This is a genomic window from Novosphingobium sp. ERW19, assembly GCF_012641315.1.
In the GTDB taxonomy this organism is placed as follows: Bacteria; Pseudomonadota; Alphaproteobacteria; order Sphingomonadales; family Sphingomonadaceae; genus Novosphingobium.
This window is the reverse complement of sequence record NZ_JABAIC010000003.1, coordinates 390730-446169: the sequence shown is the minus strand read 5'-3', so window position 1 is coordinate 446169 and position 55440 is coordinate 390730. Positions and strand designations below refer to the sequence as shown.

The 55440-nt window shown below is 63.1% G+C and carries 62 protein-coding genes and 1 tRNA gene (2 of these 63 cut by a window edge); 15 read left to right on the top strand and 48 right to left on the bottom strand.

What is annotated here, in order from left to right:
- From HGI46_RS08270 to HGI46_RS08250, 5 genes are all read right to left on the bottom strand, one after another.
- Positions 1 to 1358, bottom strand: the 5' portion of a protein-coding gene (locus tag HGI46_RS08270) for a globin-coupled sensor protein (RefSeq protein WP_168903773.1). 88 nt of this gene lie to the left of the window's left edge; 1358 of the gene's 1446 nt are visible here — the first part of the coding sequence; the start codon lies at positions 1356 to 1358; its stop codon lies off the left edge, out of view.
- A gap of 154 nt (positions 1359 to 1512) precedes the next feature.
- Complete coding sequence (dnaN, locus tag HGI46_RS08265; protein WP_118073503.1) at positions 1513 to 2640, bottom strand: DNA polymerase III subunit beta; 1128 nt, start codon at positions 2638 to 2640, stop codon at positions 1513 to 1515.
- A gap of 202 nt (positions 2641 to 2842) precedes the next feature.
- Positions 2843 to 3607, bottom strand: a complete 765-nt coding sequence (fabG, locus tag HGI46_RS08260) for a 3-oxoacyl-[acyl-carrier-protein] reductase (RefSeq protein WP_168903772.1) — start codon at positions 3605 to 3607, stop codon at positions 2843 to 2845.
- A gap of 4 nt (positions 3608 to 3611) precedes the next feature.
- Positions 3612 to 4547: an ACP S-malonyltransferase gene (fabD, locus tag HGI46_RS08255; RefSeq protein ID WP_168903771.1), complete on the bottom strand. Its 936-nt coding sequence runs from the start codon at positions 4545 to 4547 to the stop codon at positions 3612 to 3614.
- A gap of 73 nt (positions 4548 to 4620) precedes the next feature.
- Positions 4621 to 5442 (bottom strand): LD-carboxypeptidase, encoded by an 822-nt coding sequence (locus HGI46_RS08250; protein WP_168903770.1) that lies wholly within the window; start codon positions 5440 to 5442, stop codon positions 4621 to 4623.
- An 86-nt stretch (positions 5443 to 5528) separates the two neighbouring features.
- Between HGI46_RS08250 and HGI46_RS08245 the strand changes: the two genes are divergently transcribed.
- Complete coding sequence (locus HGI46_RS08245; RefSeq protein ID WP_168903769.1) at positions 5529 to 6956, top strand: Mur ligase family protein; 1428 nt, start codon at positions 5529 to 5531, stop codon at positions 6954 to 6956.
- A gap of 64 nt (positions 6957 to 7020) precedes the next feature.
- Here the strand turns inward: HGI46_RS08245 and HGI46_RS08240 are convergent, their stop codons facing one another.
- On the bottom strand, positions 7021 to 7554 hold the full coding sequence (locus HGI46_RS08240) for a GNAT family N-acetyltransferase (protein ID WP_168903768.1): 534 nt from the start codon (positions 7552 to 7554) through the stop codon (positions 7021 to 7023).
- Positions 7555 to 7883: 329 nt separating this feature from the next.
- Here HGI46_RS08240 and HGI46_RS08235 point away from each other — a divergent pair, with 329 nt between their 5' ends.
- Complete coding sequence (locus HGI46_RS08235) at positions 7884 to 8144, top strand: hypothetical protein (RefSeq protein WP_168903854.1); 261 nt, start codon at positions 7884 to 7886, stop codon at positions 8142 to 8144.
- Between the two features lie 27 nt (positions 8145 to 8171).
- Here HGI46_RS08235 and HGI46_RS08230 read toward each other — a convergent pair whose 3' ends face one another.
- Together HGI46_RS08230 and HGI46_RS08225 are read right to left on the bottom strand one after the other, a co-directional pair.
- Positions 8172 to 9113 carry a DUF808 domain-containing protein gene (locus tag HGI46_RS08230; RefSeq protein ID WP_168903767.1) on the bottom strand — a complete coding sequence of 314 codons (942 nt, stop codon included), beginning with the start codon at positions 9111 to 9113 and terminating at the stop codon, positions 8172 to 8174.
- A 92-nt stretch (positions 9114 to 9205) separates the two neighbouring features.
- The gene (locus HGI46_RS08225; protein WP_240946639.1) at positions 9206 to 11377 is read right to left on the bottom strand and encodes an EAL domain-containing protein; all 2172 of its coding nucleotides are present in this window, start codon (positions 11375 to 11377) and stop codon (positions 9206 to 9208) included.
- Between the two features lie 155 nt (positions 11378 to 11532).
- Between HGI46_RS08225 and HGI46_RS08220 the strand changes: the two genes are divergently transcribed.
- Positions 11533 to 12690 carry an acyltransferase family protein gene (locus HGI46_RS08220; protein WP_168903766.1) on the top strand — a complete coding sequence of 386 codons (1158 nt, stop codon included), beginning with the start codon at positions 11533 to 11535 and terminating at the stop codon, positions 12688 to 12690.
- A gap of 19 nt (positions 12691 to 12709) precedes the next feature.
- Here the strand turns inward: HGI46_RS08220 and HGI46_RS08215 are convergent, their stop codons facing one another.
- Positions 12710 to 13486 (bottom strand): enoyl-CoA hydratase, encoded by a 777-nt coding sequence (locus HGI46_RS08215; RefSeq protein WP_168903765.1) that lies wholly within the window; start codon positions 13484 to 13486, stop codon positions 12710 to 12712.
- 207 nt (positions 13487 to 13693) lie between these two features.
- Here HGI46_RS08215 and rpsF point away from each other — a divergent pair, with 207 nt between their 5' ends.
- Genes rpsF through rplI form a run of 3 tightly spaced genes read left to right on the top strand, consistent with a single transcriptional unit; the run spans position 13694 to position 14896 of the window.
- Positions 13694 to 14056, top strand: coding sequence for a 30S ribosomal protein S6 (gene rpsF / locus HGI46_RS08210; protein WP_039334770.1), 363 nt, complete (start codon positions 13694 to 13696; stop codon positions 14054 to 14056).
- A 3-nt stretch (positions 14057 to 14059) separates the two neighbouring features.
- Positions 14060 to 14284, top strand: a complete 225-nt coding sequence (gene rpsR, locus HGI46_RS08205; protein ID WP_011445073.1) for a 30S ribosomal protein S18 — start codon at positions 14060 to 14062, stop codon at positions 14282 to 14284.
- A gap of 12 nt (positions 14285 to 14296) precedes the next feature.
- On the top strand, positions 14297 to 14896 hold the full coding sequence (rplI, locus tag HGI46_RS08200; RefSeq protein WP_118073496.1) for a 50S ribosomal protein L9: 600 nt from the start codon (positions 14297 to 14299) through the stop codon (positions 14894 to 14896).
- 62 nt (positions 14897 to 14958) lie between these two features.
- On the opposite strand, the gene HGI46_RS08195 is transcribed toward rplI, so the two are convergent.
- Positions 14959 to 15915 (bottom strand): amidohydrolase family protein, encoded by a 957-nt coding sequence (locus HGI46_RS08195; protein ID WP_205525164.1) that lies wholly within the window; start codon positions 15913 to 15915, stop codon positions 14959 to 14961.
- A gap of 169 nt (positions 15916 to 16084) precedes the next feature.
- Here HGI46_RS08195 and HGI46_RS08190 point away from each other — a divergent pair, with 169 nt between their 5' ends.
- On the top strand, positions 16085 to 17527 hold the full coding sequence (locus HGI46_RS08190; RefSeq protein ID WP_346766693.1) for an AMP nucleosidase: 1443 nt from the start codon (positions 16085 to 16087) through the stop codon (positions 17525 to 17527).
- Between the two features lie 97 nt (positions 17528 to 17624).
- On the opposite strand, the gene HGI46_RS08185 is transcribed toward HGI46_RS08190, so the two are convergent.
- From HGI46_RS08185 to ffh, 12 genes are all read right to left on the bottom strand, one after another.
- Positions 17625 to 18104, bottom strand: coding sequence for a YbjN domain-containing protein (locus HGI46_RS08185; protein ID WP_240344539.1), 480 nt, complete (start codon positions 18102 to 18104; stop codon positions 17625 to 17627).
- 103 nt (positions 18105 to 18207) lie between these two features.
- Positions 18208 to 18963 carry an alpha/beta fold hydrolase gene (locus tag HGI46_RS08180; protein ID WP_168903763.1) on the bottom strand — a complete coding sequence of 252 codons (756 nt, stop codon included), beginning with the start codon at positions 18961 to 18963 and terminating at the stop codon, positions 18208 to 18210.
- 7 nt (positions 18964 to 18970) lie between these two features.
- Positions 18971 to 19996, bottom strand: a complete 1026-nt coding sequence (locus HGI46_RS08175; RefSeq protein WP_168903762.1) for an aspartate-semialdehyde dehydrogenase — start codon at positions 19994 to 19996, stop codon at positions 18971 to 18973.
- A gap of 105 nt (positions 19997 to 20101) precedes the next feature.
- Entirely contained in the window at positions 20102 to 22360 is a 2259-nt protein-coding gene (locus HGI46_RS08170; RefSeq protein ID WP_168903761.1) for a S9 family peptidase, read from the bottom strand.
- Positions 22361 to 22513: 153 nt separating this feature from the next.
- Positions 22514 to 22882 carry a 50S ribosomal protein L19 gene (gene rplS, locus HGI46_RS08165; RefSeq protein ID WP_011445066.1) on the bottom strand — a complete coding sequence of 123 codons (369 nt, stop codon included), beginning with the start codon at positions 22880 to 22882 and terminating at the stop codon, positions 22514 to 22516.
- Positions 22883 to 22884: 2 nt separating this feature from the next.
- A complete protein-coding gene (trmD, locus tag HGI46_RS08160; RefSeq protein WP_168903760.1) occupies positions 22885 to 23625 on the bottom strand; it encodes a tRNA (guanosine(37)-N1)-methyltransferase TrmD in 741 nt (246 codons plus the stop codon).
- Complete coding sequence (locus HGI46_RS08155; protein WP_168903759.1) at positions 23622 to 23972, bottom strand: hypothetical protein; 351 nt, start codon at positions 23970 to 23972, stop codon at positions 23622 to 23624. The genes trmD and HGI46_RS08155 overlap by 4 nt, the downstream gene beginning before the upstream one ends.
- Entirely contained in the window at positions 23969 to 24334 is a 366-nt protein-coding gene (locus HGI46_RS08150) for a type II toxin-antitoxin system VapC family toxin (RefSeq protein ID WP_346766697.1), read from the bottom strand. The genes HGI46_RS08155 and HGI46_RS08150 overlap by 4 nt, the downstream gene beginning before the upstream one ends.
- 5 nt (positions 24335 to 24339) lie before the next feature.
- Positions 24340 to 24657 (bottom strand): hypothetical protein, encoded by a 318-nt coding sequence (locus HGI46_RS08145; protein WP_205525163.1) that lies wholly within the window; start codon positions 24655 to 24657, stop codon positions 24340 to 24342.
- Positions 24658 to 24687: 30 nt separating this feature from the next.
- Positions 24688 to 25173 carry a ribosome maturation factor RimM gene (gene rimM, locus HGI46_RS08140; RefSeq protein ID WP_206065600.1) on the bottom strand — a complete coding sequence of 162 codons (486 nt, stop codon included), beginning with the start codon at positions 25171 to 25173 and terminating at the stop codon, positions 24688 to 24690.
- A gap of 2 nt (positions 25174 to 25175) precedes the next feature.
- A complete protein-coding gene (rpsP, locus tag HGI46_RS08135; protein WP_168903757.1) occupies positions 25176 to 25592 on the bottom strand; it encodes a 30S ribosomal protein S16 in 417 nt (138 codons plus the stop codon).
- A 45-nt stretch (positions 25593 to 25637) separates the two neighbouring features.
- Positions 25638 to 27113 (bottom strand): signal recognition particle protein, encoded by a 1476-nt coding sequence (gene ffh, locus HGI46_RS08130; protein ID WP_168903756.1) that lies wholly within the window; start codon positions 27111 to 27113, stop codon positions 25638 to 25640.
- Positions 27114 to 27448: 335 nt separating this feature from the next.
- Between ffh and HGI46_RS08125 the strand changes: the two genes are divergently transcribed.
- The 7 genes from HGI46_RS08125 to HGI46_RS08095 all read left to right on the top strand — a co-directional run bounded on the left by HGI46_RS08125 (position 27449) and on the right by HGI46_RS08095 (position 33915).
- On the top strand, positions 27449 to 29125 hold the full coding sequence (locus tag HGI46_RS08125; protein ID WP_168903755.1) for an EAL domain-containing protein: 1677 nt from the start codon (positions 27449 to 27451) through the stop codon (positions 29123 to 29125).
- A 51-nt stretch (positions 29126 to 29176) separates the two neighbouring features.
- Positions 29177 to 29986: a diaminopimelate epimerase gene (gene dapF, locus HGI46_RS08120; protein ID WP_168903754.1), complete on the top strand. Its 810-nt coding sequence runs from the start codon at positions 29177 to 29179 to the stop codon at positions 29984 to 29986.
- Positions 29983 to 31155 carry a MiaB/RimO family radical SAM methylthiotransferase gene (locus tag HGI46_RS08115; RefSeq protein WP_168903753.1) on the top strand — a complete coding sequence of 391 codons (1173 nt, stop codon included), beginning with the start codon at positions 29983 to 29985 and terminating at the stop codon, positions 31153 to 31155. Before dapF ends, HGI46_RS08115 begins: the two co-directional genes overlap by 4 nt.
- Complete coding sequence (gene ftsY, locus HGI46_RS08110) at positions 31152 to 32090, top strand: signal recognition particle-docking protein FtsY (RefSeq protein WP_118073483.1); 939 nt, start codon at positions 31152 to 31154, stop codon at positions 32088 to 32090. Before HGI46_RS08115 ends, ftsY begins: the two co-directional genes overlap by 4 nt.
- A complete protein-coding gene (locus HGI46_RS08105; RefSeq protein ID WP_118073482.1) occupies positions 32087 to 32746 on the top strand; it encodes an inner membrane-spanning protein YciB in 660 nt (219 codons plus the stop codon). The genes ftsY and HGI46_RS08105 overlap by 4 nt, the downstream gene beginning before the upstream one ends.
- 143 nt (positions 32747 to 32889) lie before the next feature.
- Positions 32890 to 33462, top strand: a complete 573-nt coding sequence (locus tag HGI46_RS08100; protein WP_168903752.1) for a urate hydroxylase PuuD — start codon at positions 32890 to 32892, stop codon at positions 33460 to 33462.
- 147 nt (positions 33463 to 33609) lie between these two features.
- Positions 33610 to 33915 (top strand): hypothetical protein, encoded by a 306-nt coding sequence (locus tag HGI46_RS08095; protein ID WP_062343423.1) that lies wholly within the window; start codon positions 33610 to 33612, stop codon positions 33913 to 33915.
- A gap of 51 nt (positions 33916 to 33966) precedes the next feature.
- Here the strand turns inward: HGI46_RS08095 and HGI46_RS08090 are convergent, their stop codons facing one another.
- The 15 genes from HGI46_RS08090 to HGI46_RS08020 form a co-directional block, all read right to left on the bottom strand.
- A complete protein-coding gene (locus HGI46_RS08090; RefSeq protein WP_240946638.1) occupies positions 33967 to 34344 on the bottom strand; it encodes a response regulator in 378 nt (125 codons plus the stop codon).
- Positions 34310 to 35341, bottom strand: coding sequence for an HWE histidine kinase domain-containing protein (locus tag HGI46_RS08085; RefSeq protein ID WP_168903750.1), 1032 nt, complete (start codon positions 35339 to 35341; stop codon positions 34310 to 34312). Before HGI46_RS08085 ends, HGI46_RS08090 begins: the two co-directional genes overlap by 35 nt.
- 39 nt (positions 35342 to 35380) lie before the next feature.
- Complete coding sequence (locus tag HGI46_RS08080; protein WP_206065598.1) at positions 35381 to 37315, bottom strand: potassium transporter Kup; 1935 nt, start codon at positions 37313 to 37315, stop codon at positions 35381 to 35383.
- Positions 37316 to 37481: 166 nt separating this feature from the next.
- The gene (locus tag HGI46_RS08075; RefSeq protein ID WP_168903749.1) at positions 37482 to 38180 is read right to left on the bottom strand and encodes a tetratricopeptide repeat protein; all 699 of its coding nucleotides are present in this window, start codon (positions 38178 to 38180) and stop codon (positions 37482 to 37484) included.
- Entirely contained in the window at positions 38177 to 38578 is a 402-nt protein-coding gene (locus HGI46_RS08070) for a cytochrome c-type biogenesis protein (RefSeq protein ID WP_168903850.1), read from the bottom strand. Before HGI46_RS08070 ends, HGI46_RS08075 begins: the two co-directional genes overlap by 4 nt.
- A 20-nt stretch (positions 38579 to 38598) precedes the next feature.
- The gene (locus HGI46_RS08065) at positions 38599 to 39147 is read right to left on the bottom strand and encodes a DsbE family thiol:disulfide interchange protein (protein ID WP_118073479.1); all 549 of its coding nucleotides are present in this window, start codon (positions 39145 to 39147) and stop codon (positions 38599 to 38601) included.
- A complete protein-coding gene (locus tag HGI46_RS08060; RefSeq protein WP_168903748.1) occupies positions 39144 to 41099 on the bottom strand; it encodes a heme lyase CcmF/NrfE family subunit in 1956 nt (651 codons plus the stop codon). Before HGI46_RS08060 ends, HGI46_RS08065 begins: the two co-directional genes overlap by 4 nt.
- On the bottom strand, positions 41096 to 41563 hold the full coding sequence (ccmE, locus tag HGI46_RS08055; RefSeq protein ID WP_118073477.1) for a cytochrome c maturation protein CcmE: 468 nt from the start codon (positions 41561 to 41563) through the stop codon (positions 41096 to 41098). The genes HGI46_RS08060 and ccmE overlap by 4 nt, the downstream gene beginning before the upstream one ends.
- Complete coding sequence (locus HGI46_RS08050) at positions 41560 to 41700, bottom strand: hypothetical protein (RefSeq protein WP_162895998.1); 141 nt, start codon at positions 41698 to 41700, stop codon at positions 41560 to 41562. The genes ccmE and HGI46_RS08050 overlap by 4 nt, the downstream gene beginning before the upstream one ends.
- A gap of 7 nt (positions 41701 to 41707) precedes the next feature.
- The gene (ccmC, locus tag HGI46_RS08045; RefSeq protein ID WP_168903747.1) at positions 41708 to 42436 is read right to left on the bottom strand and encodes a heme ABC transporter permease CcmC; all 729 of its coding nucleotides are present in this window, start codon (positions 42434 to 42436) and stop codon (positions 41708 to 41710) included.
- Positions 42437 to 42589: 153 nt separating this feature from the next.
- Positions 42590 to 42666 (bottom strand) — tRNA-His (locus tag HGI46_RS08040).
- A 90-nt stretch (positions 42667 to 42756) separates the two neighbouring features.
- Entirely contained in the window at positions 42757 to 43740 is a 984-nt protein-coding gene (gene gspK, locus HGI46_RS08035) for a type II secretion system minor pseudopilin GspK (protein ID WP_206065597.1), read from the bottom strand.
- Positions 43737 to 44333: a type II secretion system minor pseudopilin GspJ gene (gene gspJ, locus HGI46_RS08030; protein ID WP_168903745.1), complete on the bottom strand. Its 597-nt coding sequence runs from the start codon at positions 44331 to 44333 to the stop codon at positions 43737 to 43739. The genes gspK and gspJ overlap by 4 nt, the downstream gene beginning before the upstream one ends.
- The gene (gene gspI, locus HGI46_RS08025) at positions 44330 to 44704 is read right to left on the bottom strand and encodes a type II secretion system minor pseudopilin GspI (protein ID WP_168903744.1); all 375 of its coding nucleotides are present in this window, start codon (positions 44702 to 44704) and stop codon (positions 44330 to 44332) included. The genes gspJ and gspI overlap by 4 nt, the downstream gene beginning before the upstream one ends.
- A complete protein-coding gene (locus HGI46_RS08020; protein ID WP_168903743.1) occupies positions 44694 to 45152 on the bottom strand; it encodes a GspH/FimT family pseudopilin in 459 nt (152 codons plus the stop codon). The genes gspI and HGI46_RS08020 overlap by 11 nt, the downstream gene beginning before the upstream one ends.
- A gap of 100 nt (positions 45153 to 45252) precedes the next feature.
- Here HGI46_RS08020 and HGI46_RS08015 point away from each other — a divergent pair, with 100 nt between their 5' ends.
- Positions 45253 to 45882 carry a 2OG-Fe(II) oxygenase gene (locus HGI46_RS08015; protein ID WP_168903849.1) on the top strand — a complete coding sequence of 210 codons (630 nt, stop codon included), beginning with the start codon at positions 45253 to 45255 and terminating at the stop codon, positions 45880 to 45882.
- A 3-nt stretch (positions 45883 to 45885) separates the two neighbouring features.
- On the opposite strand, the gene HGI46_RS08010 is transcribed toward HGI46_RS08015, so the two are convergent.
- From HGI46_RS08010 to pyrH, 11 genes are all read right to left on the bottom strand, one after another.
- Positions 45886 to 46326 carry a MarR family transcriptional regulator gene (locus HGI46_RS08010; RefSeq protein ID WP_162895994.1) on the bottom strand — a complete coding sequence of 147 codons (441 nt, stop codon included), beginning with the start codon at positions 46324 to 46326 and terminating at the stop codon, positions 45886 to 45888.
- Between the two features lie 113 nt (positions 46327 to 46439).
- A complete protein-coding gene (gene rpmE, locus HGI46_RS08005; RefSeq protein WP_039337458.1) occupies positions 46440 to 46664 on the bottom strand; it encodes a 50S ribosomal protein L31 in 225 nt (74 codons plus the stop codon).
- 100 nt (positions 46665 to 46764) lie between these two features.
- Positions 46765 to 47238, bottom strand: a complete 474-nt coding sequence (fabZ, locus tag HGI46_RS08000) for a 3-hydroxyacyl-ACP dehydratase FabZ (RefSeq protein WP_118073471.1) — start codon at positions 47236 to 47238, stop codon at positions 46765 to 46767.
- A 24-nt stretch (positions 47239 to 47262) separates the two neighbouring features.
- Positions 47263 to 47946, bottom strand: coding sequence for an OmpH family outer membrane protein (locus HGI46_RS07995; protein WP_168903742.1), 684 nt, complete (start codon positions 47944 to 47946; stop codon positions 47263 to 47265).
- A complete protein-coding gene (gene bamA / locus HGI46_RS07990; protein ID WP_118073469.1) occupies positions 47946 to 50573 on the bottom strand; it encodes an outer membrane protein assembly factor BamA in 2628 nt (875 codons plus the stop codon). The genes HGI46_RS07995 and bamA overlap by 1 nt, the downstream gene beginning before the upstream one ends.
- A gap of 210 nt (positions 50574 to 50783) precedes the next feature.
- The gene (gene rseP / locus HGI46_RS07985) at positions 50784 to 51905 is read right to left on the bottom strand and encodes an RIP metalloprotease RseP (protein WP_168903741.1); all 1122 of its coding nucleotides are present in this window, start codon (positions 51903 to 51905) and stop codon (positions 50784 to 50786) included.
- Positions 51905 to 53062 (bottom strand): 1-deoxy-D-xylulose-5-phosphate reductoisomerase, encoded by a 1158-nt coding sequence (locus tag HGI46_RS07980; RefSeq protein WP_168903740.1) that lies wholly within the window; start codon positions 53060 to 53062, stop codon positions 51905 to 51907. The genes rseP and HGI46_RS07980 overlap by 1 nt, the downstream gene beginning before the upstream one ends.
- 6 nt (positions 53063 to 53068) lie before the next feature.
- Positions 53069 to 53815 (bottom strand): phosphatidate cytidylyltransferase, encoded by a 747-nt coding sequence (locus tag HGI46_RS07975; RefSeq protein ID WP_346766692.1) that lies wholly within the window; start codon positions 53813 to 53815, stop codon positions 53069 to 53071.
- Positions 53805 to 54449, bottom strand: coding sequence for a polyprenyl diphosphate synthase (gene uppS / locus HGI46_RS07970; protein ID WP_206065623.1), 645 nt, complete (start codon positions 54447 to 54449; stop codon positions 53805 to 53807). Before uppS ends, HGI46_RS07975 begins: the two co-directional genes overlap by 11 nt.
- Positions 54450 to 54511: 62 nt before the next feature.
- Entirely contained in the window at positions 54512 to 55069 is a 558-nt protein-coding gene (gene frr, locus HGI46_RS07965) for a ribosome recycling factor (protein WP_118073464.1), read from the bottom strand.
- A 3-nt stretch (positions 55070 to 55072) separates the two neighbouring features.
- Positions 55073 to 55440, bottom strand: the 3' portion of a protein-coding gene (gene pyrH, locus HGI46_RS07960) for a UMP kinase (RefSeq protein ID WP_168903737.1). 355 nt of this gene lie beyond the right edge of the window; the window shows 368 of its 723 coding nt (coding positions 356–723); the start codon falls outside the window, past its right edge — the gene reads right to left on this strand; it ends in the stop codon at positions 55073 to 55075.

Genomic DNA, 55440 nt, shown 5'->3' with positions numbered 1-55440 from the left:
GCCTCGCCCGCCAGACTTCGAGCCGCTGCCGTGGCTTGCTCGACCATCGCTGCGTTCTGCTGGGTCATGGTGTCCATTTCCCGCACGGTCTCGCGAACCTGGCCAATGCTGCCCGCCTGATCCTGCGCCATCGCGGCGATGCTGCTGGCAAGCTGGGCGACGTGGCCGACCTGCTCCACGATCAGGGCGAATGTATCGCCGGTCTGCCCCACGAGGCTTACGCCCCGCTCCACCTGGGTCGAACTGGCCGTGATCAGGTGCTTGATATCGCGCGCTGCGTCCGCAGTCCGCTGCGCCAGCGCGCGAACCTCTGTCGCCACCACTGCGAATCCCCGGCCGGCATCTCCTGCACGGGCCGCCTCTACGCCCGCGTTCAGCGCAAGCAGGTTTGTTTGGAACGCGATGCCATCGATAACCGAGATGATCTTGCCGATTTCCTGCGCCGAATTGTGAATATCGTTCATGGCTTGGACCGCTTCGCTGACGACTTCGCCGCCCCGCATCGCCTCACCATGCGCCTGCTGCACCGAATCGTGCATGTGCGCCGCATCGCCTGCCGTGGTATTGACGGTCGAAGCCAGCGCGGTAACCGCTGCCGACGCTTCTTCCAGGCTTGCCGCCTGCTGCTCGGTACGGCGCGCCAGATCGTCGGAAGCCTGGCGGATCTGCTTGGCCCCGACGTCGACTGAGCCGGATGTATCGGCCACGTTGCGCAAGACGCCTGACACCTGAACCCGCATGCCGTCGAGATGCTTCTGCAGTTCCGCAAACGCGGTCGGCAAATCCGGCACCGGAGTGGCAAAATCACCTTCGGCCATGGCGCGCAGGGTTGCGCTCACTTCGTCGATCACCGCAACGCGCGCTGCTTCCTCGGCCTTGAAATATGTCGAAAGCGCCACCTCCATGTCCAGCAGCGCCATCTTGATCATGGAACCGACAGACTTGGCCAATTGCCGACGACGGAAGATTGCCGTGAAGCCCGCGAACATCTTGTTGACGATGTTCTCAAGCACGGAGGCATAGGCCCCGATGTACCAACCCGGCTCCAGTCCGATCCGGGCGTGCACGTTACCGATCCGCTCGGCGCTGTCGAAGTAGGTCTTGTCGACAGAACCGCCAAACATCCCGGCCCAGTGGTCGATCTGCTTGTCGCGAGCGTGGTTCATCGCGGCGCGCGAACCGAAGAAGCGAGACGTCTCCGGAGTCGCCGAGATCTGGTCGTAAAGGTTGTCCAGAGCAGGCGGGGCATGCTTGCGCAGCGCCGATGCGATCTCCGGAAAGCGCGCCAGATCATCGCTGCCGATATTGAAGAAGGCCAGCTTCTTGGCCACTGCCTGCGGATCGTAGGAACTCGACATGCTCGGTACTCCTGTATGAGACCGAACATGTCATCCGCCGCTTCAAATACGGTAATTGGTCCAAGAGTGGCGCTACTTAAGGAGCAGGAACGCCCACATTAACCTAGTTTAAGCAAACGCTGGGCGCCTTGCCCAGCCGCTTGCTGGCGGACTATCAGACGCGCATCGGCATCAGCACGTAGAGTGCCGGCGACTTCTCATCGCGGCGGATGAGCGTTGGCGCACCAGCATCGGCAAGGTGCAGTTCGACCGTGTCGCCGTCGATCTGGCTGAGGATGTCCTTGAGATAGTTGGCATTGAAGCCTATCTCGAAGCCAGTGGCAGCGTAGCTGGCCGGAAGCTCTTCGGCGGCGGTGCCATTGTCCGGGCTGGTGACCGAGAGCGTCACGCGATCGTTCTCCAGCGCCATCTTCACGGCGCGGGTCTTTTCAGTAGCGATGGTTGCCACGCGATCGACGCCTTCGAAGAACGAGCGCGGATCGAGCTTGAGCAGCTTGTCGTTGCCCGTCGGGATCACGCGGCTGTAATCCGGGAAGGTGCCATCAATCAGCTTGCTGGTGAGCACAACGCCGTTTTCGCCGCCAAGGGTGAAGCGCACCTTGCTGGCCGAAAGGTCGATCAGGACGGCGGAATCGAGCACTTCTTCCAGCAGCTTGCGCAGTTCGCCCACGCATTTGCGCGGCACGATCACGTCGGGCATGCCCTCGGCGCCTTCGGGGCGCGCGATGGTGAAGCGGGCAAGGCGGTGGCCATCGGTGGCGGCGGCCTTGAGAACGGGCTGCGCATCGTCCGAAACGTGCAGGAAGATGCCGTTGAGGTAATAGCGCGTCTCTTCGGTCGAGATCGCGAAGCGGGTGCGGTCGATCAGTTCGGCCAGCGTGCGCGCTGGAACCTCGAAGCTGGTGGGCAGGTCACCCTCGACGATCACCGGGAAATCATCGCGCGGCAGCGTCGGCAGCTGGAAGCGGCTGCGGCCCGCCTTGACGATCATGCGATTGTCGGACGTTTCGAGGCTGACCTGCGAGCCATCCTGAAGCTTGCGCGCAATATCGAACAGCAGGTGCGCCGAAACCGTGATCGCGCCCGGGCTTTCGACCGAGACGGCGGCCATGGTCTCGACGATCTGGAGATCGAGGTCGGTCGCCATGAGGCGGACCGTGCTGTCGGGCGCAGCCTCGATCAGCACGTTGGACAGGATCGGAATCGTGTTCCGGCGCTCGACCACCGACTGGACGTGGGACAGGCAGCGCAGGAGCGTCGCGCGTTCGATCGTCGCCTTCATTCTCGTCTCGATCCCCCCGGGAGCGGCCGGACGGCCCTGCCCCGTGAATATGGCTGAACCGGGGAATCACGCTCCCCGGCGTTTGGTTCGGACTATCTGTCTTAACGCAGAGGCGGGACTCGGCAAGCACCGGCCCCGCCCTTGTCCCCTAAGTTGGGGATAAAACCGCCAGAATCAGCCTGTGGCGGGGCTCAGGAGAGCATTACGACATCATCGCCATGCCGCCGTTGACATGCAGCGTCTGGCCGGTGACATAGCCCGCCTCTTTCGAGGCGAGATAGGCGACGGCGGCGCCGATGTCCGAACCTTCGCCCATCCGGCCCATCGGGATGCGCGCGTTGAGCGCGTCCTTCTGGCCATCGGGCAGGACGTCGGTCATCGCCGTGCGGATGAAACCGGGCGCAACGCAGTTCACGGTGACGCCGCGGCTTGCCAGTTCCTGACCCAGCGACTTCGACATGCCGACAAGGCCGGCCTTGGCCGCTGCATAATTGACCTGGCCGGGATTGCCCGTTGCACCGACAACGCTGGTGATGGTGACGATGCGGCCAAAGCGCGCCTTCATCATCGGCTTGGTCGCCGCGCGCATCAGGCGGAACGCGGCTTCGAGGTTGACGCGGATCACCGCATCCCATTCCTCGTCCTTCATCCGCATGGCGAGGTTGTCGCGCGTGATGCCGGCGTTGTTGACCAGGATGTCGAGCTTGCCCAGCGTGTCCATCGCCGCCGGAACGAGATGCTCGACCTGCTCGGTGTTCGACAGGTCGCAGGTAATCTCGACGTGATCGTGACCGTATGTCTCGTTCAGCTCCTCGCGGAAGGCGCGCAGCTTGGCGGGATTGGTGCCCGACAGAGCGATGCGGGCGCCCTGCCTGGCCAGCGCATGGCAGATCGATGAGCCGATGCCCCCGGCAGCGCCGGTGACGAGCGCGGTCATGCCGCTGAGGTCGAAAAGACGGTTTTCCATGGGCTCAGAGCTCCTTGAGGATGGCTTCGATGTCGGCCATGCCGATGACGCTGGTGACGGAGACGTCGGCGACAGAGCGGTTGATCATGGGTCCAAGGACCTTGCCGCCGAGTTCGACGAACTGCTCGACGCCGGCATCTTTCATCGCGATCGCGCTTTCGCGCCAACGGACACGGCCGGTGACCTGCTCGACCAGCAGGCGCTTCACTTCGGCGGGGTCGGTCACGACTGCCGCAGTGACATTGGCGAACAGCGCAACGCGCAATGCGGACGGCGGCGTCTTTTCGAACGCTTCGGCCATGGCATCGGCAGCCGGCTGCATCAGCGGGCAGTGGAATGGCGCCGAGACTGGCAGCAGCACGCCGCGCTTGATGCCGTGATCCTTGACCATCGCCACCGCGCGCTCGATCGCGGCCTTGTGACCGGAAAGCACGACCTGCGTCGGGTCGTTGTCGTTGGCGACAGTACAGACTTCGCCCTCGGCAGCAGCTTCGGCAAGAGCGGTGGCTTTCTCAATGTCGGCACCAAGCAATGCGCACATCGCGCCCTGCCCGACCGGCACCGCAGCCTGCATCGACTGGCCGCGCAGCTTCAGCAGGCGGGCCGTGTCGGCAAGGCTGAACGCGCCCGCCGCGCAAAGCGCAGTATATTCGCCAAGGCTGTGCCCGGCCACGAAATCGGCCTTCTCGGCCAGAGTGATGCCGCCTTCCTTTTCCAGCACGCGCAGCACGGCCATGGCATTTGCCATGATCGCAGGCTGCGCATTCTCGGTGAGGGTGAGGACATCCTCCGGCCCTTCCTTCATGATCTGGAAGAGCTTCTGGCCGAGCGCGTCATCAACTTCCTCGAACACTTCGCGGGCAGCAGCGCTGGCCTCGGCAAGCTCAAGGCCCATGCCGACCTTCTGGCTGCCCTGCCCCGGAAAAACGAATGATCGCATCGAAGTCTCCTAAGTCCTGCCGGTCTGCCTTGCAGCCTTTTCGTGGTGGCGCGCCCTATTGCCGCGATCTGTATCAGGCAAGCCCGAAGGGCACGATCTTGTTGTCAACGTCATGCCCGATATCCGCCGCCCCCAGATAAGCGATGCCGGTCTTCGCGCACCAATGGTGGACCATCTCTTCTACCGCCCATCCGAAAGGCCGGTCATTCTCCGGCACCTGGCTGACCCGGCCAAGGCGAAGGCCAGCGATTCCTGCAAGCGCCAGGCAATTCGTCACGTGAAAGAGCAGCCGGTCGACCGCGTAGTGGTACTCGGCCACCTCTTCCACCATCACGACATGATTGCGCAGGTCCGGCAGAAGCGGCGTGCCGCACAGCATGGCAAGCGTCATCAGGTTGAACGCGACGGCAGGTTGGCCATCGGCCAACGATGGCTCGAGCCCTGCCGGATCGCCCTGCAGCCAGGACAGCGTCCTGCGCACCGCAACCTCGCCGCCTTCGCGCCGCAGATCGACCGGCATCGGCGCATGGACGCTCTGGCCGATTCCGGCACGAAAGAGCGATGCCAGCAAGGTCCCGCCATCGGAATAGCCGAGGTATTGCTTGTCGTAAGCCGGAGCTTCCAGCAACGGCAGGGCATCCATGGCGATCCGATTGGCGCCGTACCCCCCCCGCACGAACCACACCGCGTCGAAAGCAGGGTCGTTGGCACAGGCTACGAAGGCCTCAAGGCGCACCTCGTCAGGGCCGGCAAAATGCCCTTCGCTGGCAAAACACTGATCGTGAAACACCAGATCCAGCCCCGGAAACTCGGCGTGTGCCAAGGCCATGACCCGCGCAGCGTCTTCGCGCGTGAACGGCGTGGATGGGGCGCAGATGGCGATGCGTCTGGTCACCCCCCATCCCTAGCCCGTTTCACGGCTGCGGTAAAAGCGGCAATCGAACGGTTGTCACCGGCGCTGCAGACGCATACCGCAGCAGCATGACGATCGCCTCCGATGCCTCCACCAACCTGACTGCGCGTGACTGGTTCTTCTGCGGAATTGGCGGCTCAGGGATGCTGCCTCTCGCGCTGATCCTGCGAGGCATGGGCGCGCGCGTCGCCGGATCGGACCGTAGCCGCGACCAGGGACGCACGCCTGAAAAATTCGCCTGGCTGGAAAGCCTTGGCATCGACCTGTTGGCGCAGGACGGCTCGGGCATGGTGTCGGCAAGGCAGGTACTGGTCGCCTCGGCAGCGGTCGAAGACACCGTACCCGAAGTGGTCCGCGCGAAAGAGCTGGGCTGTGAGCGGATGTCACGCGCGCAACTTCTTTCAGCGCTGTTCAATGCGGCACCGCAGAGCATCGCCGTGGGCGGGACGAGCGGCAAGTCAACCGTCACGGGCATGATTGGCTGGATCATGACCGCAGCCGAACGCGACCCGACAATCATGAATGGCGCAGTGATGAAGAACTTCGTCGCCCCGGACGCGCCGTTTGCTTCGGCGCGGGTCGGCACAGGCGGCGTCTTCGTTTCGGAAGTGGACGAGAGCGATGGCTCGATCGCACTCTATAACCCCACGATTGCAGTGCTCAACAACGTCAGTCTCGATCACAAGAGCCTGGAAGAACTGCGCGAACTGTTTGGCGCCTTCCTGGCACGCGCCGCGATATCGGTAGTCAACGCCGATGATCCCGAGAGCCTCGCCCTGCTGGATCGCGGTCGCCAGACCTTGACCTTCGGCTTTGCGGCCAGCGCGGATATCTCGGTTGAAGCTGGCTCCATCATCGAGCAGCCCACTTCCATTGCCGCCAGCATCCTCGATAGAGCCACCGGCGAGACATGGCCGATTGCGCTGCGGATTCCCGGGCGGCACAATCTTGCCAATGCCCTTGCCGCGTTGGCAGCAGCCAAGGCCGCCGGCGTGCCGCTTGGAGAAGCGGTTGGCCACCTCGCCACCTTCTCCGGCCTTGCCCGCCGTTTCGATATTGTCGGCACCTCACCTTCCGGGATTACCGTGATCGACGACTTCGGTCATAATCCCGAGAAGGTTGCGGCAACACTTGCCACGCTGAAAGCCCATCCAGGCCGGGTGATCGCGTTCTTCCAACCGCACGGATATGGCCCCTTGCGCCAGATGGGGCATGAACTGGCAGAGGTTCTTGCCACGCGCCTGTCCTCGGGCGACGTGTCGATCCTGTGCGATCCGGTCTATTTCGGCGGTACGGTCGACCGTTCGGTCGGCTCCGAGCGGATCGTCGCCCTGATCCGCGAACATGGCGGCCAGGCCGAATACATTCCCTTGCGCGACGACTGCGCGGCACGGATCACCGCCCTCGCCCGTCCGGGTGATCGGGTGGTGATCATGGGCGCGCGCGACGACACGCTTTCCAGCTTTGCCCACGAAATCCTGACGCGATTGACGTGACTTGGATATGGCGGACGCGGCTGCAGCACCACGTCCGCCCCCTCGATGCGACCCGAGGGCAAAATCAGTCGAAGCGCTTTTCCAGCAGCACGAGGTGCGGGTCACCATCAATGCCAAGAGTACGGAAGCCGCGTTCGCGTTCAAGCTCGATTGCTGCATGGTTGTCGCGGTCCTCGATCGAGATCACGCGCTTAAGCCCACGCTTGCGCGCTTCCTGCCCGAGCAGATCAAGCATCGCCCAACCGATGCCTCGGCCGCGGAAATCGCTGCGGATCGAAACGGCGATCTCGCCGGTCTCCATCGCGGCATCGCAAGCAAGCATGGCAGAAGCGACCAGCACCCCGGTTTCATGCTCGAAAGCCAGAAAGCTTTCCGTGCGCCAGTGATCGCAATGAGTCAGCGGAGCGAGCTGCTCGTGCCCCACATGCCGGCTTGCCGCCAGAAAGCGGAAGCGGCGGTCATCGTCGCTGACTGCGGCGAAGAATGCCTCAAGCGCTTGCTCATCCTCGGCGAAGGCTGCTCGCACGTCGAGCCGGGTGCCATCGCGGGTCTCATACGGGCGGACCGGAGCAAGGTCGGCGAGGGTCGTGGCGGTCATGGGATGATCTCCTTGGGTGTGCCGAAGCGTTGCGTCCGGGATTACCATCGTTCGCCGCGCCAACCTTGATTCAGCGCAACGGGGCGAGGCTTGCCGCTTGCAAACAACGCAGAGTCACTTGCGCTGCTGCGCACCTCCTGCGGGGAAACACCTAGCGCCCTGAATCCCCACCGCTTCCAGCCGTCCTTCCGCATGTGGTTAACGCAAGAGGAGGTTCGCTCATGTGGCTGGAAACTGGTTCTGACGAGTATGACGCACAGCGCCGTGCACCGCGCGTCGGAATCGAGCTTCCCGTGCGGTGCAAGCACGGGACAAAACGGTCAACGGTTATGCTTAAGGATCTCAATCCATACGGTGCGCGCATCGAGGGATTGGACAAGCTGCGGATCGATGAGCCAATCTACCTCATGCTGCCCGGACTGCAGCCCAAGCTCGCGTTCGTGGTGTGGAGCCGGGACCGCGTGTCAGGTCTCGAATTCGAACATCGGCTTCACGATGCCGTGTTCGAACGGCTCGTCAGCGAATTTGCCATTCGTCACTATCGCGAGGGTCATCCGCCCAAGCCGACGCCGGTACGTTTTGCCGCGTGATGCCCAAGGGCCAGGCCCCCAGTGGGATCAGTGCTTGCCGCGGGCCTTGCCAATGGCATGCACGACAAAGGCGACGATCGCGCCCAGCACCACGCCGACAAGGGCAGAAAGTACGGCGTAGGTAAGCCAGCCGAGCACTCCGCCCAGTGCGCCCGTTGCCTGTTCCACCCAGTGCTGCGCCTCATGCGCCAAGTGTGCCGGCCCCGGGACGCCCAGCACCTCCAGCCCATGGAGGATGATGCCGCCGCCAACCCAGAGCATGGCCGCCGTGCCGACCGTGGCCAGCACTGCCAGCAACACTGGCATCGCCCGCAGAAGAAATCCGCCGATGGCCTTGGCCGCGGACGAGGTCCGCTTCACAAGATGCAGTCCGATATCGTCCATCTTCACGATGAAGCCGACGGTGCCATAGACCGCGATGGTGATGACCACGCCGACGAGTGCCAGGATCAGCGCCTGCTGTACGATGCCCTGATCGGCCACTTCGGCCAGGGCGATCGCCATGATCTCGGCCGACAGGATCAGGTCGGTCCGCACTGCACCGGAAACGCGCTCGTTCTCGAATGATGCGGCGTCGGCGGGCTGATCCTCAAGGGTTTCGCCATGCTTCTCGCCACCCAGCTTCTCCAGGAGCTTCTCGGCACCCTCAAAGCAGAGGAACAGACCCCCGGCCATCAGCAAGGGCGTGATCGCCCACGGCAGGAACGCGCTCAAGAGCAATGCTGCGGGCAGCAGGATCACCAGCTTGTTGAACAGGCTGCCCTTGGCAATCCGCGCGATGACCGGCAGTTCACGATCCGGGGTGAACTCGGTCACGTACGAAGGCGTGACGGCTGCGTCGTCGATCACCACCCCCGCAGCCTTCGTGCCAGCCTTTGCGGCAGCCGCGCTCACATCGTCAAGCGAGGCAGCAGCGGCACGGGCGATGACGGACACGTCGTCAAGCAGGGCGACAAGGCCGGTAGGCATTCTGGTTGGGATCCTTGCAGAGGCGGAAATTCGAAAGTTCGATGTGCGGGAACGACGAGACGAGTGCAAGGGTCCCGTTCAGCGCAATTTTGTCAGGTTCTCTCGCGCGAGCCGGGCACAGCGACCTGGATAAAGCGTGGCTTGCCTGTCGGCTCGGTAGTAGCGCCAGCGGCTTGTAGCGTAGACGGCGGCACCCGATGACGCGTGCACAGGCCGCCAGCACCATCGCTCGTCAAGGGCTGTTCGAATTCGACGCCGATCACCGCCTCCTCGGAACGCACCACCATCGAGACGACCAGTTGCCCCCCGCCCAGGTCGACGACAAGGCTGGTCCCCACAGGCACGCCCAGCAACCCGTCGATCCGTGCGCCGGTCCGTGAAAGGTCGCGCATGACGGCCTCGTAGCGGTGGTCCTCGTGGATCACCGTCACACGGCGGAATACCGACCTTCTCTCCGGACGGTGCCGCCTGGGACCGTTGGGTTCAAGCTTCAGATCGCCGCTCTCGAGCCTGCTCTCCACTTCGGCCAGGGGCATAGCGCGGGCAAAGAGATGCCCCTGCACAAGCCTCGCCCCGCGCTTCTTCACCACGTCGAGCTGATCGAACGCCTCGACGCCTTCAACCGTCGTCTCCATGCCCAGCGCCTCGGCCAGACCGATGATCGCCGAGATGATCTTGGCGCTGTTGTTGTCCTTGGCCGCGCAGGTCTCGACAAAGCTGCGGTCGATCTTGAGCTTGTCGAACGGAGCCGAACGCAGATAGCTGAGCGAGGAGTACCCCGTGCCGAAATCGTCCAGCGCCAGACGCACGCCCAGGCCTTGCAGTGAAGCGAAAACTTCGTCGACAGCTTCACTGTCCCGCATGAACACGGTCTCGGTCAGTTCGAGCTCCAGCCGTTCCGGATCGATCCCGCTTGTCGCCACTGCAGATGCCACTGCATTGACGAAGCCGGATACGGCAAATTGCACGGCCGAGACATTGACGGACACGCGCACGTTGTCAGGCCATTTCGCAGCATCGGAGCAGGCCTGCCGCAAGGCCCATTCGCCCAGGGGAACGATCAGGTTGCTCTCTTCGGCGATCGGAATGAACACCGAGGGCGCGATCGCTCCCCGCTCGGGGTGATTCCAGCGCATCAGCGCCTCGAATCCCACCACGTAGTTGTCGGCAATCCGGACGACAGGCTGGTAATGCAATTCCAGTTCACCGCGCCCCAGTGCTTCGCGCAGATCTTCGGTAAGGATCGTGCGCTCCTGCGCCTCGTCCTTGAGCTCGGCCGAAAAGAAGCGGAATTGCCCGCGACCGCCGTTCTTGGCGGCATAGAGGGCAAGGTCGGCCGATGCCACCAGCGTTTCGCGGTCATCGCCATCGTAGGGAGCCACGGCAACGCCAACCGAAGTGCCGATGACCGCTCGCTTGCCATCAATGGCATAGGGCTGCGAAATCATCTGGATCAGCTTGGAGGCGATCTCGCCCAGGCGGCCACGATCTTCGATATCCGGGAGGATGACCTGGAACTCGTCGCCACCCAGGCGGCCGATATCGCCACGATCCCCGACGACCTTGCGCAAGCGATCGGCCACCTGGCGCAGCAGTTCGTCCCCGGCGGGATGCCCCATCGTATCGTTGACGTGCTTGAACTTGTCGAGATCGAGCATCAGCAGGCTGCAACACCGACCGGAGGCGCGGTAGGCCGCCAGAATGGCATCCAGCCTGCGCGTCATGCGATGCCGATTGAAGAGGCCTGTCAGCGAGTCGAACTCGGCGGCGCGTTCATCCTCTCGCTGTCGCGCATATTCCTGCGTCACGTCACGGGCAAAGCCCACGTAACCGGTGAACGTGCCCTCCGGCGTGTACATTGGCTGTCCCGACAAGGACCACCAGCGCTGGTCATCCCGGCGGACGGCAAAGCGCACGATGACATCGGATATCCGGCTGTGGGCAGAAAACTGGAAGGCCAGCGAACGCGACGGCTGGCCGGCAGCCGCGCTGCTGTCGGTTTCGACCACGCTCGTGAACGGGCGCCCGATATAAGACTGGGCGTGGTCGAGAATCGTCTGCGTGATATAACGCAACCGGCCCTCGCCGTCCGTGGCCCAGAGCCAGCCGAGACCGCCCTCTTCGAACCCGTCGAGAACCGCAAGCCGGACCGCTGAATCGACGTGATCGGACGCTGGCGAGCTGACAGGGGTCTTCGCCGAAGAGCTGTCTGCACTTGCAGAAGTCCCCTGCCTTCCCAGCCCCCTGAATATGCCTCTGACCATCAGACAGTTTCGTTCAAGCAAAAGTTGCAGGATTTTCAGCGTGTCAGACTAGACGGTGGTGGTTACTTTCACCCTAACGCCCGCCGTCAGTCCAAGATATCACGGATGGGAATGCCTATCTCGCTTAGACGGGCGTGAGCCGCTAAAGCGCGACAATGTCCTCGCCCGCGAAACGCCTGCACCATCTCGATGCCGCCCGCGCCTTGCTGCTGCTGCTGGGCCTGCCGTTTCACGTTGCCACCAAGGCAATCTTCGAGAGCACGCCGCCCGCAGTGGACTTTCAGCAGTCGCTGCTGATCGGTGGTTGGGCGTCTCTCACCCATGTGTTCCGCATGTTCGCGTTCTTCATGCTGGCCGGGTACTTTGCCGGCATGATCCGCGAGCGGAAAGGCACAAAGGCGTGGCTGGCGGAGCGGACCCGGCGGCTTGGCCTGCCATTCGCGGCGAGCCTTCTCACTCTCGGCGCTCTGCAGTTCCACCTGCAGGACCTGCTGCTGCACAAGTCATCGCCGACGTTTCTCGGCCTGCCCCTGGCGCTCGATCATCTGTGGTTTCTGGTCGTGCTGCTGGGCTTCTGCGTCACATACACCGCCGTACCGATGCAGCGCTTGCGGCCCGGCTCCGGCGTCCAGCGCGCCATGCTGCTCGAAGGCCCCGGAGGGCTGATACTACTGGCTTCCCTCGCGCTGTGGGGCCTGTTGCGTTACGCACTCGAACAGGTCCCGCCCATCCCGAACGCACCGAGCGAAACCCTGCTGTGGCAGCAATACGTGTTCCACGCGGCGGGTTTCGCGCTTGGCGTGCTGGCATGGCACGGCCAGCTTGGCGAGAGGATCTTTGCGCTGCGCAGCCGCTGGATCATCCCCGGCATCGTGGTTCTGCTGGTGCCATACGTCCCGCTCGATCCGCTTATCCGACCCGCGCTCTGCAAGGAAATCTACCCCAATCTCGCAGGGACGCTGACCCTGCGCGCGCTCGAACTGCCGCTGGCTTATCTCATGTCGCTGGCTCTGTTCCGCCTGCTGGCCTGGGCGGTGAGAGGGCCGAGCAAGGTCGTCACCTTCTTCGTCGACGGTGCGCTGGCGATCTATCTCTTCCACCTTGTCTGGGCGATGATCGTCCTGCCGCAGGCACGGGCGTTGCCCATGCCCGCCGAAGCGCAATGGCTGGTCAGCGCAGCCGCCGTCCTGCTGCTGGCGGTGTTGAGCTACCTCGCCGTCCGCACCACCAACCTGACCTCGATCCTGTTCTGTGGCGCGCCATTGAAGCAAGCCGCCTCTGCTGCCGCGCCGCTTTCACCCGCGCGCTCCTGACGAGCATCGCAGGCACGCTTTACCTTTGCGTGCGGCCTCGCTCCATCACCGCACGGCGGCGAGCCTCGACTTCGCCCGCCTCAACCTTCCCATTCATCGCACGGGAGACCTGGCCTTCAAGCGCCAGTGCCTCACCGAGGGGCAAGGCATAGCCGTCGTCGATCAGGGCCTTGTAAGCCATGGTCATACGCGGCTCGATGCTCGCCATGTCCTGCGCCAGCGCAATGCAGGTTGCGAGAAGGTCTGCCGCCGGAACCACCCGGTTGACCAGCCCCCATGCGCAGGCCTGCTCGGCCCCGATGAAGTTGCCCGTCAGCGAAAGCTCCTTGGCTCGCGATATGCCGATCATGCGCGAAAGCTTCTGCGACAGGCCCCACCCCGGCATGATGCCAATGCGCGCATGGGTATCGGCAAAGCGCGCGTTCTCGCTGGCAATCAGCACGTCACATGCCAGCGCCAGTTCGAAGCCGCCGGTGATGGCCACGCCGTTGATCGCGCCGATCACCGGCTTGCGGCAGTGCTCCACCGCCTTGACCGGATTGCGCTCGGCTTCCCCGGCGTTGGCATCGCCCAGCTTTGAAGTGTCGGACCCCAGCTCCTTGAGATCGAGCCCGGCAGTGAATGCACGCTCCCCCGCTCCCGTCAGCACGACCGCGCGGATGCTATCGTCGGCATCGATATCCCGCATCACCTGCGCCAGTGCAGCGCGCAGAGCCGAAGACAATGCATTCATCGCTTCCGGGCGGTTGATCGTGACCACGGCCACGCCATCGTGGCGTTCGACTTTGACGAGCATCCTGCATCTCCTTTAAGGGGTCGATTAAAGGCATGTCGTGGGCCCTTGGCAAGCCACTGCAACCCAAGTTCAGGCTTGCTTTCCACGCCAGAATCGCTATGCGCCGCCCCTTCGCGGGATGTCCCGTGAAACCGAAGAAAGCCGGAGGGGCCCCGCAATCCCGCGGACAAGCCAGCGATCGGTTAGTTAGATAAGGAAGCACAAAGCATGCCGCTTTACGAGCATGTCTTTCTCGCGCGCCAGGATCTGAGCCAGGCTCAGGTCGATACGCTCGCAGCCGCCGCCACCGAAATCGTCGAGAGCAACAACGGCAAGGTCACCAAGACCGAGACCTGGGGTCTCCGTTCGCTGGCATACAAGATCCAGAAGAACCGCAAGGCGCACTTCGTCCTGCTGAACATCGAAGCTTCGGGCGACGTGATCGCCGAGCTCGAGCGTCAGACGCAGATCAACGAAGACGTGATCCGCTACATGACCGTCCGCGTTGACGAACATGAAGCCGGCCCGTCGGTCATGATGCGCAAGAACGATCGCGAGCGCAGCCGTCGCCGCGAACGCGAAGGGGAATAAGACATGGCTCGTCCGTTTTTCCGTCGCCGCAAGAGCTGCCCGTTCTCGGGCAAGAACGCGCCGAAGATCGACTACAAGGACGTGCGCCTGCTGCAGGGCTTCATGTCCGAGCGTGGCAAGATCGTTCCGTCGCGCATCACCGCCGTTTCGGCGAAGAAGCAGCGTGAGCTGAGCCAGGCGATCAAGCGCGCCCGGCACATCGGCCTCCTGCCCTACATCGTGAAGTAAGGAGCGCCCAACATGCAGATCATCCTGCTCGAGCGCATCGAGAAGCTGGGTTCGATCGGTGACGAAGTCACCGTGAAGGACGGCTACGCCCGCAATTTCCTTCTTCCCAACAAGAAGGCACTGCGCGCCAACGAAGCCAACCGCAAGGTCTTCGAAGCCAACCGCGCCCGCATCGAAGCCGAAAACGCCGCCCGCCGCGAAGATGCCCAGAATGAATCGGGCAACGTCGAAGGCAAGGAAGTCGTGCTCATCCGCGCTGCTTCGAACGCTGGCCAGCTTTACGGCTCGGTCTCGGTTCGCGACATCGCCGACGCTCTGGTCGAACAGGGCGCCAAGGTCAGCAAGGCCATGATCGTGCTCGAACGCCCGATCAAGACCCTCGGCGTCTACGACGTCAAGGTCTCGCTGCACCCGGAAGTCTCGGTGAACGTCAAGGTCAACGTCGCGCGTTCGCCCGACGAAGCCGAACTGCAGTCGAAGGGCGTCAACGTCATCGACGCAATGTTCGACAACGAGAGCGGCGGCTTCACCGAAGCCTACGATCCGAACGCAGAACCGGGCGAAATCCCGGCCGAACTGCTGGAAGGCGGCGAGGAAGCGACCGAAGCCTGAGGCTTCATCGCTTTTGCAACAGAATTGGGGGCGTCCTTCGGGGCGCCCCTTTTTCTATGGCCTCACTTCACGGGTTCAAGCCGCAGGAAGCGCGCGGCGTTGTTGTAGAGAATGTCGCGCTTCTGCTCAGGGCTGAGATAGTCCGCGTTCTGGATCAGCCCGATCGAGTAGGCCATCAGTCCCGGCCAGGCGAGCTGGTCCGTGCCGTACATCACGCGATCGCCAAACCCTGCGTCAACCAGCCGCTCGATATAGCGGTTCACATCCTTGCGGGGATAGCTCCAGATCAGGCCGGCGATATCGACATAGACATGGCTGTTGGCCTGCAGCAGCGTCAGCATGTTGTCGATCATCGGATAGCCTGCGTGCATTACCTGCACCCGTAGCTTCGGATGTCGCGCCAGCAGCTCTTCCAGCAACAGCGGGTTACCCATCGATCCGCGATACGTCGGCATGGCAATGTTGGCCCGGCCCGAACCGCCCGTCCCCATGTGGATCGCCACCGGAATGTCCAGCTTCTCGGCCAGCGCGAAATATTGATCGACGCGCATGTCCGAAGGCGAGATCCCTTCATACTGCAGGCCGATCTCGCCCATGACCTTGAAGCCGTCCTTGGTGAAGGCAACTTCCAACATCTTGAGCTGCTTGGCCGCATCGCTGCCTTCAACCCGGCCGAACGCTGTGCCCGGAATGACGCGCGACGGTGCCGCCGCCTGCCACTTCTTGACCGCCTCGACATCGCCGAACACCACGCCGCGCACGTTCAGCCGCTCCATCTCGGCCAGCACGGCCTTCATGTATTCGCCCTTCGGCGCCGGATAGAGCTTGGGCGAGCACTCCTCGCTGGACCAGCCGAACGGTGCTTCCGGCCCGTTTTTCGGATCGGAGGCTTCGAAGCGGGCCTGGTTCGGGCACACGGGCGTCGCCCATGGCGCGTCGGCCATGGCGTGCATATGAACGTCGATGATCGGTGCCACGGCAGCAGTAGTGTTCTGGGCCGAGGCAGAGCCCGCTCCCATCAGCGCGATTATCGCAAGCGAACTCAGTCCAAGGCGCATCTTCGTGGCTCTCCCAGTGATGTATGACAGCGTTATCAGTTGAACCCGGTCAACGCGCAAGAGCTGTTTGGGTTGGCCGTCCAGGAAGCATGGCGGTGTCTTTGCAGGGACACGCAGCCGCGCTAGACAAGTGGGGATGGAAACAACTGAAACGATCGTCGCCGAGCTTTCCCGCGTCTACGACAAGGCCGTCGCCACCCTCCGGGCCGATATAGCAAATTACGCCAACCACGGCACCCCGCCCCCTGCCGAGCGGCGGACCGACGGCAGCTACTGCTACCCGGAACTGCACGTCCGCCTCAACGCGGAACCCAGCCACGAATCGACCGGCCGCGCATTCGGGCGCCTCACCCAGCGCGGTCACTATTCCTGCACGGTCACGCGGCCCGCACTGTTCGATGATTACCTGAAAGAGCAGATCGACCTGATCCGCGAAGGCTTCGAGGTCGAAATCGCGGTTCGTCCCTCGCGACAGGAAATTCCCTTCCCCTATGTGCTCGACGGTGCCTACGGTGCCCAGATCGGCCGCATAAACCCGCAGGAACTGGCGCAGCACTTCCCCGCCACAGAGCTCGCCCACATCGGTGACGAAATCGCGGATGCCGATTATGCCGTCGGCGATGGCCCGATGCCGCTATCGCTGTTCGACGGCTTGCGCACCGATTTCAGCCTTGCCCGCCTGGCACATTACACCGGCACGCAGATCGACGATTTCCAGCGCTACATCCTGTTCACCAACTATCACCGCTATGTCGACGAGTTCGTCGATTGGGCCGCGCAGCAGATCGATGGCGAGAAGTTCGTTGCCCTCACCGGCGCGGGTGGCCTCTCGCTCGATGCGCGCACCGAGAATGCCCGCGCGCGCCTGTCCGACACGGCATGGCGCCGTCATCAGATGCCCGCCTATCACCTTGTCGCCCCAGACAAATCGGGCATCACGCTGGTCAATATCGGTGTCGGCCCATCGAACGCGAAGACGATCTGCGATCACCTCGCCGTCCTGCGCCCCGAGGCCTGGCTGATGATCGGTCACTGCGGCGGCTTGAGGCCAACCCAGAAGATCGGTGATTACGTGCTCGCCCACGCCTATCTGCGCGACGATCACGTGCTGGATCCGGTCCTTCCGCCCGAGATTCCCATCCCCGCCATCGCCGAAGTCCAGGTGGCCTTGCAGAAGGCCGCGGAGCTTGTCTCGGGCGAAGGCGGAACCGACCTCAAGAAGCGCATGCGCACTGGCACGATCGTTACCACCGACGATCGCAACTGGGAGCTGCGCTACACCCATTCCGCCCGGCGCCTGTCGCTCAGCCGCGCAGTCGGCATCGATATGGAAAGCGCCACCATCGCCGCCCAAGGCTACCGCTTCCGCGTGCCCTACGGCACCCTGCTGTGCGTGTCCGACAAGCCTCTCCACGGCGAGATCAAGCTGCCGGGCCAGGCCAACCGCTTCTACGAGGAAGCCATCGCCGCCCACCTCGCCATCGGCACGACCGCGTGCGACCTGCTGCGGCAGGAAGGCCCCCGTCTCCACAGCCGCAAGCTGCGCGCGTTTAACGAACCGCCGTTCCGATAAGGACACAAAAAGAAAGGCAATCCGGAGCAACTAGCCTTGCTCGCGGATTGCCGAGGTTGCGTCCCATCGCTCCGGGGTGGCCGGAGCCTGGTCCTGATTACTTGAAAACTTCGGCGCCCAGCGTGTCCATCGCGCTGCGGAACATGTCGACCGAGTTCGAGAAGACCTCGAAGTCGATACCCTTCCCGGTGACCATGTCCCAGGTCATCATCACCGCATCATCCTTGCCCAGCGAGACCGAGGCAAAGCGGGTATTGCGATTGAAGCGCACGGCGTCTTCGGCGGTGAACTTCTTCTCCGGTGTGAAGTTGGCGACGAACTGCAGCGACTGGCACCCATCATGGGTCTTTTCGTTGCATTCGTAGAACAGAAGCGCCGCTTGCCAGCCACCGATCTCGGTGTTGATCAACGGATCGCCATTGCCATCCTTGGCAAGTTCGGCGGTATATCCGAGGTTCTTCAGCGCTTCAGCCACACCTTCCGGCTTTACCGCGCTGACAGTGGCAGTTGCCGCCTGAGCTGCCGAAGGGGCAAGAACGCTGACGGCAGCGGCGGCCAGCAGGCTCTTCCAGATCATTCGCATCCTCAATCCCGAAAAGGGCTCTTGCCGGCCCGTTCGTTTATGGACGCGAAGCTGCCATCATTGCGCGCCCTCGGCAAGAGGGCTCGAAAACCCTTTTTCAGTCCATCAGGAACGCGGCGAGCTCCTCGCCCATTTCCGGCCTTGTCACACAGCTCATATGTGTGCCGGGGATCCAGGTAAGCGTGCCATCCGGCAGTGCCGCTGCCAACCGCTCGGCCGAGCCGTTGTCGCTGTCCTGATCGCCGCACAGCACCTGGCACGGCATCGTGATCGCCGAAAGCTCGGCAGGATCCGTGTCTGCCATCGTGCCCAGCAACATCCGCGCGGCCAGCCGGTCAACGCCCATGGTCTTGAGGAACTGCTGCGAGAAGTACGCCGGATCATCGCGCTTGATCGTGCCGAAGCGGTCGATCACGTCGAGGAAGAAGTCCTGCCGCCGCGCCCAGCCGGCCAGCCCTTCCAGTCCCATGCCGGAAAGCACCAGCCTGCGCGGTTTCATGCCGCCGATCACCGCGCGCGCCGCAGTCCGCGAGCCGAGCGAGAAGCCGACGAGATCGAAGTCCGTCAGGCCAAGATGCGCTACCAGCGCCTCGAGATCGCGCACCAGCACGTCTTGCGGATAGGCGGCTGGGTCATGTGGCGCCGCACTGCGGCCATGCACGCGCAGGTCCGGCATCAGGCATTCGAAGCCAGCCTCAGCCAGCTTCGCCGCCGTCCCGAACTTGATCCAGTTGACCTCAGCCGAGGAAAACAGGCCATGCAGAAGCACCACCGGCCTCCCCGCGCCCAGGCGATGCAGCGCCAGCTGCGCGCCGCCAAAGCCGGGGAAGAACGCGGTGGTTGCTTCCGTCATCAGGCGATCAGCCCTTCTTCAGGTGGCGGCGACCGAGCAGCTCTGCGATCTGCACCGCGTTCAGCGCGGCGCCCTTGCGCAGGTTGTCCGAAACGCACCAGATGTTCAGACCGTTGTCGATGGTCGAGTCTTCGCGAACGCGCGAAACGAACGTGGCGAAATCGCCGACGCATTCGACCGGCGTCACGTATCCGCCGTTCTCGCGCTTGTCGATCAGCATCACGCCCGGCGCTTCGCGCAGGATGTTCTGCGCTTCCTCGGCAGAGATTTCGTTCTCGAACTCGATGTTGAGCGATTCCGAGTGGCCGATGAACACCGGCACGCGCACGCAGGTAGCCGTGACCTTGACCTTGGGGTCGAGGATCTTCTTGGTCTCGGCGACCATCTTCCACTCTTCCTTGGTCGAACCATCGTCAAGGAAGACGTCGATGTGCGGGATCACGTTGAAGGCGATCTGCTTGGTGAACTTCTTCGGCTCCACCGGGTCGCCGACGAAGATCGCACGGCTCTGCTCGAACAGCTCGTCCATGCCTTCCTTGCCGGCGCCAGACACCGACTGATAGGTCGAGACGACGACGCGCTTGATCTTGGCGGCATCATGCAGCGGCTTCAACGCCACGACCATCTGCGCGGTCGAGCAGTTCGGGTTCGCGATGATGTTCTTGGCGGTGTAGCCGTCAATCGCGTCCGGGTTCACCTCGGGCACGATCAGCGGCACGTCCGGGTCCATGCGATAGAGCGACGAGTTGTCGATCACCACGCAGCCCGCAGCCGCGGCGCGAGGCGCATGAATCTGGGTCGGACCGGAACCTGCAGCGAACAAGGCAATGTCCCAGCCGGTGAAATCGAAGTTGTCGACGTTCTGGACTTTCAGCATCCTGCCCGTCTCGCCGAATTCGATCTCGGTGCCCTGCGAGCGCGACGATGCCAGTGCCGCGATCTCGTCGCAGGGAAACTCGCGCTCGGCCAGAATGTTGAGCATCTCACGGCCCACATTCCCCGTCGCACCGACCACTACAACCCGGTAACCCATTTCCATTCCCTTCCTGCGGCCCGCCCTTCAACAGCGGACGGGCCGTTCCCTAGCGGCTGGTTCCGACCAGCCAAGTGTTTTGGGCTTTAGGCCCATGAAGTGAGGCTACTTGCCACTCCCTGCGCCATTACGGTCAAGGAAGCGGAAAATCGTCTCGTACAAGTGCTGGCTCACCTTCGGCCCGCTGATGCGGTGGGTGTAGCCGGGATAGAGCATCATCTCGAACGGCACCGCCTCGGCCTGCATCTTGGCGATGATCGCCGACGCGTTCTCGAACACCACGTTGTCGTCGGCCATGCCATGGATGACGAGCAGCGGATCGCTTATCTTGCCGGTGTCAGCCAGCGCGTTCGACTTCTCGTAGACTTGCGGCAGCTTGTTCGGATCGCCCAGATAGCGCTCGGTATAGGTCGTGTCGTACATCTGCCACTTGGTCACTGGCGCCACGGCGATGCCCGCCGCGTACGCGCCCGGATTTGCCTCAAGCATCTTGATCGACATGTAGCCGCCATAGGACCAGCCGAACGTGCTGATCTTGTCGGCATCGACGAAGCTCTGCTTCTTCAGCCAGTTCGCGCCTGCCAACTGATCCTCGACCTCGACTGTGCCCATCGCGTGGTGCAGCGCCGAAGCGAACTTCACGCCGCGGTTTTCCGAGCCGCGATTGTCGATCGCGAAGTAGATGTAGCCCTTGTCGACAATCGCTTGCGCCAGCGCGCCCTGGAAGCCCTTGCTGACCACCTGCGCGGTCGGTCCGCCGTAGTGATAGGTGAACACGGGGTACTTCTTGCCGGGCTCCAGCGGCGGCGTGATCATCATGTAGTGCAGCGGCGTGCCATCAGCGGCCGGAATAGTGCCGAACTGCGCCGGGCGATGGCTGGCAAGGTACGGCGCATAAGGGTGCGTGCCTGCGACCTTGTTCTCCTCGATCCACGCCAAGCGCTTGCCGGTCGTGTCGGCAATATAGGACTGCGCCGGCTGTGCGTCGGACGATCGCGTGATCATCAGCGTCTGCCCGCTCTTGTCCATGCTTGCGCCGTTGACCCAGCCCAGCTCGGTCAGCCGCGTCAGCTTGCCCGGCGCCTTGAGGTCCATTGCATAGACCTGTTGCGCCAGAACGTCGTCCTTGGTGCCGGTGAGGTAGAGCTTGCCGCTCTTCTCGTCCACGCCGACAAGCCCGGTGACGACCCACTCGCCCTTGGTCAGCTGGCTCCACTTGCCCTTGTTGAAGCGGTAGAGATGCCCGAAGCCGTCGCGCTGCGACCACCAGACGAGGCTGCCGTCCGAAAGGAATCGATAGCTGTCCGACAGGTCGATCCAGTGCTTGTCCGCCGCCTTCTCGCTGAACAGCACGCTCGACTTGCCGGTCATGGGATCGACCTTGAGCATGTCGAGTACGGTCTGCTCGCGGTTCATGCGCTGGACGTAGAGCGTCTTGCCATCGGGTGCCCAATCGACCCGGGCGAGATAGATGTCCTTTTTCGCGCCAAGATCCACCTGAACGCGGTTCGAACCGTCCGGCCCCATCACATAGAGCGACACTTCGGCATTCGGCGTGCCCGCCGCCGGATAGCGCTGGTCGAAGGTCTTGGTGCCTTCCGCGCCAATCGCCGCGCGCGTCACCACGCCGACCATGCTCTCGTCAAAGCGCTCGACCGCGATACGGCTTTCATCCGGCGACCACCAGAAGCCGTTGAAGCGGTTCATTTCTTCCTGGGCGACGAACTCAGCCTCGCCCCAATGGACGTCGGCGTTCGCTTCTTCGGGCGTGATCGCCTGCGCCGCCGCCCCGGTCACCGGCCCTGCCCACAGGCGACGGTCGCGCACGAAAGCGATCTGCTCGCCCTTCGGCCCAAGCTTCGGCGTCAGCTCACCACCCTTGGTGCCTTCAACCTTGCGTACCGACCCATCGAGCCCTGCCAGCAGCAGATCGCCGTCCACCGGTACCAGCACCGACTTTCCGTCCGCGCTCCACTCGTACGAAACGATACCCTTGAGATCGCCGATGCGCTGGCGTTCGCGCTGCATCTTCTCGGCCTCGCTCAACTGGCGGCCGGAGGACAGCTTGAGCGAATCCACCAGCATCTTCCACTCGCCGGTCTGGCGATCGAAGCCCCACAGGTCATAGCGCTCGCGGTCGTCGGCGCGGTTGCGCAGCAGCGTCAGGTAGCGGCCATCGGGCGAGAGCTTCACCGCACGCGGCGCCGGGCCATTGAGGCTCGGGCTGGCAAACACGCGCTCGAACGTGAGATTCTTCGCTTCAGCAGGCGCGGCAGTGGTCATCGGTGATCCCTGTTGGGCAAGCGCAGGCGCGGCGACGAGGGGAAAGAGCGCGCAGGCGGCGAGCAGGCGGAAATGACGCATGGGTTTTCGGTATCCTCTGGCCCGGCACCATGTCCGGGGCATGTTTGCGATGCGCCTAGGTGGCCCGAAATGGTTGCGTATGAAAGCAGAAAAGGCGCCCTGGCCTTGAGCCAGGACGCCTTTCTCAACACGTTACCCGTGCTTTGGCGTTGCTCAGGCCTTGGTGACCTTACGCTCAGCAATACGCGCCGATTTGCCGGTGCGGCCGCGAAGATAGTAGAGCTTCGCACGACGCACGACACCACGGCGCACCACGGTAATCGAATCGATGTTGGGCGAGTAGAGCGGGAACACGCGCTCCACGCCTTCGCCGAACGAGATCTTGCGCACGGTGAAGTTCGAGCCGAGGCCACGGTTCGAGCGCGCGATGCACACGCCTTCATAGGCCTGGACGCGGGTACGCTCGCCTTCGACGACGCGCACGCCGACGCGGACGGTATCGCCAGCGCGGAAGTCCGGAATTTCCTTCTTCGCCTTGAATTCGGCGATGGCTTCAGCTTCAAGCTGCTGAATCAGGTTCATTTTCAATCGTCCTGCACTTCACGCTGCGCGCCAGAGGCAGACTGGACCCGAGCGCCGATGTGGCGCTCCCAAAGGTCCGGCCTGCGTAACCGTGTATCGATCTCGGACTGTGACTTGCGCCACGCCGCGATTCTACCATGATCCCCCGATCGCAGCACTTCAGGGATCACTCGCCCTTCCCACTCAGCAGGTCGGGTATAGTGCGGGTATTCAAGGAGGCCGTTCTCGAACGACTCCTCATGCCCGCTAGAAGCCGCGCCCATTACGCCGGGAAGCAGCCGAATGCAAGCGTCCAACAGCATCAGCGCAGCACATTCCCCGCCCGACAGCACGATGTCTCCGACCGAGACTTCTTCGACCTCGCGGCCTTCGAAAATCCGCTCGTCAAAACCCTCGAACCGGCCGCACAGGACGATCACACCCGGACCCTCGGCAAGCTCGCGCACCCGCTCCTGCGTCAGCGGCTTGCCGCGCGGCGTCATGGCGATCACCGGGCAGCCGGGGTGCGCTTGTCGCGCATGGTCGATGGCCTTTGCCAGCACATCCACCCTGAGCACCATCCCTGCCCCGCCCCCTGCCGGCGTGTCGTCGACGGTCTTGTGCCGATCGATGGCAAAGTCCCGGATCTGCACCGCCTCCATCGCCCACGTCCCGTCGCGCAACGCCCGCCCGGCAAGGCTGACGCCCAATGGGCCGGGGAACATTTCGGGGTAAAGGGTGAGGACTGTCGCGGCGAAGGTCATTTGAATACATCCATGCCTGGCGCACCAGAGCGACCGCGCCTGACGACAGTAACCGTAACGAAGGCCAATATCGCCCAGCCAACGAAGATTGCCGCGAGCAATCCGAGCATTGCCAGTCCCGCAGCCATCGCCATGCCGCAAGCATCGACGCCGCAATTGTCAGCGGGCGTGGTCATGGCATTGATGATCACGAACAGGCACGGAACCGCCCCGATTGCGGGGATCGGCCCTGACGCCCACAATACGACTTTACGCTTGGACCAATCGGGCCTGAATCGCGCAAAGCTCCAGGCGAGCGCAAATGGCATGGCCAGCCCGAGCATCAAGAACAACAGCGCCAGCATCAATCCGACCAATTCTCAACCACCAACCCCGGCACATCCGCAAAGTCCTTCGCGTTGGCCGTCACCACCGTTAGGCCGAGCGAAATGGCATGGGCCGCAATCAGCCGGTCATAACTGGCCCGCTTGAACGGAATCTTCGCGTAAGCCCTTGCCGCCTTCTCATCAAAAGCCAGAACCGGCACCTCTTCGAGAAAGATTTCCAAAATCTTGGCCGGAGTTGGCTTGCCCTGTTCAGTGCCGAGGGCGACTTCCGCAAGAACAATCGACGACATGACAATGTCGCCCTCGTCTGCCTCGGCCATTCGTGCACGGAAGACGGGATCGTCACCCTCGATGGCCACGATCACTGCATTGGTATCGAGCATGTATTTCAAGCGGGATCGCCATCTTCAGTTGGCCCGGGCCAGCCATGCTTCGCGCGCCATTCGGCATCATCCCAAACGCGCGGGCTATCCTCGAACACCCGATCTTCCGGCTCGATCCGCTTCAAGCCAGAACCCCGTCCGATGCCCCAGACCTTCTCGATATTGAACTTGCGCTTCGCCTTGGGCTTGGGGTGAAGGATCAGATCGCCGTCCTTCTCCTCGATCACCCACTCGCGATCAGGCTCCACACCCAAGGCCGCCGGAATGCGGATGGCAACCGAGTTTCCCGATTTGAAGCTCTTGGCAGTATGCTCGATGCCCATCACGGCCTCCGTATATACGCAGCGTATATACTACTCCGCCCAGCCCGCCTCAATCACAATCCGCTCGTCAGTCCATTCCGGAACCGCTTGCGGCTTCATCGGCACCATAAACTTCTTACCGTCGGCCTTGCGGATCTCGATCACGTCGCCCGCGCCGAAGTTCTCGACCGCGATGCATTCGCCTAGGGCCTCACCCTCGGTCGAGACCGCAGGCAGGCCGATAAGGTCGGCGTGATAGTACTCGCCCTCGTGCAGGGGCGGCATTTCCGAGCGGCGCACGGTCAGCGCCGTGCCGCGCAGCTTCTCCGCCGCGGTGCGATCGGGCACTTCGGCGAAGCGGGCAATCGCGCCGCCCTTGCCGTCGTCCTTCAGCTTTACCACGGTCAGCGCGGAGTCGTTGAAGGCGCGGTAACGCTTCAGCGCCACCACGCCTTCACCGAACAGCTTCAAGCGGACCTCGCCCGCCACTCCATGCGCGCCGGTGATGGTGGCGAGCGTGACGGGCTGATCGCGCAAGATCAGGCCTCAGCCTGCTCTTCAGCAGCCGGAGCTTCCTCGGCCGGCGCAGCCGATGCAGCGGCAGCGGCTTCAGCAGCTTCACGAGCCTTCTCGGCCTTTTCCTCGGCGCGCTCCTTGGCCTTCTTGCCGGGTTCGCCAGCCTGCGGGTTGTTGGTGGGCTTGCGCTCCTTGATGCCGGCCTTGTCGAGCATGCGGGCAACGCGGTCGGTCGGCTGGGCGCCAACGCCGATCCAGTAACGCACGCGGTCTTCAACCAGACGCACGCGGTTCTCGTCGTCCTTGGCGAGCAGCGGGTTGTAGGTACCAACCTGCTCGAGGTACTTGCCGTCACGCGGAGCGCGGCTGTTGGAAACGACGATCTTGTAGTACGGGCGCTTCTTCGAACCACCGCGCGAAAGACGCATAGAAACGGACATCTGGATTACCTTTCAATCAAACTGGAAAAACGGAAAAACGCGAAATCACTTCTTCTTGAGCAGGTCGCCGAGATTGCCCGGCAAGCCGCCCGAACCCAAACCGGGCAGGCCGCCGCCACCCAGACCACCGAGACCACCGGCCCCCATCTGCTGGTCCAGCCCCGGCATCGCGGCGCCAAGGCCACCCTTGCCGAACAGCGCGCCCAAGCCCTTGAGACCGCCCATCTTCTTGATCTGCTTCATGGCCTTGGCCATTTCCTGGTGCATCTTCAGAAGCTTGTTGACGTCCTGCACTTGCGTGCCGGAGCCCTTTGCCACGCGGATCTTGCGCTTGGCATTGAGCAGTTCGGGCTTCTCGCGCTCCTTCGGCGTCATCGAACCGATGATCGCGTCCATGCGCAGCAGCACCTTGTCGTCCATGCCGGACTGCGCCATCGCCGCCTTGGCCTTCTTCATGCCCGGCATCATGCCCGCCAATACGCCAAGGCCGCCCATGTTCTGCATCTGGCGCAGCTGCGTGCGCAGGTCGTTCATGTCGAACTGCCCCTTGGACATGCGCTGTGCGAGCTTCTCGGCGTCTTCTGCCTGGATTGTCGCCGCCGCCTTCTCGACGATGGAAACGATGTCGCCCATGCCGAGGATACGGCCAGCGACGCGCTCGGGATGGAACGGCTCGATCGCATCCAGCTTTTCGCCGGTCGCGGCAAACTTGATCGGCTTGCCGGTGACGGCACGCATCGAAAGCGCCGCACCACCGCGCGCATCACCGTCCATGCGGGTGAGGATCACGCCAGTGAGGTCAACCTCGCCCGAGAACGACTGCGCGACGTTGACTGCGTCCTGACCGGTCAGCGAGTCGACAACAAGCAGCGTTTCCTTCGGCACCGAGACGGCGGCAACCGCCTTCATCTCGTCCATCAGCGCCTGATCGACGTGGAGACGGCCTGCCGTATCGAGCAGCAGCACGTCCACCGCCTGCAGCTTAGCCGCATTCACCGCGCGGGTGGCAATGTCGACCGGCTGCTGGCCGGTGATGATCGGCAGCGTGGCAACGCCTGCCTGCTCGCCCAGCACGCGAAGCTGCTCCTGCGCCGCCGGACGGTTGACGTCCAGCGAGGCCATCAGGACCTTCTTGCCCTGCTTTTCCTTGAGCAGCTTGCCGATCTTGGCGGTGCTGGTGGTCTTGCCCGAACCCTGCAGGCCGACCATCATGATCACGACCGGCGGCGCGGCGTTCAGATCAAGCTCGGCGGTGCCGCCGCCAAGCATCTCGACCAGCGCATCGTTGACGATCTTGACGACCTGCTGGCCGGGCGTGACCGACTTCAGGACCGACTGGCCGACGGCCTGTTCCGAAACCTGATCGACGAAGCGGCGGACAACGGGAAGCGCAACGTCGGCCTCGAGCAGCGCGATGCGCACTTCGCGCATCGCGGCGAGGACGTCTTCCTCACGCAGCGCGCCGCGGCCGCGCAGGCGATCGAATACGCCTCCAAGCCGGTCTGAAAGACTGTCGAACACGCGCAATTCCCATCATCATGCCCTTGATCGGGGACCACTTTCGCGTAACGCGAAAAACGCCGGTGGGCGAAACCTCGCCGACCAGCGTGTGGCATCCTGAACAGGGGCCGTTGTCGAATCCGCAAGACGCCATGGCGCTCGCACGCCCGCCCCTTAACTCCGCTTTGCCCGCAAGGCAAGCAGCTTGCTCCGACGTCCACCCACTGCTCCCGTCCCTACCGCTGCCGCTGACCGGTACCGGACATAGTTCTTAACCAAAATTTCAGGACGTTCCCTTAGCTTTGGCCCTGACGGTATCGAACCGCAGGACATGCGGCAAAGGTGAGAGCGGGGGCATGGCGACAACGCCGATCAAGTTCGAGAAGCGGGATATTGCCCCGGATGCTGGCGGCAGGGCGCCCACCGACCGGCGGGAACACGATATCGTGGGTCTCGGTGTCATCATTGCAGCCGTCCTGCTCTTTGTGGCCAACGGCTCGTCGGTACTGCGCGACTTCCTGCATTCACTGGCCACGGGCGCGAGACCGCAGGAGCCGATGCTCGGAACTGCCTTGGTGCTCAACATCGCCCTCCTGCTGTTCGGTTGGCGCCGCTACGTCGACCTCACCCGCGAAGTTGGCCAGCGCCGTATCGCCGAGGAAGTGGCCCACAAGCTGGCCCATACTGACGCGCTGACCGGCTGCCTCAACCGCCGCAGCATCGGCCCTGCTCTTCAGGACATGATCCACGCCGCCCGGGTCACCGGCCACGAGGTCGTGGCGATGATGATGGACCTCGACAACTTCAAGAAGTCGAACGACGCCCATGGTCATCAAGCAGGCGATGCCGTGCTGCTGCAGACCGCCGAGCGGATTCGGGCACTGCTGCCTGAAAAATCGATCATGGCGCGCCTTGGTGGTGACGAGTTCGCCTTTGCCACGATCTACGATCCGGACCACGTCGAAGCTATCGACCGCCTGATGCTCCGCCTGAACACTTCGATCGCCCGCCCCGTGGAGATCGATGGACTCGCGCTCGAAGTGACCGCCTCGATCGGCCTTGCCAACACGAGTCCTGCTGACCCGAGCGACGCCGCCGCCTTGGCGGAACTGCTGATCCACCGCGCAGACCTCGCCATGTATCAGGCCAAGAAAGCCGGCCGGAACCGCTACTACTGGTTCGAGCAGAACATGGAGAGCGAGTTGCGCTTCCGCAGCGAGCTGGAGCGCGGCATCCGCGAAGGCATCCCTCGCGGCGAATTCGTGCCCTATTACGAAAAGCAGGTCGATCTCGACACTGGCGAACTGACCGGCTTCGAAATGCTTGCCCGCTGGAAGAGCCCCAAGCACGGCCTGCTTTCGCCCGAACTGTTCATTCCCATCGCCGAGGAAATCGGCCTGATCTCCGAACTGTCGGAAAGCCTGATCCGCCAGGCACTGCGCGATGCGCGCGAATGGGATCCGCGGCTTACTCTCTCGGTCAACATCTCGCCACTGCAGTTGCGCGATCCGTGGTTTGCCCAGAAGCTGCTCAAGCTGCTGGTCGAAGCCAACTTCCCGCCGCACCGGCTCGACATCGAAATTACCGAGACCTGCCTGCATGAAAACGTCGGCGTCGTGCGCACCCTGATCACCAGCCTCAAGAATCAGGGCATCCGCATCAGCCTCGACGATTTCGGCACCGGTTATTCGTCACTGGCGCAGCTGCGCACCCTGCCCTTCGACCGGATCAAGATCGACCGCTTCTTCGTCTCGACGCTCGGCAAGAGCAAGGACAGTGGCACGATCATCGAGGCGATCTCCTCACTCGGGAAGGGAATGGACCTGCCGATCACTGCCGAAGGCATCGAAAGTCCCGAAGTGCTAGACGAACTGCGCAAATACGGTTCGTTCAAGGGCCAGGGCTACCTTTACGGTCAGCCGGCAGATGCGGACGAAGTCCGTGCCCTGCTGGCCAGCAGCAACCTTCTGCCCAGCATTGTCGTCCCCTCGCCCAGCGAACCGCTCGAACTTCCGCGAGCGGCGACGGCCTGATTTTCGGCGAAATGATTGCCACGAGGCGCGGCAATCCCTAAGTCGCGCGCCATGCGCATTCCCTTCCGCAAGATGCATGGCCTCGGCAACGATTTCGTGGTGATCGACGCGCGCGAGACGCCGGTGGCGATGACCACGCGCCGCGCCGCCGCGCTGGCCGACCGCCGCACCGGCATCGGCTGCGATCAGCTCATCGTGCTCGAACCATCGCAGGTCGCCGACGTGCGCATGCGCATCTTCAACAACGACGGCGGCGAGGTCGAGGCTTGCGGGAACGCCAGTCGCGCTGTTGGACTTCTGCTCGGGGGCACGAACGCGATCGAGACCCTGGGTGGGCTGATCCGCTCCGAGGCGGGCGAGGATGGCGTCACCGTCGACATGGGCCTGCCCCGCTTTGGCTGGCAGGACATACCCCTGAGTTATGCCATGGATACCCTTGAGTTGCCACTTGGCTGGGAAGAGTTGGAAAATCCCGTCGGCGTCAATGTCGGCAACCCCCATGCGGTGTTCTTCGTGCCCGATGCCGATGCGGTAGAGCTGGAAAGACTGGGCCCAGTCATCGAAAACGATGCGGTTTTTCCCGAGCGCGTGAACGTCAACGTCGCCAGCGTGGTCGGCCCAGACCACCTCAAGCTGCGCGTGTGGGAGCGCGGCGCCGGCCTGACCCGCGCCTGCGGCACCGGCGCCTGCGCGACGGCCGTTGCGGCGATGCGCCGCAAGCTGACCGGCCGCAAGGTCCGCGTCGACCTGCCCGGCGGCCCCCTCACCATCGCCTGGCCCGAAGGCGGCTCGATCGAGATGACAGGTCCCGCCGCGCTGAGCTTCGAAGGCTCCTTCGAGGACGCTGATTTCCCCGCATGAGCGGACAGGTCGTCTCCCTCGGCTGCCGCCTCAACATTGCCGAAAGCGAGGCGATCAGCGGGTTTCTGGACGGCGGGCCGCCGACCGTGGTCGTCAACTCCTGCGCCGTCACTGCTGAAGCCGTACGCCAGTCGCGCCGCGCGGTGCGCAGGCTGCGGAAGGAAAATCCCGAAGCACGGCTTGTGGTCACGGGCTGCGCCGCCACGATCGAGCAGAACGCATTCGCCGCCATGGCCGAGGTCGATGCGGTGGTGCCGAATGCCGACAAGCTAAAGCCCGAACTCTGGACCGCTGCCCCCGTTTCCACCGCCCATTTCGCAAAGGGCAAGCACACCCGCGCCTTCGTGCCGGTGCAGAACGGCTGCGATCACGCCTGCACCTTCTGCATCATCCCGCAGGGCCGGGGGACCAGCGTTTCATTCGAGACCAGGCAAGTCATCGAGGCAATTGCACGGCATGAAGGCGTGAATGAGGTCGTGCTGACCGGCGTCGATGTCACTTCGTGGGGCGCGGACCTGGCCGGAAGCCCACGGCTTGGCGATCTTGTCGCCGCGATCCTCGGCGCTTTCCCCGCACTGCCCCGCCTGCGCCTGTCCTCGCTCGACGGCGTGGAGATCGATCCGCTACTGTTCGACCTGATCACGCAGGAGCCGCGGGTGATGCCGCATGTCCATCTCTCGCTGCAATCCGGCAACGACATGGTGCTCAAGCGCATGAAGCGGCGGCACTCGCGCCGGGACGCGATCGATCTGGTGCAGCGTATGAAGAAGCGGCGCCCGGGCCTTGCGATCGGTGCCGACCTGATCGCCGGTTTCCCGACCGAAACGCCCGAGATGCACGCCGACAACGTCTCGATCGTGCGCGAATGCGCGGTCGTCCACGGTCACGTCTTCCCCTACTCCCCGCGTCCCGGCACGCCCGCAGCGCGGATGCCGCAAGTCGATCCGATGCTCGTCAAGGAACGAGCGGCCGAGGTGCGGGCCGAAGTGGCAAAGCAACGCCGGGATTGGCTGCGATCTCTGCTCGGCATGCCTGCGCAAGTCCTTGCCGAGCGCGACGGAACCGGCCATGCGGGACACTTTGCGACCTACCGCGTTCCGGAAGGTACTCCTGTCGGGAGCCTCGTCACGGTAACGCCGACCAAGATTGTTGAAGGAATACTGGAATGAGTCCGGAACCTGCCAGCGCAAGCTGGTCCGACCGCATCCTCGGCGGATTCCGCAAGACGTCCGAGCGGCTTGCCGAAAATCTCGGCGGCATCGTCGGCAGCAGCCGCCTCAGCGATGCGCAGCTCGATGATATCGAAGACGCGCTGATTCTGTCCGACCTCGGCCCGCGCGCCGCTGCCCGCATCCGCGAACGCCTGAAAGGTGCCCGCTTCGAGAATGGCGTGGACGAACAGGGCCTTAAGGAAGCGGTGGCCGAAGAGATCGCCGCGATCCTGCGACCGGTGGCCAAGCCGCTGGAGATCGTGGCCTTTCCGCGCCCGCAGGTGATCCTCGTCATCGGTGTCAACGGCTCTGGCAAGACCACCACCATCGCCAAGCTCGCCCACCTGTTCCAGGAGCAGGACTATGGCGTGATGCTGGCAGCCGGCGACACTTTCCGTGCTGCCGCCATCGGCCAGCTCAAGGTCTGGGCCGATCGGCTCGGCGTGCCCATCGTCACCGGCCCCGAGGGCGGCGACCCGGCTGCTATCGTGTTCGATGCGGTAAAGACTGCCACTGACACCGGCATCGACACGCTGATCGTGGATACCGCCGGTCGCCTCCAGAACAAGCGCGAGCTGATGGACGAGCTGGCAAAGGTGCGCCGCGTGCTCGGCCGCCTCAATCCCGAAGCCCCGCACGACGTGGTGCTGGTGCTCGACGCCACCAACGGACAAAATGCGCTGCAGCAGATCGAAATCTTCAAGGAAGTGGCGGGCGTGACCGGCCTGATCATGACCAAGCTCGACGGCACCGCGCGCGGGGGCGTGCTGGTGGCGGCGGCCGAGCAATATGGCCTGCCGATCCACGCGATCGGCGTGGGCGAGAAGATCGACGATCTGCGCCCGTTCGATCCCGACCTTGTTGCCAAGGTCATCGCAGGAGTGTTCCGGTGAGCGAGACGCAGAAGAAGCCCAAATCATCATGGGTGAACCTGCTGGTCGATTACGGCCCGCTGCTCGTGTTCTTCCTCGCCTACCGCTACTTCAAGCGCGACGGCGGGGACGCCGGACTTGCCGAGGTGGTGGCAGTTACCAAAGGCACCGCGGCCTTCATGGTCGCAACGGTCGTGGCGTTGATCGTCTCGAAGCTGCGGCTCGGTAAGATTTCGCCGATGCTGTGGCTGTCGACAGTGCTGATACTCGGGTTCGGGACCTTGACCGTCCTGCTGGGCGATCCCTTCTGGATCCAGGTCAAGCCAACGGCGATCTACCTGCTTTTTGCCGGCGTGCTGTTTGCGGGTCTTGCCAAAGGCAAAGCCATGCTGCGCTACCTGCTTGAGGCCGCATTCGACGGGCTGAACGAGGAAGGCTGGCTGAAGCTTTCGCGGAACTGGGCGTTCTTCTTCCTGTTCCTTGCCGCGCTGAACGAAGTCCTGCGCTATTTCTTCAACACGGCGAACGGCAATTTCGAGATCTGGCTGCAGGCCAAGCTCTGGGGCGTCACCACGCTGTCGTTCCTGTTCACTTTCGCGCAGATCCCGATGCTGATGAAGCATGGGCTGGCGATGGACGAGCAGACCGAGGTGGAACAGAACCCTCCGCACGATTGAGGCGCGCCTGCGCTTCCCCAAGGGGCTGGAGCCCCATCCCTAATTTTGTGTGACATTTGCGGCACGCTGCCTAATATGCGCGGCAACCGTGGGGGCATGGTCGTGCTCCTGCCATATGACGGTTGCACATAGGGGGAAATCACATGGCCAAGTTCTTTGGCAATCTTCATCTCGTTCTTGTCGTCGGTCTTGTCGCTGCCATCGCGGTGATGGTGGGCTACGGCGCATCCGCCCCGGCTGACACCAACTCGGTGTTCCGCTGGCTCCATGCCTTCTTCGGGATCCTGTGGATCGGCCTGCTCTATTACCTGAACTTCGTGCAGGTTCCGACCATGCCGAAGATCCCCGCCGAGCAGAAAGGCGCGATCACCGGCCACATCGCACCGAAGGTGTTCTTCTTCTTCCGTTATGCCGCGCTGCTGACCGTGGTCACCGGCCTCGTCATCGCGTTCGTCAACGGCTATGGCCATCAGGCATTGTCTTTCTCGGGCGAAGGCAACGTCAACATGATCGGGCTTGGCATGTGGCTGGCGCTGATCATGGCATTCAACGTGTGGTTCATCATCTGGCCCGCCCAGAAGAAGATCCTCGGGATCGTCGAAGCCTCGGCCGAGGAAAAGGCTGCTGCAGCACCCCGCGCTCTGGCCGCAAGCCGCACCAACCTGCTGCTGTCGCTGCCGATGCTGTACTGCATGGTGAGCGCGAACCTGGGCTGATCATCCCGGCCTTGATGCACTGGAACAGGGGGCGCGGCATCATCGGTTGCCGCGCCCTTTTTCTGCGACGGGATATTAAATCGTGTTCATGCGTTGCCCCCTCAACCCGCACTGCGGGTGCGAACACCAAGGGGAGTAATTCACCACATGCGCAAGTTCACGATCCTCGCTGCCGCCGCGGCGACCGCCCTGACGCTTTCCGCCTGCTCGGAAAAGACCCAGGAAGCTGCCGAGACGACAGCGGAATCGGCAGGCAATGACGTTGCCAATGCTGCCGACAACGCAGCTGCCGCTACCGACGAGCTGGGTGACAAGGCTGCTGCCGCCGTCGACAACGCCGCCGCAAAGACCGACGAAATGGCCGACAAGGCAGCTGCGGCTACCAAGCAGGAAGCCGCCGAAGCCGAAGCCAGCCTTCACAATGAATCGGTGGCGGAAGCTAAGAAGGACTGATCCGATCTCCCGGGGCGGCACTGCCGCTCCGGGCATCGACGTGATTGGACGTCAGCTTGTGAAAAGACCGGCAAGCTTTTCGATGAGATGAGCCGATACATAGGGCTTGCTGAGAATTGGCCGATCATTGAACGGCGGATCGACAGACCCATAGCCCGTGGCAATGATGAAGGGCACTTCGCGCGCGGCAAGTGCTTCCGCCAGAGACGAGCCGGATTCCCCGGCAAGGTTCCAATCGAGGACCGCTGCATCGATGCCGCCTGCAGCGATCGCCTCCATGCCCTCGCTCACCCTGCCGACCGGCCCCAATGGCACTGCGCCGTGATCTTCCAAGGCATCGCACAACATGGCGGCGACTATGAACTCGTCTTCAACAACCAGTATGCGTTTGCCGTCAATCATCGTGCGTCCCAGGAGTTGGCCGGACATGCGGCACCGCGATACGGCATCGTAACCCGGCCTGATTATAGTCCAGATCAACCCGGCCACCAAGCTGGCGGGGTATCGCTTCAGTCAAGAGGCGCGAGCCGAAACCCTTGCGTTCGGGCACATTCACCCCAGGGCCACCACTCTCCACCCAATCTATTACAACCATATCGGATTCATCGACTGCCCAACGCACCGTCACCCGGCCGGTCAGGCCTGACAGCGCGCCGTATTTCATCGCGTTGGTGGCCAGTTCATGCAGGACCATCACCAGCGAAACGGTGGCATTCGCCGGCATGACCACATCCGGCCCCGACACGTCGAGCCGCATGTCATCTGCCCTGCAGATCAGCAGCCCGTGGTTGACGATGTCGGCGAGGTGCGCTCCCGCCCAGTTGGTCCGGCTCAGGGCGTCATGGGCGCCGGACAGAGCGGCGAGCCTGTTGCTGAATGTGCCGATCCGACCATCGGCAGCACCTCCCCCGCGAAAGGTCTGGTGGGCCATCGCCTGCACGACCATCAGCGTGTTCTTGACGCGATGGTTCAATTCATCAACGAGCAGCTTCAGTTGCTCTTCCAGTTGCTTGCGCTCGGTAATGTCGATGCCGGTCGATTGGGCAACCGACCACTCGCCTGCATCGTCGAATTCAAGGGCGTGATTGCGCCACAGCATCCACCGGGTCCCACCCGCCGCTTCGAAACGGTTTTCGATGGTCAGTTCCGGATGCGCAGGAGTCAGATTGCGCAACATGGCGCGGACATGGTTCTGGTCCTCTCCGGTGACGAAATCCCAAAGGTTTCGGCCCGTCAACTCATGCGGCTCGCGCGCGAGGGTGGCCGCGTAAGCTCGGTTGACGAACAGGATCAGCCCGTCAGACCGAAAACGGCAGACAGTTTCAAGCTGAGCATCGAGAATTTCGCGCAGTAACGCGCTATCGGACATGCGGGCGCCCCTGTTGCCACAATGGGCCAGAAGTAACGGAATTCTGACGAATTCCAATATCCTTAGCTGGAAACCGGATGAACCGAAGCGGACCGGTCAGATCTTCAGTTGGCTACCGAGTTCGACAACGCGGTTGGTGGGAAGCCGGAAGAACTCCATGGCACTTGCCGCGTTGCGCAGCATCCAGGCGAACAGCTTCTCTCGCCACAGCGCCATGCCGGGCTTGTCCGAAGGAATCAGGGTCTGGCGTGACAGGAAGAAGCTGGTCTTCATCATGTTGAACGGCTCGCCGCACATGCTCACGCCCTTCAATGCGCCGGGTACGTCGGTTTCCTCCAGGAAGCCGAAACGCAGGGTCAGGCGGTAAAAACCATTGCCGAAGTCCTTGACGGCGTAGCGTTCGCCTTCATCCATGTAAGGCACGTCTTCGATCGAGACGGTGAGGATCACGACGCGCTCGTGCAGCACCTTGTTGTGCTTGATGTTGTGCAACAGTGCCGAAGGAACGCCAGCGGCGGTCGAGGCCATGAAGATTGCCGTGCCGGATACCCGGGCCGCGCTCGAATGCGCGGACTTGGTAAAGACCTCGAGCGGGATCGTGCCTTCGGCCATGTTCTCCCGCATCAGGGCACGCCCGCGTGACCAAGTTGTCAGCAAGGTGAAGATGGCAATGCCCATTACCAGCGGCACCCAGCCACCGTCAGGGATCTTGGTCATGTTGGCGCCAAGGTATGCCCCGTCGATTGCGAAGAACAGGGCCAGCATGGCGACGGCCGCAGGGGCCTTCCAATGCCACAGTTTGAACAGCACGACCGCCAGCAGGAAGTTGTCGATCAACATCGCCCCGGTCACCGCGATGCCATAGGCGGCGGTAAGGTTGGACGAGCGCTGGAACACCAGCACCAGCAGGATCACCGCGATCATCAGCGCCCAGTTGATCACCGGGATGTAGATCTGGCCGGCTGCGGTCGAGGTGTGCTTGATCGTCATGCGCGGGATGAAACCAAGCTGGATTGCCTGCTGCGTCACCGAGAATGCGCCGGAGATGACCGCCTGCGAAGCAATCACTGCAGCGCATGAGGCGATGAACAGCAGCGGCCATTGGAACCACTCTGGCGCAAGGTAATAGAACGGGCTTTCGAGCGCGGCCGGATTGCGGATCAGCAACGATGCCTGGCCGAGATAGTTGAGCACCAGCGCTGGCAGGACGAAGATCAGCCACGACATGCGGATCGGGCTGCGTCCAAAGTGGCCCATGTCAGCGTAAAGCGCCTCAGCGCCGGTCACCGCGAGCACGGCGGCGCCCATCGCGAGGAAACCTCGCCATGGGTCGGAGATGAACATGGTGACCGCGTGGTGCGGACTGAGCGCGGTGATGACCTGGGGGTATTCGGCGATGCTGAGGCTGCCTAGCACTGCAATGGTGCCGAAATAGACCAGCATGATCGGCCCGAAGAACGCAGCAACCTTTTCGGTCCCGCGGCTCTGGATGAAGAACAGGCCGATCAGGATACCGACGACCAGCGGCACGATCAGGGGATGCATGTCAGGCCGGTAAACTGCGACGCCTTCGATCGCGCCCATCACCGAGACCGCCGGGGTGATCATCGAATCACCATAGAACAGCGCAGTGGCAAACACGCCGAGCAGGATGATCCCCTTGCCCCAGCGCTTGCCATCCGTGTGCTGGTTGATCAGCGCAAGCAGCGCGAGGCTGCCGCCTTCACCCTTGTTGTCGGCGCGCATGATGATCGAGACGTACTTGAACGTCACGATGATCATCATCGACCAGAACATCAGGCTGATGATGCCGTAGATGTGCAGCAGGTCCAGCGGGAGCTTGTGGTGCCCTGCAAATGTGTCGCGCAGAGCGTAAAGCGGGCTGGTGCCGATGTCGCCGAAGACGACGCCGATCGCGCCGACAGCAAGCTTCGTCAGGGAGCCGTGCGAGTGCCCTGCATGGCCGTGGCCGGCGGTGTGCGCAGGCGCGCCCCCACTGGCATGTTCGGCATTGCTGACAGCATTACTCATGGCAACAGTGCCCCCGGGCTCACAGCCTCGATCGCAACCACCAGAAGGGCGGTGCGGCGCGGCGCTTTAGCACTGCCCCAATGCACCCGCAATGGGCTGGAAAACGGCCGCGCGCGAGGATAACGAACGGCATATGCAGCCGTTCCGAACGCCATTTTTCTGCTTTTTATTCAGCAGCTTGGTTGGAGGCGCCAGCTTCTGGAGCGGGTACCGGAACCGGCGCCCCCGCGGTCACCGCGCCGGAGCTTGCCGCCAGCATCGAGTCGATCCGCTGGATTCGTTCTGACAGATCCGCGCGATAGGGAGCGTCTGCAGGAGAACGCCGGAGCAGCTCTGCCCACATCGCGCGAGCATCGGCTAGCCTGCCGGACTGGGCGAGTGCCAGGCCCATGAAGAACGGGGGGCCGGGATGATCCGGCGCAATCGCTGCCGCTTTCTGGAACGCGAATTGCGCCGCCGGCGTGATGATCCCATCACTGTGGCCCACCAAGGCGTTACCGAGCGAAACCCACAGGTCAGCATCCTGGGGGAACTGCTGCGTTCCCTTGCGCAGCACTTCCGCCGCGGCGCCGTATTGCCCCTGCCGGGCAAGTCCGTCGGCCAGGATCATCCAGCTCTGCCCTTGCGCGAACTGGTCGCCCATCTGCTGGCGTTGCTTGACCAGAGCCTCGTCCGCAGCGCGCTTGTTCTCGATCGGCGCCTTGGGCGCGCCGGGCGTGCCGGGGTGCCCTTGCAGCGCATAACCCGCAATCCCGACGAGCAATGCCGCGCCTGACAGCTCCCAACCGGCACGCGGCATCTTCAAAACGAATGCCAGCAGCACGAAGACGATCGCTGCGATCAGCAGGATCAGGACCCAGGTCATTCGCCGCCCTCCGGCTTGATACTCTTGCGGAAGCGCCCCCGCAGCAGAACTGCCGCGAGAAGCAAAATGACCAGCGGAGCCGCAAACAGTGGCCACATGATCGGCTTGTTCTGCGGCGCATAGCTGACGTAATCGCCATAGCGCTCAACGAGCCAGGCGCGAATGGCCTCGGGATCCTCGCCGGCCTTGATGCGGGTGCGGACTTGATGCCGCATGTCGCCAGCCATCGGCGCATCGGAATCCGAAATGGCCTGGCTCTGGCACTTGAGACAGCGCAGCGTCTCCATCAATCGCTGTGCCTTGGCCTCCTGCGCCGGGTCTTCAAGCTGCTTGTAGGCATAAGGTGCGGGAGGCAGTTGATCCTGAGCGAAGAGCGGCTGAGCCGCCAGCAAAGCCATGATCGGGAAGAAAAGGCGCTTCACGATTGCGCCTCCTTCAGCTTTTCAAGAATGAGCGGCACATCCTCGGGACGGATCTCGCCAATGTGCTGATACCGGATCACCCCTTTGGCATCGATCACAAAAGTCTCTGGTACGCCCGACGAGCCAATGGCGAGCTGCACTTCCGAGAGATCGTCCTTGCCGATGCGGGCGAAGGGATTGCCGTTTCTCGCAAGAAAGTCCTCAAGGTCCTGCTTGCGATCACGCAAGGCAACACCGTCGATCTCGATGCCCTGCTGACGCAGCGCTTCCAATTGCGGCGCTTCCACCGCGCAAGGAATACACCAGCTCGCAAAGACATTCAGCAGCCTTGGCTTGCCCTTCATCTCGGCGGTGTTCAGCCCGGGCCTGTCGTCGGTTGCTGCCGCGAGATTGAACTGCGGCAGTGGCTTGCCGATGAAGGTGCTTGCCACTTCGCGGTCAGCCGGGCGGACTAGGCCCCAGATCACAAGGGCGAAGAATGCGCCGAACAGGATCAGCGGGAGCCAGATGGCCAATCCGGAGCGCTTGGGCGCGGGCTCGGTCACTTGAGTTGCTCCTGCTGCGACTTGCGCCAGGCGATCTTGCCTTCGGCCCGCAAGCGCCGGATATCGTGGGCGACGCGGCCAATCAACGCGAGCAGGCCACCAAATGCCACGAGAAGGCCACCCAGCCAAAGCAGCGGCACGAAGGGCTTCCACCAGAAGCGCATTTGCCAGCGGCCGTCTTCACCCTCGTTGCCCAGAACCGCATAGAGCTGGCCGTTCCAGCGCGTATGTAGCGCGGATTCGGTGCGCTCGCCCGGCGGCGAGGTAAAAGTGCGCGCCTGCGGGTGCAGCGTTACAGGATTGCCGCCCTTGTAGGACGCGCTCACGGTGGCCTCCAGCGCGGTCCAGTTCGGCCCGGCCACCGGCTCGACGCTTTCCAGCTTGAGCGAGATCGGCCCCACAGCCTGCGTATCGCCGACGTTCATGGCGGCGAGGCGCTCGGTGGAGAATGCGCTTTCGGCCGCCGCGCCGAGCAGGGCCACGGCAATGCCGAAGTGCCCGAAGACCATGCCATAGACCGCAAGAGGGGTGCGGCGCAGATTGCGGCCACGCAGCGGTAACCAGCTCGCTACGGTGAGCCCTATGCCCACGGCGATGCCCAGCATCGGCAGCACGCGAATGCCCGGCGCCATCACTGCTACAGCCAGCAGCACCACTGCCGCCAGCAATGCAGGCACGGCAACGGCAGCGGTGATCCGCCCCGGCTTGTCCTTGCGCCAGCGCAGCAACGGTCCGACCGCCATGACCATCATCATCGGGATCGCAAAGATCGCCGAAACCGGGTTGAAGTACGGCGGCCCGACCGAAACCTTGGCTCCGAACGCCTCGGTCAGCAGCGGGTACAGCGTGCCCAGAAGCACGATGCCGAGAATGCCGCAGAGCATCACGTTGTTGAACACCAGGCTGGATTCGCGGCTGAAGACACTGAAGCGTTCCCCCTCAGTCACGGTCGAGGCGCGAATGCCGAACAGCGCCAGCGCGCCGCCAATGTAGATTGCCAGCAAGGCGAGGATGAACGATCCGCGCTCCGGATCAACGGCGAAGGCATGAACCGAGGTGAGAATGCCCGAGCGGACGAGGAACGTACCCACCATCGACATCGAGAAGGCAATCACCCCGAGCATGACCGTCCACGCGCGCAGAGCGTTGCGGCTTGCCAGCACCGAAACCGAATGCAGGAGCGCCGTCGCCGCCAGCCACGGCATAAGCGAAGCGTTCTCGACCGGATCCCAGAACCACCAGCCGCCCCAGCCGAGCGTGTAGTACGCCCAGTAGGAGCCGGCGGTGATGCCCACCGTCAGGAAGATCCACGCGCCCAGCACCCAAGGCCGCATTGCCCGGGCGAAAGCGGGACCGACGTCGCGCGTGATCAGCGCACCAATTGCGAAGCTGAAGGCGACCGACAGACCGACATAACCGACGTAAAGCGTCGGCGGATGGAACGCGAGGCCGATGTCCTGCAGCAGCGGGTTGAGCCCTGCCCCTTCCGGTGCTGGTTCGGGCAAACGCTCGAAAGGGTTCGAGGACAAGAGCAGGAAGGCGTAGAAGCCAAGGCTGACGAAGGCTTGCCCGGCGAGCGTGGCCAGAAGCGTTTCCTCGCGAAGGCGCTGCTCGACCAAGGCTACGATGCCGCCCGAAACCGCCATGATCGTTACCCACAGCAGCATCGAGCCTTCGTGGTTGCCCCAGGTACCGGCCAGCTTGAAGATGAACGGCTTCATCGAGTGGCTGTTCTCGGCAACGAGCTTCACCGAAAGATCAGTCTCGAGAAACAGGTCGATCAGGCAGAGGAAAGACACCGCAACCAGTGCTCCCTGCATCACGGCAAGCGGCCGAACCACGCCGGCCAGCACCTTGCCGCCCGGCCGGAGCGCCGAGAAACCGGCGAACAGTTGCAGCACGGCAAGCGCTGCCGCCATCCACAATACGGCAAGACCGAGTTCTGCGATCATTTGGTTTCGGCCACCACTTCCTTGGCCTGTGCGGCGGTCATGTCGCCCATCTGGCGGGGAACATACTTCTCGTCATGCTTGGCGAGAAGATTGTCGGCGACGAAGGTCTGACCCTCCATGCGCCCCTCGGCGACGACGCCCGATCCCTCGACGAAGAGGTCCGGGGTGATGCCGGTATAGCGGACCGGCACGCGGGCCTTGCCGTCGCCAACGATGAAATCGATCGTCACGCCGTCGGCCTGTGTCTTGAGCGAGCCCTTCTCGACCATGCCGCCGAGGCGGATGGCGCGGCCCTGCTCCGGCTTGTCCTTCACGAGATCGCTTGGCACATAGAAGTAGCTGGCCTGGTTGGACAGGGCATAGGCGGCAAGCAGCCCTGCCCCGATCAGCGCAGCAAGTGCGATGACCAGGAGGACGAGCCGCTGGTGCTTGGGCTTGATGCCGCCGGTTGAATTGGTGCTCACTTGCCTCTCACCTTGTCACGACGGCGTTCCGCCCGGACCATCGCCACCAGCGTCCAGCCGACCAGCACCAGCGTGCCGATCACGCCGATCGCCAGGGCTGCTGCCACGTAATCCCACTGCTGAAGACCTTCGCGCATCGTAAGCTTACGCCATCGCTTTCCGGCGCAGACGCGCCTCGGCCTGAATTTCGGCCAGAAGAGTGCGCATCCGCGCTAGAACCACGCCGCCAAACACCAAGCTGAAACCCAGCGCGGCAATGAGCAGCGGCCAGAGGAATGTTCCGTCGATGGCCGACTTGCCCGCGGTAATCGAAGGGGGTTGATGCAGGCTGTTCCACCACACCACCGAGCGGTTGATGATCGGGATGTTGATGGCGCCGACCAGACCGAAAATTGCCGTGATACGGCTGCCGCCGCCGCCGCCGGCCATGTCCCGCTGCGCAGCGCCGGACAGAGCGATGTAGCCGAAGTACAGGAACAGCAGGACGAGGAAACTGGTCAGACGTCCATCCCAGACCCACCACGTGCCCCAGGTCGGCCGGGCCCAGATCGAGCCGGTGGCAAGGCAGATCGCCGTGAACGTCGCACCGGGAACAGCCGCCGCACGTCCGGCGATGGCCGCCAGCGGATGCCGCCAGACCAGTTCGACAAGGCTTGCAATCGCAATGGTCGACCACCCGGCCATGCCGAGCCATGCTGCGGGGACATGGATGAACAGGATCCGCACGGTGTCGCCCATCAGGCGATCGGGCGGCACGACAATCACGCCGTAGAGCACCGCGCCCATCGACAGGAGGAGGCCGGACACCAGAAGCAACGGCATCATCCAGCGGGCAAGGCGCAGGAAACGGGCGGGATTGGCAAATCCGTGCATGGGCGCGGGGAATCTGATCCTTCTCCCGGCGACCCCCGCCGCCGGTCCGTCATCGCTCTGCCACTTGCCGCGCCACGGGGCAAGCGCAATGGCGCCGAGCCGTACCAAAAGGCGATACGACAGGGCGAAAATGCCTTTGATGTCAGGAGAGAATGGGGCGACCGATGGGGTTCGAACCCACGACCTCCGGTACCACAAACCGGCGCTCTAACCAACTGAGCTACGGTCGCCACATTGCTGCGCAGGTTTGCTCTGCGCGGGGTGGCCCCTTTGCAGAAAGGCGCGACAAAGGGAAGCGGAAATTTGAAGGCGGCAAAGATTCAGCGGCTGAACCTGTCACCCCAAGTGCGAAAGGCGATGCGTGGCGGGTTCACGCCGACATCGATCAAGGCCTGCTCTTCCACGCTGGCCGAATCGACCTTCACAGTCTGCGTAAGCAGGAACCATCGGCTACGCACCTGCAACTGGTTGAGCGGAACGCCAACGCCCTCCCCTCCTGCGCCACGCAAGGCCTCGTCGGCATTTTTCCAGCCGAGCGCAGGCCGTGACGCCAACAAGGCGCGGGCGCGCTGCGCCGGAATGGCCTGCGGCGCGATCATCGTCAGCAGAAGGGACTGATCCGGCCGCAAGGTGTTGACGTTGATCGGTGACAAGTCCGCCCCGGGCAAGGCGCAAAGCCAAGGGCGCAGGCGCTCATAGAACTGCGGCGTCATCCCACGCACCGCACGAATCTCGCTGACATCGCTGATCAACCGGCCCGCGGTTCGGTATGGGACGGCCTGGCCCTGATAGCTGTCGTCCTCGGCCCCATTTGGCGCCGGTGCATTGTCAGTGTCGATCCAATCGGCAATCGAATCGCTGATGATGGCGGCTTCTGCTTCGGGAATGGCCAGCCCCTTCATCAATGCTCGCATCTGGTTCAGCCCAACCAGCCTGAGGCGCAGTGCGCCTTGGGCATCAGCTTCGACGAGGGAGTTGAGATTGAAACAGTTCCCCGCATCGTCAACGCGCGCCATCACGGTGCCACGCGGCAAGGGCAGCGGAAAGTCCCGACCGAGCAGACCGTTGTGATCTACCGTCCGGTCCTGCGAGGTTTCGACCAATGACTTGATCCGCGCCATCGCCAGCGATTCGGCGCTTGTCGCATAGAGCCGCGCCTGCGTCATCGCCTGGCCATTGGCGGCAAGGCGCGTGGCGAGATTGAGACGGTCGAGCATCAACGCGGCAATGACCGCCATCACCGCAACCAGCAGCAAGACGGAGAGCAAGGCCGCACCCCGCTCGCGAGGGTCATCCGGCCTCACTGATAGTTAACCCCGACAAGCGAAACCACGCGCAATGGCGGCACGCCCTTCTGCGGGATCAGCAGTTCGATCGCCACGGGCAGTTCGGTCGACAGTTGCGGGTCCCAGCGATCGCGCCAATTGCCGTCCTTCGCCCGAAAGCGCACCGTAGGCGGCGCATAGAGGGCGAGAACATCCGCTCCGGCTTCCGCCGCCGAACCATCAGGAAAAGGATAGCCGGCCCGAACCAGTGCCTTTGCGGTGATCCGATACTCCACCTTCTGCAGGCCGGGGCGCGGTGCGCCATCGACATTGTCCCAGCCGCTCCGGGTAAAACGGATCATCACGCCATCGGTGTTGGCTTCGAAGGCCGGGTGGCTCGTGCCGGAAGCGTCACGCGAAGGACGCGGCACCGCCTGCGCCAGATCGGCCGTCCACACCGCAAGGAAACGCCGCTGGCTGGCAATGCTTTCCGTCTTGTCCCGGCTCGCAAGCTCGGCATCCACCGAGAACCGCAGCAGTCCCAGTGCACCGACCGCAATTACCGCGAACAGGGCCAGTGCAATCAGCATCTCGACCAGGGTGAAGCCGTTGGGCGAAGGTTGCTGCCTCACGCGCCGGGCAGCCTGGTGAAATCGAGAGTGAAGGACTGGCTCTGCGCACCCGGAGTCGTCTCGCGGACCGACAGGACAATGCCCAACACGCCATAATCTGGGCGCATCTCGACGGTGCGGGTCCATTGGAAGCGGCGTCCCGCATTCTCGATGGTACCCGATGCCGAACCGACCGGCGGCGGCGCCGGATCGGTCAGAATCTCGGCCGCCATGTTCTGCGCCACGATTTCCCGAAGCAGCCGCTGATCCAGATCTGCCGTGCGCGAAATGCTCGCGCCCTCCATCTGCAGCAAGGCAAGCGCCGCGATGGCAAACACCGCAAGCGCCACGAGCAGTTCGAGCAAGGTAAAGCCGTTACGCTCAGCCGCCATCGACGATCACGCTCCCATCGCGACGCAGGTGGATTGAAAGCGCCGCTTCAGCACGCTGCAGACGGATCAGGGCTTCGCTGCTGGCAAGCCCCAGGGAATCGAAGACGATGCGTTGCCGTTGGCCGTCCACGATCGTCTCGGGATTCCACCCGGTGAGCTCGAAGCCCCGGCCCGGCAATGGCTGCCAACGCCCCTCGCGGCGCCCCTCGAAGTAGTAACCCTTCTCGCTCACTACCAGTGATACAGGTCGCGCGCCGACGATGGCCTCATCCCGCGCCGCGAGCGTTCGCGCTGCAAAGCGCTCGGCCTCCTCACGCAGCTTGCGCCCATCGCCGGGGATCGTCAGCACTGCCGCCGTCGCCAGGAGCCCCATGACCAGCAGGACAACCATCATCTCGACCAGCGAGAAACCGTTGCGGGCAGTAAAAGAGCGACTCTGACGGGGCACGAAATCTCGCATGCGGCAGGAACGTGACGGTTTTACGACCAAGTGACCAGAGGCTTCAAGTTGCAGTCTGACGCCTCGGTGGAGTAGAGAGCAGGCGATGATGCTTGCCAACGAAGCTTCTGCCGACCGCCTGCTGACCTTGCCGGGCATGATGCGCGTGCCAACGCCCAGACTCGAGATGTTCATGCTGCGCGGGTTTCTGAACGATCAGGAATGCGCTTCGCTGGTCGCTCGCATCGATCGTGACCGTCGGCCTTCGACTATCGCGGATGCAAACGGTGATCATTACTTCCGGACAAGCGAGACCTGCGATCTGCCGATGCAGGAACCGGAGATCGTTGCCTTGGACGAAAAGATCTCGGCAATCGCCGGAATTGATCGACAGTTCGGCGAGCCCATTCAGGGTCAGCGCTATGAACCCGGGCAGGAATTCAAATCGCACACGGATTACTTTGATCCGCATGGAGCGGATTTTCAGCGCTACTGCAACATAGCCGGGCAGCGCACCTGGACCTTCATGGTCTATCTCAATGACGTCGAGGCGGGCGGTGCAACGCGGTTCAAGGTGATCGACAAGATCATTCAGCCCGAAAAGGGCAAGCTGGTGTGCTGGAACAACCGTCGTCCCGACGGTTCGGTAAACCCGGCCACGCTCCATCATGCCATGAAGGTGCGCAAGGGCCTAAAGTACGTGATCACCAAATGGTTTCGCGAACGTCCCTGGACCTGACGGTCAGCCTTCCTCGTCGCTGCTCCGCGCGCTTCGGATGGTTGGAAGGCACCGAAACAGAACGTTCGTGTCAGCCTCCCCGAGCAAGGCCGTAAATCGGGTTTCGTGCCTCTCGATCCGCGCCACGGCGTCGTCCGCCATCTTGCGACCGGCTTCCGTCAAAGTCAGCGCATGGCTGCGACCATCCAGGCGCCGACGCTCGACCAGGCCTCGCTCCATCAGCCGCGAGATGATCGGAACCATGTTGGCGCGCTTGATCGCCAGCACCTGCCCGACCTCGGTCTGCGAACAGTCAGGATTTTCGGCAATGACCAACAGCGTCGTCACTTCGGCCGGACGCAAGTCAAGATCGGAAAGTTCGCGCCCCAGGTCTGCCATCATCACGGCGGACGCACGGCGGAGCTGATAGCCGAGGCGGCTCTCAAGGGAATTGGTCAGCGTCATGGCCTGATCTTTAGGACGGCTATCGCTGATAGCAATATGCCATGGCAAACCACTCACGCAAAAGAAAAGGGCGACCGAAGCCGCCCTTTCCGTGAATGCCCTGTCGCCAGCGTTCAGCGCTTGAGCGAAAGACCACCAAAGCGCTTGTTGAACTGGGCAACACGGCCGCCCTGGTCCAGCTGGCGCGTACCACCGGTCCATGCCGGGTGCGAGGTCGGGTCGATTTCGAGAGCGAGCGTGTCGCCTTCCTTGCCCCAAGTAGAGCGGGTCTCGAAAACGGTGCCGTCGGTCATCTGCACCTTGATCATGTGGTAGTCGGGGTGAATGCCAGTCTTCATGGGTCTTGCTCCGGTGCGCAGCCGGTTCCGACCGGCCGCTAGAATCTGTAAGGGCGCGCGCCTAGCGGAATGCGGCGCTGTTGTCCAGCGTGGCCAGTGATCAGCTGTCCGCAATCATCGCAGTGAAGTTGACCTCGCAGGTCACCTTGTCGCCGATCATCGCCTTGCCAGCGAACTTGCATACGCGCGAACGCTTCTGGGTGAACTCGACATGCAGGTCGAGCAGGACACCGGGCTCCACGGGATTGCGGAACTTGGCCTCCTCGATCGCCATGAAGTAGACCAGCTTGCCGGACCCCGCGAGACCGAGCGATTCCACGGCGAGGACGCCAGCCGCCTGGGCCAGCGCTTCGATCTGGAGGACGCCAGGCATGATCGGGCGGCCGGGGAAATGCCCTTGGAAGAACTGCTCGTTCATCGACACGGCTTTCACCGCGTGGATACGCTCGTTCAGGGTGAGAGAAGCGACACGATCGACCAGCAAAAGCGGATAGCGGTGCGGAAGCGCCGCCATCACCTTGCGAACGTCATAGTCGGTGATCACGCCCTGCGGCGCGTTCTGTTCCTCGGACATTACCCGGCCCCCGAACCGAAGACCTCAGCGGCCTTCGGGTGCCTTCTTCGCAGGCTGCGCGGCGGTCGCCGGCTGCTGTGCGGCCTGGGCCTGAGCCTGCTGCTCACGCTGCGCGCGCGGCATCCAGCCAGCCGGCGGCACCAGCTGTGCCGAAGGAATAGCCTTGTTGAGCTCGGTCAGGATATCCTGGTTGAGATTGTAGACCTGGCCCGCCTTGATGACCGACTGGGAATCGATCACCAGCGTGATCTTCTTCTTGTCCATCGCGGCCTGGGTGGCGGCATCAAGCTTGTCGCCGATCTGCTCGAGCACGTACTGCTGCGAGAGGTTGAGAGGCTCGAGAATCTTCTGGATCTCGGCCTGGCCAGCCTGTTCGATCTGCTGGATCTGTTCGTACTGGGCCTGCAGCGCAGCACGGTTCGGGTTTGCAGCCTTCGAGTCCGCCTGAAGCTTGTCGATCAGCGGCTTGAGCTGCGCTTCGATCTGGGCTTTGCGCGCATTGGCCTGGTCGATCTGCGGCTTGTAGGTGGTCGGACGCTGCTGCTGCGCGGTCTGGTACGCAGCCGACGCGGCGACAACTGCCGAAGGATTGGCGATTGCGATGCCAGGGGTGACCGTGCCGGAAGTGGCCTGCGCCACAGCAGCAGTCGGCGAAACGGAAAGAACGGCGAGGCCCGCGAGAAGCGCGGAAGCGTAACGGATTTTCATCAGAACTGGGTTCCCACGTTGAAAGTGAAGGTCTTGGGATCATCGCCGTTGGCCTTCTTGAGGACCTTGGCAAAATCGAGGCGGAACGGGCCAAACGGCGAATTCCAGTTCACGCCGATGCCGACCGAGACGCGCGGCGAGATCGTATCGCCAACGTACTCTTCGACATAGCGCGTGATCCGTGCGGGATCCGCGTTGGGTGGAATAACGGTGGTGATCTTGCCGGCATCGTCGGTGTAATAAGTCACCGCATTGGGATTCTGCGTCAGCGGCTTGGTGATGCCCCATACCGCACCGGCGTCGACATAGACCGAAGGACGCAGGCCCAGTTCGCGGGCGCCTGACCCCAGCGGGATTTCAAGCTCGGCACGAGTCAGATAGTAGTACTTCCCGCCCAGCGCGTCATCGACCCACTGGTTGCGGTCAGTCGAAGCGGTATCGGGGACGCCGTCGTTGTTGGTGTCGATCGTGAGGAACTTGCGCAGAACGCGCGGGCCCACGCCGCGAATGTCGAAACCGCGGATCTGAGGCTCGCCAAGGAAGAAGCGGTCTGTCAGGCGGACATCGTCAACTGTCGGATCGCTCGACCGGCTCGACAGCGCCTTGATCGCACCGCCTTCCGCACGGACTGAGAAGATGAAGCCACCGCCCACCGGCCAGAACTTCGCGGCGTTGGCGGTGATGCGCGCATAGCGGACGGAACCGCCCAGCCCGGCAACGTCGGCGCCGACTACGAATTGGGTACCGCGGCTCGGACGCAGGCGGTTGTCCAGCGTGTCATAGACCAGCGAGGCGCCGAGGATGGAACTGGTGCGCTTGCCGATGGCATCGCACAAGTAGCGCCCTGCCAGCAGAATGCTGCACTGGCCGTTAACGTAGAACGTGTTCTGGTCGAGCGTAACGTCATCAAGATTGAACGTGTAGCGCCCGATCAGGGACATGTATTCCGACAGCGGCACGCCGACACGAGCCGAGAAGCCGGTCGTCGCCTGCTTGTAGGTCGTGTTGCGGTTCGAGTTGAACTGGTTGAAACTGTTCAGGTCACGGCGGTAGACGTCGACGCCCATCGAGATGTTCTTGTCGAACAGATAGGGCTCGGTAAAGCTCACCTGCACCGACCGGGTGAAGCGCGAATAATCCACCGACAGGCCGATGGTCTGGCCACGACCGCGGAAGTTGTTCTGGCGGATCGATCCCTGGAAAATGAAGCTCTCAAGGCTCGAGAAACCGGCCGAAAGCTGCAGTTCGCCAGTCGGCCGCTCTTCCACGTTAGCTTCAAGCACGATGCGGTCGGGCGCGCTGCCCGGCTTCTGTTCGATCTCGAACTTTTCCTGGAAGTAGCCCAGCGACTTGATGCGGTTGGTCGAACGCTTGACCTGGAAGGTATTGAACGCGTCGCCCTCAGCCAGACGGAACTCGCGGCGCACGACCTTGTCCTGCGTCAGCGTGTTGCCATTGACGTCGACCCGCTCGACATAGACGCGAGGTGCCTCGGCGATGCGGAAGGTGACCGACATCGTCAGGTCGTCCTTGTTGCGCGAAAAGTCCGGGCGGACGTCGGCGAAGGCATAGCCAAAGGCGCCTGCGGTTTCCGTCAGCGCGTCGACCTGATCCTCGACCATCTTGGCGTTGTACCAGTCACCGGCCTTGATCGGCAGGCGCTTGGACATCGCATCGCTGTCAAAATCGCGCAGCTGGCTGTCGACCTTCACGTCGCCGAACTTGTAGCGATCGCCTTCTTCCACCACGTAAGTGATGATGAAGTCCTTCTTGTCCGGCGTCAGCTCGGCCACGGCTGAGACCACGCGGAAATCGGCATAGCCTTCGGTCAGATAGAACTGCCGCAACTTCTGCTGGTCAAACGCAAGACGATCGGGATCATAGCTGGTGCCGCTCGAGAACAGGCGGAAGAAGCGCGCCTGCTTCGTCACCATCTCGCCGCGCAGCTTGCCGTCGCCAAACTTCTCGTTGCCGATGATGTTGATCTGGCGGACCTTGGACTTCGGCCCCTCGCTGATCTCGAACACGATATCGACGCGATTCTGGTCAAGCATGACCATCTTCGGCTCGACCGTCGCCGCGAAGCGGCCCTGCCGCTTGTAGAGTTCGATAATGCGCGCAACGTCGGCGCGGACCTTGGAACGCGTGAAGATCTGGCGGGCCGCGAGCTTGATCTCGGGCAGGATCTTGTCTTCCTTGAGGCGCTTGTTGCCTTCAAGGATGATGCGGTTGATGACCGGGTTTTCCTTGACCTGGACCACCACGTCGCCGCTGTTGTTGCGGATCGAGACGTCGGCGAACAGTTCGGTCGCGTAGAGGTCCTTCAGCGCCTGGTCACCCAGCGCCTGGGTGTAGGTCTGGCCGGGGCGCAGGCGGATGTAGGACAGGATCGTATCGGGTTCGAGACGCTGCGAACCCTGCACCGTCACAGTGCGGATGACGTCTCCGGCAGGTACTGGAGCCTGCACCACCGGGGCCGGGGCTGCAGGCTGAGATACGGGAGCCACGGCCTGCGCCGAGGCAATCCCTGGAACAGCCACCAAAGCGCTGGTGGCCAGAAGGCCTGCGCACAGCGGGGAAGTCCTGGCGTTCCGATTTTCTGCCCGGCCCGCGTTACGTCCAATCATCACCAAGCGCCATCCCGTAATAAAGTGGCAGCAGGACGCCCGCGAGGAAGTCCGGCCGCGGCAAGCAATGTAGCCCTCTGCCCGATGCCACAAGGCCAATCAAGCAAACATTGCCCCGCATTTCTGTGGAAAGACATTATGTGGAAGTCCGCCCGTCACCCCTGACCAGACGGTTTTGCGCCCGCCGCACCGGACGCCATCAAACTCGCCTCACCCTCCAAACAGCTTGAGCGACGCCACGTCGTTGATCGTGACGAACAGCATCAAGGCCATGACGAACGCAAGGCCAGTGCGGAACGCCCACTCCTGCCCGCGCTGCCCCACCGGCTTCTTCCGCACGGCTTCCGCCGCGTAGAAGGCGAGATGGCCGCCGTCGAGGACCGGAATTGGCAGGAGGTTAATGAACCCCAAGTTAATCGAAATGAGCGCCACGAAGCTGACGTACGCCTGCCAGCCCGAAACCAGCTGCTCACCAGAAAACTTGGCGATCTTGATTGGCCCGCCAAGCTCCTTGACCTCACGCTTGCCGGTAATGATCTGGCCTATGCCATTGACCATCATCGAGATTATGCTGCCGGTCTGCCTCACGCCGTCGGCGACCGCTTCAAGCGGACCGACCCGAATAATTTCGTAGCTTTTTGGACCGACGCCAAGGAAACCAATCTTCTGGGTGTTGCCGAAGCGATCGCTCTCCACTTTAACCGCCGCGCTTACGGCGATGCTGACCTGCTGACCATTGCGAACAACCACGACATCCATCGGTTCACCGGGATTTTGTCCGACCTCAAGCCTGACATCGAGGAAGGAATCAACCGCATGTCCGCGTATGGACACGATCCGGTCGTCCACTCGCATGCCAGCTTTATCTGCGGCAGAACCGGCCTGAACTTCACCCACAACGGGAGGTACGACAGCCTTTCCGTAAGCCATGGTAAATCCGGCAAGGATCAGTACGGCAAACAGCAGGTTGGTAATCGGGCCGGCCAGCACGATCAACGAACGTTGCCACAAGGGCTTTGCCTGAAACGTGCGATTGCGCTCCTCGGCGGGAAGAGCGAGCCACTCCTGGCTGGGCTGGCTGGCCGGGTTCATGTCCCCGGCAAACTGAACGTATCCGCCAAGCGGCAAGGCAGAGAGCTTCCAGCGCGTGCCGCGCTTGTCAGTCCAGCCGGCGAGTTCCTTGCCGAAGCCGATCGAGAAGACGTCGGCCTTGACCCCGAACCAGCGGCCAACGAGATAATGGCCGAGCTCATGGATGAAGACCAATGGCCCCAGCACCAGCACGAAACCGAGCAAAGTGACAAGGATTCCAGGGCTTTCGATCTGGGGCATCAGCGTACGGGTTCCATCAGTTCGCGCGCCCTCGCCCGCGCCTCGGCATCAATCGCAATGACATCGTCAAGACAAGCGGGCGCCGGCATAGCGTTGCGCGACAGCACATCCTCAACCGATTGCACGATCCGGGTGAATGCAATCTGACCATCCAAGAACGCTGCCACGGCGATCTCGTTGGCTGCGTTCATCGTGGCAGGGGCTGCCCCACCTTCGATCACAGCGTTGCGGGCCAAGCGCGTAGCCGGAAAGCGGACCTCGTCCGGCGCGCGGAAAGTCAGCTGTCCGATGGCAGCCAGATCGAGCGGAGCGCAAGGCGTGTCCATCCGCTCGGGCCAGGCCAGCGCCGAAGCAATCGGCACGCGCATGTCCGACGGGCCGAGTTGGGCGAGAGTCGAGCCGTCGCGATATTCGACCATCGAATGCACGATCGACTGCGGGTGGACGATGATGCGCAGGCGTTCCACTCCTACGGGGAACAGATGGAACGCTTCGATGAACTCGAGCCCCTTGTTCATCATCGTGGCGGAATCGACGCTGATCTTGGCGCCCATCGACCAGTTGGGATGCTTGACCGCTTCGGCCGGGGTCGCGCCGTGCAACTGCTCCAGCGTCCAATCGCGGAAAGGCCCGCCACTCGCCGTCAGCGTGATTGCATGAACGTGCGAGAGGTTGTTGCCAGCCAGACACTGGAAGATGGCATTGTGCTCGGAATCAACCGGAAGCAGCGTTGCCCCATGTCGCGCCACGGCCGCAGTCATGACGTCACCCGCGGAAACCAACGCTTCCTTGTTGGCCAGGGCGATCACGCCACCACGCTCGATTGCTGCCATGGTCGGGGCAAGCCCGGCGCAACCGACAATCGCAGCTACGGTAATGTCGGCGCCTCTCGAGGCCGCTTCAATCAAGGCCGCAGATCCCGCCGCTGCCTGAACATTGGTTCCGCCAAGAGCATCGCGAAGAGCGGACAGTGCTTTCTCGTCGGCCACCACCGCAACCTCGGCACCAAACTCGCGGGCCAGCTTGGCCAAGCCCTCGGCATCGCCATTGGCGGTCAGAGCGATAACACGCCAGTCATCGCGATTTCGCCTGATCAGGTCGAGCGTGGAGGCACCGATCGAACCGGTTGCGCCCAGAACGGAAATGGAGCGCGCCATCTGCCTCTAAAGTCCTGCCTGCGTTGCGGCCCAAGCCGTGCCGACGATGATGGCAACCGGGAGCAAGCCGTCAACCCTGTCGAACAAACCGCCATGTCCCGGAATCAGCCGCGAGGAGTCTTTCACACCCGCGCGGCGCTTGAGCCAAGATTCGTAGAAGTCGCCCATCTGCGCGAAGATGGCGAGAACCGCACCTGCAATTGCTGCCATGCCAAGATTGGCAACTTCCAGCGCTGCTGCAACGCTCGCTCCGGTCGGCCCGATGGCTGAGACGAGATAGCTTGCCGAAAACACCACCAGTGACGCCCAGATGCCTGCCGCGGCCATGCCGCCAAGCAGCCCGGACCAAGTCTTGGAGGGGCTGATTTTGGGTGCGATCTTTGGCCCGCCGAGCGAACGGCCGGTGAAGTACGCGCCGGTATCGGTGCATATCACAAGCCCCAGCACGGCCAGCATCAGCGGTTCAGGCATTACGGCAAGAGCTAGTCCGCCCCACCCGACATAGACCGCGCCGAAGATCACCATCGATGAGAGGCGCGATGCGCTGTCAGCGATCTTGCCGACCAGTCGCACATACTCGACGAACACGCCGAGAGCCACAACGGCGACGAACAGATCCAGCCAAAGGCCGCCCGCCCAGAAGGCGGCGCCCGCGATCGCCAGCATGACAACGGCCGAAGCGAGACGCACGCCGAGGTCCGATTTCCTGGGAGCCTCTGCCGCGCTCGGGGTTACTTGGGGTTCAGCGTCCACCAAAGCGCCTCTCGCGCGATCCGAACTGCTCCAGCGCCTCGCGCAGGTGGTCGCCCGAAAAGTCCGGCCACAGAACGTCGGTAAACCACATCTCGGCATAAGCCGCCTGCCACAGCAGGAAGTTTGACAGGCGAATCTCGCCCGAGGTGCGAATCAGCAGGTCGAGCGGCGGCAGGCAGGCAGTATCGAGTTCGGCCTCGATGGCCTCGGGCGTGATCGCACCCTTGGCCGCAGCTTTGGCCGCCGCCCGCGCGATTTCCTGCTGCGAACCGTAGTTGAGCGCGATTGCCAGCGTCGTGCCGGTATTGCCCGCAGTGCGCGCCATGGCATCTTCGATCAGTTCCACGATATCGGGCGCAAGCACCTGATAATCGCCGATGATCTTCAGCCGGGTATTGTTGCTGACGAGTTCTGCAAGATCGTTGCGGATGAAGGCCCGCAACAATCCCATCAGGTCGGCAATCTCGTCCGCTGGCCGCTTCCAGTTCTCGGAAGAGAACGCATAGAGCGTCAGCGCCTCAAGGCCCATGTCGCGCGCGGCGCGGGCAATTTCGCGCACCGTGTCGACACCGCGCTTGTGACCAAAGGCACGCGGCATCATCCGCTTCTTCGCCCAGCGGCCATTGCCGTCCATGATGATCGCGACGTGCCGCGCGCCATGGGACGCGCTGCCGCCCGTCGAGGCGGGGACCGCCGTCACTTGCCGAGGATTTCCTTTTCTTTGGCCACGGCCGCTTCATCGGCCTGCTTGATGATATCGTCTGTCAGCTTCTGCAGGTCGGTCTCGGCGCGCTTGCGCTCGTCTTCCGAGATTTCCTTCTTGTTCTCGTCGGCCTTGAGCGCATCCATGCCATCGCGGCGCACGTTGCGGATCGCGATGCGGGCGTTCTCGGCATACTTGCTGGCAAGCTTGGCCAGTTCCTTGCGGCGCTCCTCGGTCAGGTCCGGAATCGGCAGACGCAGGGTCTGGCCATCGCTGATCGGATTGAGGCCAAGACCGGCCGAACGGATCGCCTTTTCCACCGGGGTGACGTTCGACTTGTCCCACACCTGCACCGCAAGCATGCGCGGCTCGGGCGCGGAAACGCTGGCGACCTGCGACAGCGGCATGTGGCTGCCATAGACTTCGACCGTGATCGGATCGAGCAACGCGGTGTTGGCGCGCCCGGTGCGCAGGCCGGAAAGATCGCCCTTGAGCGATTCCACGGCGCCCTTCATGCGGCGTTCGAGATCGGCCTTGTCGTACTTTGCCATGGCTCAGGCTCCTTGTCTGACGATCGTCTGCGTCCCCTCGCCCGCAAGCACGCGGGCGAGATTGCCGCGCTCGCGGATCGAGAAGACGACGATCGGAATGTTGTTGTCACGGCACAGCGCCACGGCGCTCGCATCCATGACCTTCAGGTTGTCTGCCAGCACCGTGTCGTAATCCACGGTTTCATAACGCTTTGCCGTCGCATCCTTCTTCGGGTCGGCGTCATAGACGCCGTCCACGCTGGTGCCTTTCAGGAGAGCGTCGCACTTCATCTCGGCGGCGCGCAGCGCAGCACCGGAATCGGTGGTGAAATAGGGCGCGCCAACGCCCGCCGCAAAGATTACGATGCGGCCCTTTTCGAGGTGGCGTTCGG

Coding starts and splice junctions, on each gene's coding strand:
- HGI46_RS08070 (WP_168903850.1), bottom strand. CDS start 38,578: ATGGCTTTGCTGGCGGCTCAGCCGCTCTTCGCTCAGGATCAACTGCCT.
- trmD (WP_168903760.1), bottom strand. CDS start 23,625: ATGACCTTCGCCGCGACAGTCCTCACCCTTTACCCCGAAATGTTCCCC.
- HGI46_RS08225 (WP_240946639.1), bottom strand. CDS start 11,377: ATGGTCAGAGGCATATTCAGGGGGCTGGGAAGGCAGGGGACTTCTGCA.
- HGI46_RS08170 (WP_168903761.1), bottom strand. CDS start 22,360: ATGCGTCATTTCCGCCTGCTCGCCGCCTGCGCGCTCTTTCCCCTCGTC.
- dapF (WP_168903754.1), top strand. CDS start 29,177: ATGCGCATTCCCTTCCGCAAGATGCATGGCCTCGGCAACGATTTCGTG.
- rpsP (WP_168903757.1), bottom strand. CDS start 25,592: ATGTCCGTTTCTATGCGTCTTTCGCGCGGTGGTTCGAAGAAGCGCCCG.
- HGI46_RS08220 (WP_168903766.1), top strand. CDS start 11,533: ATGTCCTCGCCCGCGAAACGCCTGCACCATCTCGATGCCGCCCGCGCC.
- HGI46_RS08185 (WP_240344539.1), bottom strand. CDS start 18,104: ATGATCTGGAAGAGCCTGCTGGCCGCCGCTGCCGTCAGCGTTCTTGCC.
- rplS (WP_011445066.1), bottom strand. CDS start 22,882: ATGAACCTGATTCAGCAGCTTGAAGCTGAAGCCATCGCCGAATTCAAG.
- HGI46_RS08145 (WP_205525163.1), bottom strand. CDS start 24,657: ATGGGCATCGAGCATACTGCCAAGAGCTTCAAATCGGGAAACTCGGTT.
- HGI46_RS07980 (WP_168903740.1), bottom strand. CDS start 53,062: ATGGCGCGCTCCATTTCCGTTCTGGGCGCAACCGGTTCGATCGGTGCC.
- HGI46_RS08075 (WP_168903749.1), bottom strand. CDS start 38,180: ATGACCTGGGTCCTGATCCTGCTGATCGCAGCGATCGTCTTCGTGCTG.
- ccmC (WP_168903747.1), bottom strand. CDS start 42,436: ATGCACGGATTTGCCAATCCCGCCCGTTTCCTGCGCCTTGCCCGCTGG.
- HGI46_RS08095 (WP_062343423.1), top strand. CDS start 33,610: ATGCGCAAGTTCACGATCCTCGCTGCCGCCGCGGCGACCGCCCTGACG.
- HGI46_RS08015 (WP_168903849.1), top strand. CDS start 45,253: ATGCTTGCCAACGAAGCTTCTGCCGACCGCCTGCTGACCTTGCCGGGC.
- fabG (WP_168903772.1), bottom strand. CDS start 3,607: ATGGAAAACCGTCTTTTCGACCTCAGCGGCATGACCGCGCTCGTCACC.
- fabD (WP_168903771.1), bottom strand. CDS start 4,547: ATGCGATCATTCGTTTTTCCGGGGCAGGGCAGCCAGAAGGTCGGCATG.
- rplI (WP_118073496.1), top strand. CDS start 14,297: ATGCAGATCATCCTGCTCGAGCGCATCGAGAAGCTGGGTTCGATCGGT.
- HGI46_RS08215 (WP_168903765.1), bottom strand. CDS start 13,486: ATGCTCGTCAAAGTCGAACGCCACGATGGCGTGGCCGTGGTCACGATC.
- HGI46_RS08090 (WP_240946638.1), bottom strand. CDS start 34,344: ATGTCCGGCCAACTCCTGGGACGCACGATGATTGACGGCAAACGCATA.
- HGI46_RS08115 (WP_168903753.1), top strand. CDS start 29,983: ATGAGCGGACAGGTCGTCTCCCTCGGCTGCCGCCTCAACATTGCCGAA.
- gspI (WP_168903744.1), bottom strand. CDS start 44,704: ATGGCGGCTGAGCGTAACGGCTTTACCTTGCTCGAACTGCTCGTGGCG.
- HGI46_RS08150 (WP_346766697.1), bottom strand. CDS start 24,334: ATGCTCGATACCAATGCAGTGATCGTGGCCATCGAGGGTGACGATCCC.
- ftsY (WP_118073483.1), top strand. CDS start 31,152: ATGAGTCCGGAACCTGCCAGCGCAAGCTGGTCCGACCGCATCCTCGGC.
- bamA (WP_118073469.1), bottom strand. CDS start 50,573: ATGATTGGACGTAACGCGGGCCGGGCAGAAAATCGGAACGCCAGGACT.
- rpsF (WP_039334770.1), top strand. CDS start 13,694: ATGCCGCTTTACGAGCATGTCTTTCTCGCGCGCCAGGATCTGAGCCAG.
- HGI46_RS08235 (WP_168903854.1), top strand. CDS start 7,884: ATGCTTAAGGATCTCAATCCATACGGTGCGCGCATCGAGGGATTGGAC.
- HGI46_RS08230 (WP_168903767.1), bottom strand. CDS start 9,113: ATGCCTACCGGCCTTGTCGCCCTGCTTGACGACGTGTCCGTCATCGCC.
- HGI46_RS08080 (WP_206065598.1), bottom strand. CDS start 37,315: ATGAGTAATGCTGTCAGCAATGCCGAACATGCCAGTGGGGGCGCGCCT.
- HGI46_RS08245 (WP_168903769.1), top strand. CDS start 5,529: ATGACGATCGCCTCCGATGCCTCCACCAACCTGACTGCGCGTGACTGG.
- HGI46_RS08125 (WP_168903755.1), top strand. CDS start 27,449: ATGGCGACAACGCCGATCAAGTTCGAGAAGCGGGATATTGCCCCGGAT.
- rpmE (WP_039337458.1), bottom strand. CDS start 46,664: ATGAAGACTGGCATTCACCCCGACTACCACATGATCAAGGTGCAGATG.
- rseP (WP_168903741.1), bottom strand. CDS start 51,905: ATGCCCCAGATCGAAAGCCCTGGAATCCTTGTCACTTTGCTCGGTTTC.
- frr (WP_118073464.1), bottom strand. CDS start 55,069: ATGGCAAAGTACGACAAGGCCGATCTCGAACGCCGCATGAAGGGCGCC.
- rpsR (WP_011445073.1), top strand. CDS start 14,060: ATGGCTCGTCCGTTTTTCCGTCGCCGCAAGAGCTGCCCGTTCTCGGGC.
- HGI46_RS08010 (WP_162895994.1), bottom strand. CDS start 46,326: ATGACGCTGACCAATTCCCTTGAGAGCCGCCTCGGCTATCAGCTCCGC.
- HGI46_RS08240 (WP_168903768.1), bottom strand. CDS start 7,554: ATGACCGCCACGACCCTCGCCGACCTTGCTCCGGTCCGCCCGTATGAG.
- uppS (WP_206065623.1), bottom strand. CDS start 54,449: ATGGACGGCAATGGCCGCTGGGCGAAGAAGCGGATGATGCCGCGTGCC.
- HGI46_RS08195 (WP_205525164.1), bottom strand. CDS start 15,915: ATGGGAGCGGGCTCTGCCTCGGCCCAGAACACTACTGCTGCCGTGGCA.
- HGI46_RS08100 (WP_168903752.1), top strand. CDS start 32,890: ATGGCCAAGTTCTTTGGCAATCTTCATCTCGTTCTTGTCGTCGGTCTT.
- fabZ (WP_118073471.1), bottom strand. CDS start 47,238: ATGTCCGAGGAACAGAACGCGCCGCAGGGCGTGATCACCGACTATGAC.
- HGI46_RS08060 (WP_168903748.1), bottom strand. CDS start 41,099: ATGATCGCAGAACTCGGTCTTGCCGTATTGTGGATGGCGGCAGCGCTT.
- HGI46_RS07995 (WP_168903742.1), bottom strand. CDS start 47,946: ATGAAAATCCGTTACGCTTCCGCGCTTCTCGCGGGCCTCGCCGTTCTT.
- HGI46_RS08050 (WP_162895998.1), bottom strand. CDS start 41,700: ATGCGCGAAGGTCTTCAGCAGTGGGATTACGTGGCAGCAGCCCTGGCG.
- HGI46_RS08175 (WP_168903762.1), bottom strand. CDS start 19,996: ATGGGTTACCGGGTTGTAGTGGTCGGTGCGACGGGGAATGTGGGCCGT.
- HGI46_RS08180 (WP_168903763.1), bottom strand. CDS start 18,963: ATGACGGAAGCAACCACCGCGTTCTTCCCCGGCTTTGGCGGCGCGCAG.
- dnaN (WP_118073503.1), bottom strand. CDS start 2,640: ATGAAGGCGACGATCGAACGCGCGACGCTCCTGCGCTGCCTGTCCCAC.